At 38.5% G+C, this 57,671-nt stretch carries 58 protein-coding genes and 1 other annotated feature (2 of these 59 running past the window's edge); of the genes, 20 read left to right on the plus strand and 38 right to left on the minus strand.

Annotated features, from left to right (window positions below; genetic code table 11):
- The 10 genes from eno to C3V42_RS01960 all read left to right on the plus strand — a co-directional run.
- A protein-coding gene (eno, locus tag C3V42_RS01915; protein WP_005635098.1) for a phosphopyruvate hydratase crosses the window boundary here: on the plus strand, positions 1–667 show its 3' portion. 644 nt of this gene lie to the left of the window's left edge; only the last 667 of its 1,311 coding nucleotides appear in the window; the start codon falls outside the window, past its left edge; it ends in the stop codon at positions 665–667.
- Between the two features lie 71 nt (positions 668–738).
- A complete protein-coding gene (locus C3V42_RS01920) occupies positions 739–1,377 on the plus strand; it encodes an NUDIX hydrolase (RefSeq protein ID WP_106013453.1) in 639 nt (212 codons plus the stop codon).
- Positions 1,378–1,385: 8 nt separating this feature from the next.
- Positions 1,386–1,805, plus strand: coding sequence for a DUF2251 domain-containing protein (locus tag C3V42_RS01925; RefSeq protein ID WP_106013454.1), 420 nt, complete (start codon positions 1,386–1,388; stop codon positions 1,803–1,805).
- 12 nt (positions 1,806–1,817) lie between these two features.
- Positions 1,818–2,399, plus strand: coding sequence for a hypothetical protein (locus C3V42_RS01930; protein WP_106013455.1), 582 nt, complete (start codon positions 1,818–1,820; stop codon positions 2,397–2,399).
- Positions 2,400–3,581: a glutathionylspermidine synthase family protein gene (locus C3V42_RS01935; protein WP_106013456.1), complete on the plus strand. Its 1,182-nt coding sequence runs from the start codon at positions 2,400–2,402 to the stop codon at positions 3,579–3,581.
- Positions 3,582–3,866: 285 nt separating this feature from the next.
- The gene (gene focA / locus C3V42_RS01940) at positions 3,867–4,721 is read left to right on the plus strand and encodes a formate transporter FocA (protein ID WP_106013457.1); all 855 of its coding nucleotides are present in this window, start codon (positions 3,867–3,869) and stop codon (positions 4,719–4,721) included.
- Positions 4,722–4,762: 41 nt separating this feature from the next.
- Positions 4,763–7,075, plus strand: a complete 2,313-nt coding sequence (gene pflB / locus C3V42_RS01945) for a formate C-acetyltransferase (protein WP_164994210.1) — start codon at positions 4,763–4,765, stop codon at positions 7,073–7,075.
- An 82-nt stretch (positions 7,076–7,157) separates the two neighbouring features.
- Positions 7,158–7,448: a putative quinol monooxygenase gene (locus C3V42_RS01950; RefSeq protein ID WP_106013459.1), complete on the plus strand. Its 291-nt coding sequence runs from the start codon at positions 7,158–7,160 to the stop codon at positions 7,446–7,448.
- A gap of 115 nt (positions 7,449–7,563) precedes the next feature.
- Complete coding sequence (gene pflA, locus C3V42_RS01955) at positions 7,564–8,304, plus strand: pyruvate formate lyase 1-activating protein (protein WP_106013460.1); 741 nt, start codon at positions 7,564–7,566, stop codon at positions 8,302–8,304.
- Between the two features lie 31 nt (positions 8,305–8,335).
- A complete protein-coding gene (locus tag C3V42_RS01960) occupies positions 8,336–8,830 on the plus strand; it encodes a surface-adhesin E family protein (protein ID WP_106013461.1) in 495 nt (164 codons plus the stop codon).
- A 47-nt stretch (positions 8,831–8,877) separates the two neighbouring features.
- Here the strand turns inward: C3V42_RS01960 and C3V42_RS01965 are convergent, their stop codons facing one another.
- From C3V42_RS01965 to thrA, 4 genes are all read right to left on the minus strand, one after another.
- Positions 8,878–9,594, minus strand: a complete 717-nt coding sequence (locus tag C3V42_RS01965; RefSeq protein WP_106013462.1) for a DUF554 domain-containing protein — start codon at positions 9,592–9,594, stop codon at positions 8,878–8,880.
- A gap of 87 nt (positions 9,595–9,681) precedes the next feature.
- Positions 9,682–10,956, minus strand: coding sequence for a threonine synthase (gene thrC, locus C3V42_RS01970; protein ID WP_106013463.1), 1,275 nt, complete (start codon positions 10,954–10,956; stop codon positions 9,682–9,684).
- A gap of 43 nt (positions 10,957–10,999) precedes the next feature.
- Positions 11,000–11,944: a homoserine kinase gene (thrB, locus tag C3V42_RS01975; RefSeq protein ID WP_106013464.1), complete on the minus strand. Its 945-nt coding sequence runs from the start codon at positions 11,942–11,944 to the stop codon at positions 11,000–11,002.
- A gap of 12 nt (positions 11,945–11,956) precedes the next feature.
- Positions 11,957–14,404 carry a bifunctional aspartate kinase/homoserine dehydrogenase I gene (thrA, locus tag C3V42_RS01980; RefSeq protein WP_106013465.1) on the minus strand — a complete coding sequence of 816 codons (2,448 nt, stop codon included), beginning with the start codon at positions 14,402–14,404 and terminating at the stop codon, positions 11,957–11,959.
- Positions 14,405–14,439: 35 nt separating this feature from the next.
- Positions 14,440–14,558, minus strand: a sequence feature (Thr leader region).
- A gap of 170 nt (positions 14,559–14,728) precedes the next feature.
- Between thrA and C3V42_RS01985 the strand changes: the two genes are divergently transcribed.
- Positions 14,729–15,433: a YggS family pyridoxal phosphate-dependent enzyme gene (locus C3V42_RS01985; RefSeq protein WP_106013466.1), complete on the plus strand. Its 705-nt coding sequence runs from the start codon at positions 14,729–14,731 to the stop codon at positions 15,431–15,433.
- A gap of 57 nt (positions 15,434–15,490) precedes the next feature.
- On the opposite strand, the gene C3V42_RS01990 is transcribed toward C3V42_RS01985, so the two are convergent.
- From C3V42_RS01990 to epmB, 7 genes are all read right to left on the minus strand, one after another.
- Positions 15,491–15,865: a diacylglycerol kinase gene (locus C3V42_RS01990; protein WP_106013467.1), complete on the minus strand. Its 375-nt coding sequence runs from the start codon at positions 15,863–15,865 to the stop codon at positions 15,491–15,493.
- Positions 15,866–15,879: 14 nt separating this feature from the next.
- A complete protein-coding gene (gene relA, locus C3V42_RS01995; protein WP_106013468.1) occupies positions 15,880–18,111 on the minus strand; it encodes a GTP diphosphokinase in 2,232 nt (743 codons plus the stop codon).
- 77 nt (positions 18,112–18,188) lie between these two features.
- Positions 18,189–19,505, minus strand: coding sequence for a 23S rRNA (uracil(1939)-C(5))-methyltransferase RlmD (gene rlmD / locus C3V42_RS02000; protein ID WP_106013469.1), 1,317 nt, complete (start codon positions 19,503–19,505; stop codon positions 18,189–18,191).
- On the minus strand, positions 19,505–20,215 hold the full coding sequence (gene recO, locus C3V42_RS02005; protein WP_106013470.1) for a DNA repair protein RecO: 711 nt from the start codon (positions 20,213–20,215) through the stop codon (positions 19,505–19,507). Before recO ends, rlmD begins: the two co-directional genes overlap by 1 nt.
- A 2-nt stretch (positions 20,216–20,217) precedes the next feature.
- On the minus strand, positions 20,218–20,622 hold the full coding sequence (locus C3V42_RS02010; RefSeq protein ID WP_106013471.1) for an Opacity-associated protein OapB: 405 nt from the start codon (positions 20,620–20,622) through the stop codon (positions 20,218–20,220).
- A gap of 47 nt (positions 20,623–20,669) precedes the next feature.
- Positions 20,670–22,028, minus strand: a complete 1,359-nt coding sequence (gene oapA / locus C3V42_RS02015) for an opacity-associated protein OapA (RefSeq protein ID WP_106013472.1) — start codon at positions 22,026–22,028, stop codon at positions 20,670–20,672.
- A gap of 84 nt (positions 22,029–22,112) precedes the next feature.
- Positions 22,113–23,129: an EF-P beta-lysylation protein EpmB gene (gene epmB, locus C3V42_RS02020; protein WP_106013473.1), complete on the minus strand. Its 1,017-nt coding sequence runs from the start codon at positions 23,127–23,129 to the stop codon at positions 22,113–22,115.
- A 37-nt stretch (positions 23,130–23,166) separates the two neighbouring features.
- On the opposite strand from epmB, the gene efp reads away from it, so the two are divergent.
- The gene (gene efp / locus C3V42_RS02025) at positions 23,167–23,733 is read left to right on the plus strand and encodes an elongation factor P (RefSeq protein ID WP_005635150.1); all 567 of its coding nucleotides are present in this window, start codon (positions 23,167–23,169) and stop codon (positions 23,731–23,733) included.
- A 119-nt stretch (positions 23,734–23,852) separates the two neighbouring features.
- Here efp and secF read toward each other — a convergent pair whose 3' ends face one another.
- From secF to queA, 7 genes are all read right to left on the minus strand, one after another.
- A complete protein-coding gene (gene secF / locus C3V42_RS02030; protein ID WP_005634414.1) occupies positions 23,853–24,827 on the minus strand; it encodes a protein translocase subunit SecF in 975 nt (324 codons plus the stop codon).
- 10 nt (positions 24,828–24,837) lie between these two features.
- Positions 24,838–26,688, minus strand: coding sequence for a protein translocase subunit SecD (secD, locus tag C3V42_RS02035; RefSeq protein WP_106013474.1), 1,851 nt, complete (start codon positions 26,686–26,688; stop codon positions 24,838–24,840).
- 69 nt (positions 26,689–26,757) lie between these two features.
- A complete protein-coding gene (yajC, locus tag C3V42_RS02040; protein ID WP_005631054.1) occupies positions 26,758–27,051 on the minus strand; it encodes a preprotein translocase subunit YajC in 294 nt (97 codons plus the stop codon).
- Between the two features lie 109 nt (positions 27,052–27,160).
- The gene (locus C3V42_RS02045) at positions 27,161–27,382 is read right to left on the minus strand and encodes a sulfurtransferase TusA family protein (protein WP_106013475.1); all 222 of its coding nucleotides are present in this window, start codon (positions 27,380–27,382) and stop codon (positions 27,161–27,163) included.
- Entirely contained in the window at positions 27,379–27,897 is a 519-nt protein-coding gene (locus C3V42_RS02050) for a hemerythrin domain-containing protein (protein ID WP_106013476.1), read from the minus strand. Before C3V42_RS02050 ends, C3V42_RS02045 begins: the two co-directional genes overlap by 4 nt.
- Positions 27,898–27,960: 63 nt before the next feature.
- Positions 27,961–29,109, minus strand: coding sequence for a tRNA guanosine(34) transglycosylase Tgt (gene tgt, locus C3V42_RS02055; protein WP_106013477.1), 1,149 nt, complete (start codon positions 29,107–29,109; stop codon positions 27,961–27,963).
- Positions 29,110–29,453: 344 nt separating this feature from the next.
- Positions 29,454–30,545, minus strand: coding sequence for a tRNA preQ1(34) S-adenosylmethionine ribosyltransferase-isomerase QueA (queA, locus tag C3V42_RS02060; protein WP_106013478.1), 1,092 nt, complete (start codon positions 30,543–30,545; stop codon positions 29,454–29,456).
- A gap of 273 nt (positions 30,546–30,818) precedes the next feature.
- Between queA and smpB the strand changes: the two genes are divergently transcribed.
- A complete protein-coding gene (gene smpB, locus C3V42_RS02065; RefSeq protein ID WP_106013479.1) occupies positions 30,819–31,301 on the plus strand; it encodes an SsrA-binding protein SmpB in 483 nt (160 codons plus the stop codon).
- Between the two features lie 48 nt (positions 31,302–31,349).
- Here smpB and C3V42_RS02070 read toward each other — a convergent pair whose 3' ends face one another.
- Positions 31,350–32,135: an outer membrane protein assembly factor BamD gene (locus C3V42_RS02070; protein ID WP_065264480.1), complete on the minus strand. Its 786-nt coding sequence runs from the start codon at positions 32,133–32,135 to the stop codon at positions 31,350–31,352.
- A 109-nt stretch (positions 32,136–32,244) separates the two neighbouring features.
- On the opposite strand from C3V42_RS02070, the gene rluD reads away from it, so the two are divergent.
- Both rluD and pgeF read left to right on the plus strand, forming a co-directional pair.
- Positions 32,245–33,219 (plus strand): 23S rRNA pseudouridine(1911/1915/1917) synthase RluD, encoded by a 975-nt coding sequence (rluD, locus tag C3V42_RS02075; protein ID WP_106013480.1) that lies wholly within the window; start codon positions 32,245–32,247, stop codon positions 33,217–33,219.
- Positions 33,220–33,222: 3 nt separating this feature from the next.
- A complete protein-coding gene (pgeF, locus tag C3V42_RS02080) occupies positions 33,223–33,957 on the plus strand; it encodes a peptidoglycan editing factor PgeF (protein ID WP_106013481.1) in 735 nt (244 codons plus the stop codon).
- 55 nt (positions 33,958–34,012) lie between these two features.
- Here pgeF and C3V42_RS02085 read toward each other — a convergent pair whose 3' ends face one another.
- From C3V42_RS02085 to menA, 3 genes are all read right to left on the minus strand, one after another.
- A complete protein-coding gene (locus tag C3V42_RS02085; RefSeq protein WP_106013482.1) occupies positions 34,013–35,398 on the minus strand; it encodes a DASS family sodium-coupled anion symporter in 1,386 nt (461 codons plus the stop codon).
- Positions 35,399–35,552: 154 nt separating this feature from the next.
- On the minus strand, positions 35,553–36,050 hold the full coding sequence (gene rraA / locus C3V42_RS02090) for a ribonuclease E activity regulator RraA (protein WP_106013483.1): 498 nt from the start codon (positions 36,048–36,050) through the stop codon (positions 35,553–35,555).
- Positions 36,051–36,101: 51 nt separating this feature from the next.
- Positions 36,102–37,013, minus strand: coding sequence for a 1,4-dihydroxy-2-naphthoate octaprenyltransferase (menA, locus tag C3V42_RS02095; protein WP_106013484.1), 912 nt, complete (start codon positions 37,011–37,013; stop codon positions 36,102–36,104).
- 61 nt (positions 37,014–37,074) lie between these two features.
- Here menA and tsaA point away from each other — a divergent pair, with 61 nt between their 5' ends.
- A complete protein-coding gene (tsaA, locus tag C3V42_RS02100; RefSeq protein WP_106013485.1) occupies positions 37,075–37,794 on the plus strand; it encodes a tRNA (N6-threonylcarbamoyladenosine(37)-N6)-methyltransferase TrmO in 720 nt (239 codons plus the stop codon).
- A gap of 237 nt (positions 37,795–38,031) precedes the next feature.
- On the opposite strand, the gene fabG is transcribed toward tsaA, so the two are convergent.
- The 7 genes from fabG to C3V42_RS02145 all read right to left on the minus strand — a co-directional run bounded on the left by fabG (position 38,032) and on the right by C3V42_RS02145 (position 44,642).
- A complete protein-coding gene (gene fabG, locus C3V42_RS02105; protein WP_065264473.1) occupies positions 38,032–38,760 on the minus strand; it encodes a 3-oxoacyl-ACP reductase FabG in 729 nt (242 codons plus the stop codon).
- 12 nt (positions 38,761–38,772) lie between these two features.
- Positions 38,773–39,711, minus strand: a complete 939-nt coding sequence (gene fabD / locus C3V42_RS02110) for an ACP S-malonyltransferase (RefSeq protein ID WP_106013486.1) — start codon at positions 39,709–39,711, stop codon at positions 38,773–38,775.
- Positions 39,712–40,338: 627 nt separating this feature from the next.
- Positions 40,339–41,289: a beta-ketoacyl-ACP synthase III gene (locus C3V42_RS02125; protein ID WP_106013488.1), complete on the minus strand. Its 951-nt coding sequence runs from the start codon at positions 41,287–41,289 to the stop codon at positions 40,339–40,341.
- A gap of 160 nt (positions 41,290–41,449) precedes the next feature.
- Positions 41,450–41,620, minus strand: coding sequence for a 50S ribosomal protein L32 (gene rpmF, locus C3V42_RS02130; RefSeq protein WP_005544470.1), 171 nt, complete (start codon positions 41,618–41,620; stop codon positions 41,450–41,452).
- Positions 41,621–41,642: 22 nt separating this feature from the next.
- Positions 41,643–42,167 (minus strand): 23S rRNA accumulation protein YceD, encoded by a 525-nt coding sequence (gene yceD / locus C3V42_RS02135; RefSeq protein ID WP_106013489.1) that lies wholly within the window; start codon positions 42,165–42,167, stop codon positions 41,643–41,645.
- 89 nt (positions 42,168–42,256) lie between these two features.
- The gene (locus C3V42_RS02140) at positions 42,257–43,633 is read right to left on the minus strand and encodes a rhodanese-like domain-containing protein (RefSeq protein WP_106013490.1); all 1,377 of its coding nucleotides are present in this window, start codon (positions 43,631–43,633) and stop codon (positions 42,257–42,259) included.
- Positions 43,634–43,646: 13 nt separating this feature from the next.
- Positions 43,647–44,642, minus strand: a complete 996-nt coding sequence (locus C3V42_RS02145; protein ID WP_106013491.1) for a YeeE/YedE family protein — start codon at positions 44,640–44,642, stop codon at positions 43,647–43,649.
- A 142-nt stretch (positions 44,643–44,784) separates the two neighbouring features.
- Here C3V42_RS02145 and asd point away from each other — a divergent pair, with 142 nt between their 5' ends.
- The 4 genes from asd to yedF all read left to right on the plus strand — a co-directional run bounded on the left by asd (position 44,785) and on the right by yedF (position 48,013).
- Positions 44,785–45,654: an archaetidylserine decarboxylase gene (gene asd / locus C3V42_RS02150; RefSeq protein ID WP_032803387.1), complete on the plus strand. Its 870-nt coding sequence runs from the start codon at positions 44,785–44,787 to the stop codon at positions 45,652–45,654.
- Between the two features lie 24 nt (positions 45,655–45,678).
- Positions 45,679–46,302, plus strand: coding sequence for an FKBP-type peptidyl-prolyl cis-trans isomerase (locus tag C3V42_RS02155; protein ID WP_106013492.1), 624 nt, complete (start codon positions 45,679–45,681; stop codon positions 46,300–46,302).
- Between the two features lie 203 nt (positions 46,303–46,505).
- The gene (gene yedE, locus C3V42_RS02160; RefSeq protein ID WP_106013493.1) at positions 46,506–47,726 is read left to right on the plus strand and encodes a selenium metabolism membrane protein YedE/FdhT; all 1,221 of its coding nucleotides are present in this window, start codon (positions 46,506–46,508) and stop codon (positions 47,724–47,726) included.
- 17 nt (positions 47,727–47,743) lie between these two features.
- The gene (yedF, locus tag C3V42_RS02165) at positions 47,744–48,013 is read left to right on the plus strand and encodes a sulfurtransferase-like selenium metabolism protein YedF (protein ID WP_005627337.1); all 270 of its coding nucleotides are present in this window, start codon (positions 47,744–47,746) and stop codon (positions 48,011–48,013) included.
- 47 nt (positions 48,014–48,060) lie between these two features.
- Here yedF and C3V42_RS02170 read toward each other — a convergent pair whose 3' ends face one another.
- The 9 genes from C3V42_RS02170 to nrfA form a co-directional block, all read right to left on the minus strand.
- Positions 48,061–49,152 (minus strand): 5-methyltetrahydropteroyltriglutamate--homocysteine S-methyltransferase, encoded by a 1,092-nt coding sequence (locus C3V42_RS02170; RefSeq protein ID WP_106013494.1) that lies wholly within the window; start codon positions 49,150–49,152, stop codon positions 48,061–48,063.
- A gap of 59 nt (positions 49,153–49,211) precedes the next feature.
- Positions 49,212–50,417, minus strand: a complete 1,206-nt coding sequence (locus C3V42_RS02175; RefSeq protein ID WP_106013495.1) for an NAD(P)/FAD-dependent oxidoreductase — start codon at positions 50,415–50,417, stop codon at positions 49,212–49,214.
- Positions 50,418–50,422: 5 nt separating this feature from the next.
- Positions 50,423–51,571, minus strand: a complete 1,149-nt coding sequence (gene nrfF, locus C3V42_RS02180) for a heme lyase NrfEFG subunit NrfF (RefSeq protein WP_065264464.1) — start codon at positions 51,569–51,571, stop codon at positions 50,423–50,425.
- Positions 51,568–52,098: a DsbE family thiol:disulfide interchange protein gene (locus tag C3V42_RS02185; protein WP_065264463.1), complete on the minus strand. Its 531-nt coding sequence runs from the start codon at positions 52,096–52,098 to the stop codon at positions 51,568–51,570. Before C3V42_RS02185 ends, nrfF begins: the two co-directional genes overlap by 4 nt.
- Complete coding sequence (gene nrfE / locus C3V42_RS02190; RefSeq protein ID WP_106013496.1) at positions 52,098–54,005, minus strand: heme lyase NrfEFG subunit NrfE; 1,908 nt, start codon at positions 54,003–54,005, stop codon at positions 52,098–52,100. Before nrfE ends, C3V42_RS02185 begins: the two co-directional genes overlap by 1 nt.
- Before the next feature lie 97 nt (positions 54,006–54,102).
- The gene (nrfD, locus tag C3V42_RS02195) at positions 54,103–55,068 is read right to left on the minus strand and encodes a cytochrome c nitrite reductase subunit NrfD (protein WP_048954236.1); all 966 of its coding nucleotides are present in this window, start codon (positions 55,066–55,068) and stop codon (positions 54,103–54,105) included.
- On the minus strand, positions 55,065–55,742 hold the full coding sequence (nrfC, locus tag C3V42_RS02200) for a cytochrome c nitrite reductase Fe-S protein (RefSeq protein ID WP_046939769.1): 678 nt from the start codon (positions 55,740–55,742) through the stop codon (positions 55,065–55,067). The genes nrfD and nrfC overlap by 4 nt, the downstream gene beginning before the upstream one ends.
- The gene (nrfB, locus tag C3V42_RS02205) at positions 55,739–56,389 is read right to left on the minus strand and encodes a cytochrome c nitrite reductase pentaheme subunit (RefSeq protein ID WP_106013497.1); all 651 of its coding nucleotides are present in this window, start codon (positions 56,387–56,389) and stop codon (positions 55,739–55,741) included. The genes nrfC and nrfB overlap by 4 nt, the downstream gene beginning before the upstream one ends.
- 76 nt (positions 56,390–56,465) lie before the next feature.
- A protein-coding gene (nrfA, locus tag C3V42_RS02210) for an ammonia-forming nitrite reductase cytochrome c552 subunit (protein ID WP_048954238.1) crosses the window boundary here: on the minus strand, positions 56,466–57,671 show its 3' portion. The gene runs 321 nt beyond the window's last position; 1,206 of the gene's 1,527 nt are visible here — the last part of the coding sequence; the start codon falls outside the window, past its right edge — the gene reads right to left on this strand; its stop codon occupies positions 56,466–56,468.

The following is a 57,671-nucleotide window of genomic DNA, read 5'->3' on the forward strand; positions in this document are numbered from 1 at the left end:
CTTAGCATCTAACGCAGATGCTTTAGCATGTATCAAAGAAGCAGTAGAAAAAGCAGGTTATGTATTAGGTAAAGACGTGACTTTAGCAATGGACTGTGCATCTTCTGAGTTCTACAACAAAGAAACTGGCAAATACGAAATGAAAGGCGAAGGCCGTTCATTCACTTCTCAAGAATTCACACACTACCTTGAAGAATTAACTAAACAATACCCAATCGTGTCTATCGAAGATGGTCAAGATGAATCTGACTGGGAAGGTTTCGCATACCAAACTAAAGTGTTAGGTGACCGTGTTCAATTAGTGGGCGACGACTTATTCGTAACTAACACCAAAATCTTAAAAGAAGGTATCGAAAAAGGTATCGCAAACTCTATCTTAATCAAATTCAACCAAATCGGTTCTTTAACTGAAACTTTAGCAGCAATCAAAATGGCTAAAGATGCAGGTTACACCGCGGTTATCTCTCACCGTTCAGGTGAAACCGAAGATGCGACTATCGCTGATTTAGCGGTGGGTACAGCAGCAGGTCAAATCAAAACTGGTTCTATGAGCCGTTCTGACCGTATTGCGAAATACAACCAATTAATCCGTATCGAAGAAGCATTAGAACGCGCGGGTACTCCAGCGGCATTCCCTGGCTTAAAAGCGGTTAAAGGTCAAGCGTAATTCACGCTGAATTTACTGTAAAATCTCACCGCACTTTGTATAAAAGTGCGGTGTTTTTTTAGGGAGTTTTTATGAATACTCAATCTAATTCATTGCTTACTGAACCTTGGTTATCTTGGGCGACTGAAATTCAAAGTATTGCACAAAGTGGCTTGGCTTATTGTAAAAATATTTATGATATAGAACGCTATGAGCGACTTCGAGATTTAGCAGCTGAAATGATTAGCCATAAAATGGCAATACCAAAAGAAACAGTTAAAAATCTTTTTTGTAATGAGGATGGCTACCAAACTCCAAAAATAGATACTCGGGCAGCGATTTTTCAAGGCGATAAAATTTTGTTAGTGCTAGAAAATGATGGACTTTGGTCATTGCCTGGGGGATGGGTTGATGTATTGGAGACACTTCATAGTAATACAGTAAAAGAGGTGTATGAGGAAGCAGGGCTTGATGTGAAGCCAACTTTTATTATTGCAATCCACGACCAGCATAAGCATAACTATCCACCTTTGGCTCATCATGTACAGAAGGCTTTTATTATGTGTGAAAGATTGTCAGGTGAATTTAAGAAGAACAGTGAAACGCTAGAGTCTGCTTATTTTTCCTTGGATAAACTTCCACCAATGAATGATGCAAAAAATACGAAAGCTCAAGTAGAGCTTTGTTTTCAAGCATATAATAGTTGCCATTGGATTACACAATTTGATTAGGAAAGATTATGTTACATTTAACTTTAGAGGATGAACTCTTTTTAGGAACGCCAAAGCAAGTGGGAACGCATTCTACGGTATTTGGGCATTTTGCTGTAATGTTTGAAGATGACGGTGAAACGGGCTATTTTTATGCACTTGATATGCGTCAAAATGCTCAACCGATAGTGGATATGTTGCATGTGTATAATGTTGATTCAACCTCTAATCATCATGAAGCGCGCAAACTTGAAATTTGTTGGGATGAGAGTGGTTATTTAGCATTGTTGCTTATTAATGGCTATCCTCATGCCGTATTTGATTTTGCTCGTTTAGTCGGCTATAACAGCAATAAATATCCACAACCAGATTTAATGAGTATGTGGACTCGTGAAGAAATTACCAATAAACAGGCCGAGCAATGGCTAGGCGTGAAAACCATTCGATAAAAATTGAGAACAATGAAAAAGAAAAATCAGATTTTAGTTAGTTTATCTATTGTGGCCTTATTAGGAGGCTGTTCAGAAGAACAAGTACAACGTGATGTGTATCAGTCTTTAGACGATTGTTTAGCGGATTGGAAAAAAATTGAGCTTTGTGAGGCAGATAAAAATACCGAGAGTACTCAGAAAACTGAAACCACACCACAGCAGGGGCTTGGTTTAAATATTCGTGATAATGGTAATGAAGAAAGTGCGGTAAAAAATCCAGCTGAAAATAATGCACAAGCGAATCAAAGCGAGAACAATGCCGAATCAACTGCAAAAGCTGAAAGTACCGATCCTTCTTTAGGGGCTGCGATTGCTGGTGGCGTTATGGGGTATATGGCGGCTCGTGCAATTAGTAGTTTCCTTGGACCAAGTTATCATCCTGGAAATCGAGCTGTCACCACGCCAACAGGGCAAGTTGTGCAACCGCAAACAAATCGTTCTGTTGGAAAACCAATGCTTGTGAAAGGAAATGCAGGAAGCATGAATAGCAAACCTGTATCTCGTGGTGGTTTTAGTAGCCCAAATAATACTAATCGTAGCAATGGGGGCTAAATGAAACGTGTAACAGGGTTTCCTACTCGACCAGATATGGTGCAACAGCTACTTAATGTTGGGTTTGATTATTATAACTTGCCTTCCAGTGATGGATCTCATTATTGGTCTGATAATGTCGCCTATGAATTTACCTTAGCGGAAATTGATCGCATTGAGGATACCACTAATGAATTACATTCAATGTGTTTAGATTTTGCGGCAGATGAAATTAAAAAAGGCGATTATGAAAATTATCGTTTTACAGAGTTGCAAAAACAGCTTATTGAAACCTCTTGGCGTAACCAAGATCCTTATTTATATGGGCGTTTTGATTTTGGCTATGATGGCGACAACCTAAAAATGTTTGAATATAACGCCGATACGCCAACATCTTTGTTGGAGGCTGCAGTTGTTCAATGGCAGTGGTTGGAGCAAATTGAGGGCTTGAAACATCGTGATCAATTTAACTGGATTCATGAAGAATTAATAAAACATTTCCAATTTTTGAAACAACAAAGTGGCAAAACAGATTTCCATTTGAGTGCTATGCAGGATGCTGGTCGCGAAGATTGGGGCAATGTGGATTATTTAGCTGATGTGGCTTATAACGCAGGTTGGAATATTCATCAATTAGCAGTGGAAGATATTGGCTATAACAGCGAAACAAAAAAATTTGTAGATTTAAATGATCAGCCTATTGAAATGTTATTTAAATTGTATCCTCTGGAATGGCTAAGCCACGCTGAGTTTGCTCGTCATATTACAGTAGCTCAAACACTATTTATTGAACCAGCGTGGAAAATGTTGTTAAGTAATAAAGCACTATTGGCAAAACTTTGGGCACGTTATCCTAATCATCCGAATTTATTGCCTGCTTATTTTACGCCCTTCGAATTACCAAAAGATTTATCGATGTGGGTGAAAAAACCATTGTTAGGTCGAGAAGGTGCCAATGTCTTCTATTATGAGAAAAACAATGGTGTAGAATTTGCAGCGAAAGGAAGCGAACATTCTACGTTTTATGGTAATTCAGGTTATGTTTATCAACAAAAATTTGAATTGCCGAGTTTTGATGGAATGTATCCCATTATCGGCTCTTGGGTTGTGGGTGATGTGGCTTGCGGTATGGGGCTACGCGAAGATTTTACTGCAGTGACAGGGAATGATAGCCATTTTATACCTCATTATTTTGTACCTTAATGTGTCCTAAGTATTGCTAAAATAACCAGAAAACAAACCGCACTTTTGTCTTTTTTGATAAAAGTGCGGTTATTTTTTTACCTAAAAACTATTACTAAAGAGTTATGGTTATTTTATCTGAAAAAATCTTGCAAAATATCAAATTTTGTTAGAATAAATCGTAGCATTTCTTTGAAATGAAAAATTAAAAGAGTAAAATATTCCAGGTAGTAGAAGTATTTGAAGTTGTAAACATATTAGAAGTATTAAATTTTCATCAATTTTTTTAATATTTGGAGTTTGATTATGGCATCAGAAATTCAAAAACTGTCTTCTGTTGCACTCACACCTGTTGAAGCAACGGATTGTGCAGAAAGTACAGCTACTTATAAAGCAAATAAACGTCCATTTTTATCGTTTATGTCTGGTATTAGTGCTGGAGCTTGTATTGCTTTAGCTTTTGTATTTTACACGACAACACAAGCTGCTAGTGCCGGAGCACCTTGGGGACTGACCAAATTAGTGGGTGGGTTAGTATTCTCATTAGGTGTGATTATGGTGGTGATATTAGGATCTGAATTATTCACCTCTTCTACTTTAACCTTAGTTGCCCGTGTTGGTGGTAAGATAACCACAACGCAAATGATCCGAAATTGGATTGTCGTATATTTAGGTAACTTTGTGGGCGGCTTATTTATTGCTGCAGTGATTTGGTTTGGGGGGCAAACCATGGCAGCAAATGGCCAATGGGGTTTAACAATTCTTGCAACCGCCCAACATAAAATTCATCACACGTGGTTTGAAGCATTTAATCTAGGTATTTTATGCAACATTATGGTATGTGTGGCGATTTGGATGTCTTATTCTGGTAAGACTGTTACAGACAAAGCTTTTATTATGATTATGCCGATTGGTTTGTTTGTTGCGTCAGGATTTGAACACTGTGTGGCTAATATGTTTATGATTCCGATGGGAATTATTACGGCACATTTTAGTACTCCTGAATTTTGGCAACAAATCGGCGTTGATCCGATGAAATACGCAGATTTAGATTTGTATCATTTCATTGTGAAGAATTTAATTCCCGTAACGTTGGGAAATATTGTCGGCGGGGCAATTTGCATGGGTGTATTCCAACGTTATTTAACCAAAACGCATTAAAGATTTATTTACTTATTTATTAATTAACAAAGGAAATGACTATGTCAGAACTTAATGAAGCGCAAAAATTAGCGTGGGCTGGTTTTACTGGTGGTGATTGGCAAGAAAATGTCAATGTACGTGACTTTATCCAAAAAAACTACACCCCATATGAAGGTGATGATTCTTTCTTAGCGGGTCCAACTGAAGCGACAACAAAACTTTGGGAGACCGTAATGGAAGGAATCAAAGTTGAAAACCGCACACATGCGCCATTAGATTTTGACGAGCATACGCCTTCAACAATTACTTCTCACGCACCAGGTTACATTAACAAAGACTTAGAAAAAATCGTTGGTCTTCAAACTGATGAGCCTTTAAAACGTGCCATTATGCCATTTGGTGGTATCAAAATGGTGGAAGGATCATGCAAAATTTACGGTCGAGAATTAGATCCTGAGGTGAAAAAAATCTTCACTGAATATCGTAAAACCCACAACCAAGGTGTATTCGATGTTTATACTCCAGACATTTTACGTTGCCGTAAATCAGGTGTATTAACCGGTCTTCCTGATGCTTATGGTCGTGGCCGTATCATCGGTGACTACCGTCGTGTAGCTCTTTATGGTGTAGATTTCTTAATGAAAGATAAATACGCACAATTCTCTTCTTTACAAAAAGATTTAGAAGATGGCGTAAATCTTGAAGCAACAATTCGTTTACGTGAAGAAATCGCAGAACAACACCGTGCATTAGGCCAATTAAAACAAATGGCTGCAAGCTATGGTTATGATATTTCTAACCCAGCAACTAATGCTCAAGAAGCCATTCAATGGATGTACTTTGCTTATCTTGCTGCAATCAAATCACAAAATGGTGCGGCAATGTCATTCGGTCGTACTGCAACCTTTATCGATATCTATATCGAACGTGATTTACAAGCAGGTAAAATTACTGAAACTGAAGCGCAAGAATTAGTTGACCACTTAGTCATGAAACTCCGTATGGTTCGTTTCTTACGTACACCTGAATACGATCAATTATTCTCAGGCGACCCAATGTGGGCAACTGAAACTATCGCAGGTATGGGTTTAGACGGTCGTACATTAGTAACCAAAAATACATTCCGTATTTTACACACCCTTTACAACATGGGTACTTCTCCAGAACCAAACTTAACTATCCTTTGGTCTGAACAATTACCTGAAAACTTCAAACGTTTCTGTGCGAAAGTATCGATTGATACCTCATCAGTTCAATATGAAAATGATGATTTAATGCGTCCAGACTTCAACAATGATGACTACGCAATCGCATGTTGTGTGTCACCAATGGTTGTGGGTAAACAAATGCAATTCTTCGGTGCGCGTGCAAACTTAGCGAAAACATTGTTATACGCAATCAACGGCGGTATCGATGAAAAATTAGGTATGCAAGTCGGTCCAAAAACTGCACCAATTACTGATGAAGTATTAGATTTCAATACAGTAATGACCCGTATGGATAGCTTTATGGATTGGTTGGCAAAACAATATGTGACAGCCTTAAACGTAATCCATTATATGCACGATAAATATTCATACGAAGCAGCATTAATGGCATTACATGATCGTGATGTATACCGTACCATGGCTTGTGGTATTGCAGGTCTTTCTGTTGCGGCTGACTCACTTTCAGCAATCAAATATGCGAAAGTTAAACCAGTTCGTGGCGACATCAAAGATAAAGATGGTAATGTTGTTGCAACTAACGTAGCAATTGACTTTGAAATCGAAGGTGAATATCCACAATATGGTAACAACGATAACCGAGTTGATGACATCGCTTGTGACTTAGTTGAACGTTTCATGAAGAAAATTCAAAAACTTAAAACTTACCGCAATGCAGTGCCTACACAATCTGTATTAACCATTACTTCTAACGTGGTTTATGGTAAGAAAACGGGTAATACTCCAGATGGTCGCCGTGCTGGTGCGCCATTCGGACCAGGTGCTAACCCAATGCACGGTCGTGACCAAAAAGGTGCGGTAGCATCATTAACTTCAGTAGCTAAACTTCCATTTGCTTACGCGAAAGATGGTATTTCTTATACCTTCTCAATCGTACCAAATGCGTTAGGTAAAGATGCAGAAGCACAACGTCGTAATCTTGCTGGCTTAATGGATGGTTACTTCCACCACGAAGCAACAGTTGAAGGTGGCCAACACTTAAATGTGAATGTGTTAAACCGTGAAATGCTGTTAGATGCAATGGAAAATCCGGATAAATATCCACAATTGACTATCCGTGTATCTGGTTACGCAGTACGTTTCAACTCCTTAACTAAAGAGCAACAACAAGACGTCGTAACCCGGACATTTACTGAGTCTTTCTAAGTAAATAAAATTATGTTTTAATATAAACCACTCACAGACTAGTTTTGTGAGTGGTTTATTTTTATATATAGGAGAGCAAATTATGCTAACAGTTATTGCCCAATTTTCAGTAAAAGCGGACAAAATTAATGATTTTCTAACTCAATGCGAAAAATTAATTAAGCATACTCGTCAAGAAACAGGATGCGTATCTTATGAATTACAACAAAATAGCGAGCAGGCTAATCATTATGTTTTTATTGAGCAATGGAAAAGCAAAGCCGATTTAGAACAACATTTTGCAACGCCACACTTTACCTCAATTGTACCTGTATTGGTCGAGTATTGTGAACAAGCACCAGTGGTGCAAACTTTTCAAAAAGTCAGCGAATAATGACCGCACTTTGATAAATATGTTTTAATTATGAGCCTGATTTAAATCAGGCTCATTTTTTATAAACTAAATCTTTGGTAAAATTTAGCTATATCTAATTTTAGGAAATTTATGTATGTCAGTTCTTGGACGAATTCACTCTTTTGAATCCTGTGGCACTGTAGATGGGCCAGGTATTCGTTTTATTTTATTTATGCAAGGCTGCTTGATGCGATGCAAATATTGCCACAATCGTGATACTTGGGATCTTGAAGGTGGTAAAGAAATCAGTGTCGAAGATTTAATGAAAGAAGTAGTGACTTATCGCCATTTTATGAATGCTACTGGCGGTGGCGTTACGGCATCTGGCGGTGAGGCTGTCTTACAAGCAGAGTTTGTGCGTGATTGGTTCCGTGCTTGTAAAGCTGAAGGGATTAATACTTGCTTGGATACAAATGGTTTTGTGCGTCATTATGATCATATTATTGATGAATTATTAGATGTAACGGATCTTATTTTACTCGATTTAAAAGAGCTTAATGATCAAGTTCATCAAAATCTTATTGGGGTACCAAATAAACGTACCCTTGAATTTGCAAAATATTTGCAAAAACGTAATCAACGTACATGGATTCGTTATGTTGTTGTTCCTGGTTATACCGATAGCGATCACGATGTGCATTTATTAGGTCAATTTATTGAAGGTATGACCAATATTGAAAAAGTTGAACTTCTTCCTTATCATCGATTAGGTGCGCATAAATGGAAAACCCTTGGGTTAGATTATGAGCTTGAAGATGTATTACCGCCAACCAAAGAATCGTTAGAGCATATTAAAACAATCCTAGAAGGTTATGGGCACACTGTAAAATTTTAGAATGAATGTCAGATAACATAAGGAGTAAATAATGAAAAAACTGATTTTAATATTATCATTTGGGTTACTTAGCGCTTGTTCTATTCATCCTAAACAAAATCCAATACAACAAGATGTAAAACTCGCAACACCAACAGAAATTAGAAATGGCTATGTTCGTCTAGTGAAAGATATAAATTACTATATTGATACTAGTTCAATTTGGGTTGATAACGAAGAACCTCAAATTGTCCATTTTGATGCAGTGATTAACTTAGATAAAGGTTTATTTGTTTATCCAGAAACTAAACGTTATGCCCGTTCTGTTCGACAATATAAAATATTAAATTGCCAAAACTATCACTTAACCCAAGTCCGTACTGACTTCTACGATGAATTCTGGGGCGAAGGCGTACGTGCAGCCCCTAAAAAGCAAAAAAAACATACTTTACGCTTAATGCCTGATACTACACTTTATAATGCCGCACAAATTATTTGTGTAAATTATGGTAGAGAAATATCTGAAATAAAATCAACTAAAAAATAGAAATAAAAAATAGCTATAAATAAATTTATAGCTATTTTTCTTCTCTATTAAAAAAAACTTTGCCAAAGATGAGAAATCGGCATTGCTAAAAAAAGTGCTGGTAGCATATTTGCTACGTGGAACATTTGAATATTGCAAATTCGAAAACCTGTAGCAATCATCAACACTCCACCTACAGCGCCAAAATCAGCTCGCATTTCAGGTGTGACAAAAGGGATAATAAATACTGCTGAATATGCCAAAATAGATTGTAATAAGGTTTGTGGGATAAAAATTGTTGTCACCGCATAACCTAATGTTGTTGCAAAAATCATTACAGTGAAAAAGTCCAAGAAAGATTTTACGATTAAGATGCTTGGATCCCCTGTCATGCCTTCATTCATTGCACCAAAGATTCCAGTTCCACTAAAAGAAGCAAGAATCACAAGAGCCACAAATTTTCCTAAAAATTCATCATGACTAATCCCTTTAGGGGCAGAAGGAAATACCCGTTCTACTAGACTTTTAGCATAGCCAGCCAATTTATTAATACCATTTTTAAGCAAGATGATTTCACCAATAATTGTTCCAATCAGTATAGATAAAACCATTGCTGGCATACTTTCTACTTTAGAAAGCATTACTATTCCCATACACATTGAACACAAACCAAAAATTAATGTTAAATTAACTCGTAATCGTTCTGGTAATTTTCCACCAATCATTGCACCGATTAATGCGCCAGTAATAATTGCTGCCGCATTAATATAAGGCCCCACTATCATTATACTTCCCCTATTTTTCAAAAATAAAATAGCGCTTAAATATCAAGCGCTATCTTTAACATCTCAATTAAAATTTACCGCACTTTATTACTTCAATAAGTAAGCCCGTAGTTGTGCAAAATCATTATCCATTTCATCAGAAAGCAATGGTAGCTGATTATGTTTATCCAGAGCTTCAGGTAATGAAAGCTGAATACCAAGAATACGTTCTACAGATTCTTTAAATTTCGCAGGATGCGCCGTACATAGGAAGATTCCTGTTTCACCCGCTTTAAGTTGATCTTTCAACACCTGATAAGCAATCGCACCGTGCGGTTCACATAAATAACCTTTTGCCTGCATCGCTTTTAAGGTATCTTCTGTTTCGCCATCACTTAGCATACCCGAACCTAAATCAGTTAAATTCCAACCATTTCGTTTAAACAATTCTTCCACTCTCGGCCAATTATTTGGGCGACTTACATCCATTGCATTAGAAAGAGTTGCAACTGTCGTTTTAGGATCCCAATTACCCGATTTCAAATAACGTGGCACCGTATCATTTGCGTTTGTTGAGGCAATAACGTGTTTTATTGGCAAGCCCAAGGTTTTTGCAATTAATCCCGCAGTTAAGTTTCCAAAATTACCACTTGGCACAGAAACCACAACATTATCACGTTTTTCTTTTGGCAACTGTGCTACAGCCTCAAAGTAATAACAAACTTGAGCTAATAAGCGGCTGATATTAATAGAATTTGCAGAGTTAAGTCCGATAGCTTGGCGCAATTCAACATCATCAAAGGCTTGCTTAACCAAAGCCTGACACGCATCAAAATCACTGTTAATCGCAACAGTACGAATATTCCCACCTAAAGTACAGAATAGCTTTTCTTGTAATGGGCTGATTTTGCCTTTTGGATAAAGGATAACTACATTAATATTTTCTAATCCGTAAAATGCATGTGCTACAGCGGCTCCGGTATCACCAGACGTAGCCGTTAGAATGGTGATTTTTCCATCACCACGAACTGCTGCAAGTGCCTGAGCCATAAAACGGCCCCCAAAGTCTTTAAATGCTAATGTAGGCCCATGAAATAATTCAAGTGCATAAATATTATCTTCCACTTTTTCTAACGGTGCGGTGAAAGTAAACGCATTTTTCACCATCTCATCTAACGTTGCTTCCGGTAATTCTTCACCAATTAATGCACCTAGAATTTTTTGGCTACGCTCAACAAGAGGCAATTCAAGTAATTCATCAATGTTATTAAGTTGAGGAATAATTTCTGGAAAGAATAAACCTTGATCCCGTCCAAGACCTTGACGAACAGCCTGAGAAAAAGTGACTTGTTCTTCGGGATGTTTGATATTGTATAAATTCATATTTAATCCGTTTTTAATTTAATTTTATCTATTTAAATTATGCTTATTTAATTTCTTTTGCGCCTTCATTATCGACCTTACATACATGCACAAAACCTTCATTATTTTGTAAATAATGATTCTCTAAATAAGTTGAAAGTTTAATTGCAGTTTGTAAATCAGGAGCAATAGAGAAAATTGTTGGCCCTGAGCCTGAAATACCAGTGGCAAGTGCACCTAAGTCTCGCGTAGCTTGTTTTACTTCAGCAAAATTAGGTAGCAGAGATTCACGATAAGGTTCAGCAATGACATCTTTCATCATAATCGCCGCAAGGTTTTCCTGATGGGTATGGCAAGCATGCACAAAGCCACCTAAATGACGACCATGGGCAATCACGTCTTGTCGAGTATAGCTTTTCGGTAAAATTGCTCGAGCTTCAGCAGTAGAAACTTCAATTCCCGGATATGCTAACACCCAATACCAATTATCAAAAAATGGCAATTTTTGACAAATATTGCCGAGCGATTGCACCATAAATTGCACACCGCCAAGATAGCAAGGTGCGACATTATCATAATGGATAGAACCAGAAATACGCCCTTCCAATTCGCCCATCATTTCAAGCAATTCCATTTTCGAAAAAGGTTCATTATGAAACTGATTTAATGCTACTAATGCAGCAACAATAGAACAAGCACTAGAGCCTAAACCAGAGCCTATAGGCATATTTTTTTCGAGCGTTAAACGCAAAGGCTTCACATTTCCCCCGCGTAATTTTAATTGCTCGCTAAATAGCACATAAGCTTGGTAAACAATATTTTTTTGTGGTTCTTTCGGTAATTTGCGAACAAAATAGCCCGCACTTTCTAACTCAAAACCACTTGAAATAGATTCTATTTGAACCACATCACCTAACAATGAACCATCAATAGGAGAAATCGCAGCACCTAAAGTATCGAAACCTACGCTAATATTCGCGCTAGATGCAGGGGCGTAAATTCTTAACATTGGGAATCCTTATTAATGTTGTAATGTTCTTAAAATATCGGCAAAGATACCTGCCGCCGTCACCGCATTGCCTGCACCATAACCACGTAATAAAAGTGGGATAGGTTGGTAATAACGAGTATAAAATGCCAAAGCATTTTCACCATCTTTCACTTTATAAAGTGGGTTATTCTGATCAACTGCAACAATAGATACTTTACATTTACCTTCACGAATTTTTCCAACATAACGCAATACTTTGCCTTCAGCTTTAACGGTGGAAACACGAGCGTTAAACTCTTCATCAAGCTGTGGCAACATTGCCATAAATTCATCTGCAGATTTTCCTTCAGAGAAGCCTTTCGGCAATACACCTTCAACTTCAACATCTGAAAGTTCAAGCTCAATTCCAGCTTCACGAGCAAGAATTAATAATTTGCGCGCGACATCTTGTCCAGAAAGGTCATCACGAGGATCAGGCTCAGTAAACCCTTTTTCTCGGGCAAGTGCGGTGACTTCTGAAAGAGAAAGTCCCTCTTCTAATTTACCAAAAATAAAGGAAAGTGAGCCAGATAAAATGCCTTCAAAATATTCAAGTTCATCACCCGCAGCAAGTAAGTTTTGAAGATTTTCAATAACTGGCAAACCTGCGCCCACATTGGTTTCATACAAAAATTTATGTTGGCTTGCCTGAGCATTTTGGCGTAACTCGTTGTAATAAGCTAATTCTCGTGTATTCGCTTTTTTATTTGGCGTAACCACATGGAAACCTTCTTTTAACGCTCGAGCATAAAGTCCAGCTACAGATTCGGCTGAGGTACAATCTACAAATACTGGATTCACCACATGATGTAATTTAATGAAAGAAAGCAATACATCAAAATCTGATGGCTGAGTCGCATTTTCTAAATCGGTTTTCCAATCATCTAAACATAATCCATTTTCATCGAGCAACATGCGGTTGGAATTCGCAATAGCACAAACTCGAATTTCAACATTCTTCTTTGCTAGATACTCCTTTTGGCGCTTTACCTGCTCAATTAATTCTCCGCCTACTCCACCAACGCCCACTAAAAACATATCCACGACTTTTTTATTATTGAAAAGCGCTTGATGGGTAGCTTTCACGGCTTCAATCGCTTTATTTTGCGGCACAACCGCAGAAATTGAACGTTCGCTAGATCCTTGTGCAATCGCCACAATGCTAATATTTGCCTGCGCTAACGCTGAGAAGAAACGAGCAGCAATGCCTTTTGCTTGCTTCATTCCATCGCCCACTACAGAAATAATAGATAAATCTTTAATCACCTCAATTGGTTCTAATTGATGTTCATTTAATTCGTTCGCAAACTCAGTTTCTAGTACGGTTTTCGCTACTTCTGCAGATTTCACTGGCACACAAAAGCTAATACTATATTCAGATGAAGACTGAGTAATTAAAATAACTGAAATGCCTGCGCCTGACATGGCTGAAAATACGCGAGATGCCATGCCTACCATGCCTTGCATACCAGGGCCTGATACATTAAACATCGCCAAGTTATCTAAGTTAGTGATACCTTTGACTTGTAAACCTTCTGATTTCACATTGCCATCAATAATCGAACCCGGCGCAGAAGGATTTCCTGTATTTTTAATGACACAAGGAATATTTTGTGGCAACAATGGGCCAATCGTACGAGGATGAATCACTTTTGCACCGAAATAAGAAAGTTCCATCGCTTCACGATAAGAAAGAGTTGGTAATAAACGTGCATCAGGCACTAAACGAGGATCACAAGTATAAACGCCATCCACATCGGTCCAAATTTCGCATACGCTTGCACCTAAACAAGCGGCTAAACAGGCCGCAGAATAGTCTGACCCATTACGACCGAGCAGCACCAACTCACCTTTTTCATTACCCGCAGTAAAGCCAGCCATCAGCACCACTTTATCTTCTGCGATACTTGCTGCATCAACACGTTTTGTTGATTCTTCAATTTCAACAGAAGATTCAAGGTAACCGCCTTTTGCTAATAATTGCTTGACCGGATCCACAATATGTACGCTATAGCCACGCGCTTCAAACCAAGCTTTCATCATGGCGATAGAAAGTTTTTCACCGCGGCAATCAATCGTCGCTTTAACTGCATCTTCTACTTTTCCTGCTTGACGAATTTCATCTAATAATCCTTTGATTTGAGCAAATTCAGCATCAATAAGCGCTTTGGTGCCATTTAAGTCGAATTGATTATTTTCGGCATGTAATCCATTGATGATGTTATAGAAAATTTCGATTGCTTCGTTGAAATGCGTATCGGTTGGTTGATTTAATGCAGCTTTTTCAGAAAGGGCGACGAGATGATTAGTTATTTTGGCTGGTGCTGATAAAACACCTGCAGCCTGCTCTTCTAAATGAGCTTTCTCGATCAATTTCGCTGCTTGGGAAAAACGTTCCGGATTTGCAAGCGAAGTGCCACCAAATTTAAGTACGCGCATGATTGGTTCTCCTAGAGATATTGTGTTTTTAAATTTATAAAAAAACCCGCTATTCAGTTGAATCGCGGGTTTTCTGTATCCTGTTTTTTGGTGCACTAACCCGCGCCATTAATCATAGTAATGGTCATCATAATAGTGGTAATCGTGCTAATGATTACGGATAAAGTGCGGTTATTTTTCATTGTGTTTTATCTTGAAAAATGAATGTGTAAAGAAATACCGAAATTTCCCAAGCTTGTCAAACAGAAAGTGACAAATTTTTCAGAAATTTTCTCAGTAAATAAATTTCGTGTAAACTAACCGCACTTTTATAAAGGAGAACCTATGAATATCCAGCATAATCTCAACCTAATTCATCAAAAAATTGAAACGGCTTGCAAAGAAGCTAAACGCAATCAAAATACCGTAAAATTACTTGCCGTATCTAAGACCAAACCTATTTCCGCGATTCTTTCGGCTTATCAAGCGGGACAAATAGCCTTTGGGGAAAATTATGTGCAAGAAGGTGTAGAAAAGATCCAATATTTTGAATCGCAAGGTATTAACCTTGAATGGCATTTTATCGGTCCATTACAATCGAATAAAACCCGTCTCGTTGCAGAACATTTTGATTGGATGCAAACACTTGATCGAGCAAAAATTGCAGATCGTTTAAATGAACAACGATCAACTAACAAAGCACCGTTAAATGTCTTGATTCAGATTAATATCAGCGATGAAGAAAGTAAATCAGGCATTCAACCTGAGGAAATGTTAACACTAGCAAAACACATCGAAAATTTACCGCACTTATGCCTACGTGGCTTAATGGCAATACCGGCGCCAACCGATAACATCACAGAACAAGAAGCCGTGTTTAGAAAAATGTCAGACCTATTTGAACAACTTAAACAAGCCTTACCAAATCAACAAATTGATACACTTTCTATGGGAATGACAGATGATATGCCGAGCGCAATTAAATGTGGCTCAACAATGGTAAGAATTGGTACCGCTATTTTTGGCTCAAGAAATTATATCCAAAAGTAAAATGAATAATTAAAAACGGCTTATGTTTCCATAAGCCGCTCCCAAATATACTGTACCTTAAAAAATATTCCGTATGTTAGAAAAATAGGATTCCCCCCAAACAACAGCAACAATACAAAGAGCAATAAATACCGATGCAGAACCTTGATCTTTCGCACGCCCTGAAAGTTCGTGGCGTTCTGTACCAATGCGATCAACTACAGCTTCCACCGCACTGTTTAAAAGTTCTAACGCCATCACAAGCAAAACAGAAGAAATCATCAAGATAATTTCAATTTTTGTTTCGCCTAAAAAGAAAGCAAGAGGAATTAAAATACAGGCTAAAAAACATTCGTGGCGAAAAGCCGTTTCATTTTTAAACGCACTTTTTAAGCCTTGTAATGAATATTTAGTAGAATTGATTAAATGGGTTAGCCCCGTCGTTTTATACATAAATTTTCCTATTTTTATAAACGTTTCGCTTCGATTACATCATCTAATTTTGCTAATCGAGCCAATATTTTACTTAAACTTTCAACATTATGGAGTTCAATTTCCATATCAATCGTAGCAAGCTGTTTTTTGGTATCAGCACGGCTTGAGACCCCTAACACACTAATTTTTTCATTTGCCAGAACCGTCGTAATATCACGTAATAAGCCATTACGATCGCCCGCCACAATACGGATATTAATATGGAAACCACTGGCGTAATTTTCGCCCCAAATTGATTCCACCACGCGCTCTGGGTGAGCAGCTTGCAAATCTAAGAACTGTTCACAATCCGCTCGGTGAATAGAAATACCACGCCCCATTGTGATATAACCAACAATCGCATCGCCAGGAATAGGCTGGCAGCAACGCGCAATATGATGCATAAGATTGCCCACACCTTCCACAATCACATAGCCATTTTTTTTCTCAGATTTCAGCTGAGAATTGACCGCACTTTTGTTAGCAACATGGCGTAAAATTTCTTGATCTGCTTCTTCAGCGGTCACTTTAATCAATTTACTTTGCAAGAAATTGATTAAGTTATTTAAACGAATATCGCCACTGCCAATTCCCGCATAAAGATCGTCCAAATTTTTCAAGTTATAGCGTGGTAACGCGTAAGGTTCCACTTGCTTAATGCTTAAATTTAAACGCGCTAATTCATTATCGAGTAATTCTTTACCCGCTGGAATATTTTTATCACGATCTTGTTTTTTAAACCACGCCTGAATTTTGGCTCGAGATTTTGCGGTGTGAGTAAATCCTAAATTGGGATTTAGCCAGTCACGGCTCGGATTCGGATTTTTCTGGGTAATAATATCGATTTGATCACCCATTTGTAGCTGATAGGTAAATGGCACAATACGTCCTGCTACTTTTGCCCCGATGCAGCGATGCCCAATTTCACTATGAATTGCATAAGCAAAATCTAATGGTGTAGATCCCGTTGGCAAATCCACCACTTCGCCCTTTGGCGTAAACACATACACGCGGTCATCAAACACTTGACTACGCAACTCTGCCATCACTTCGCCTGAATCAGTAATATCATCTTGCCAAGCTAATAATTTTCGCAACCATGCAATTTTTTCTTCGTAGGCAGACATACTGCCCGTATTGCCTTCCTTGTATTTCCAGTGAGCTGCCACACCTAACTCTGCATCATCATGCATTTGTTGGGTTCGAATTTGCACTTCAATTGGCTTGCCACCTTTACCTAAAACAACAGTATGAATAGATTGATAACCGTTCGGTTTCGGATTTGCGACATAATCGTCAAATTCTTTGGGTAAGTGTTTAAATTTAGTATGAACAATCCCAAGTGCGGTATAACAATCTTGCAATTTTTGCACGATAATTCTGACCGCTCTTACATCATATAAACCGCTAAACTCAAGATGCTTTTTCTGCATTTTTCGCCAAATGCTATAAATATGTTTCGGACGACCATAGACTTCCACTTGCTCGATATTTTCACGTAAATAACCACTCAACTCGCTAACGAAATCAGCAATGTAATGTTCACGATCAAGACGACGTTCCTGCAATAATTTAGCAATAGCGCGATATTGTTCAGGATGGAGATAACGGAAGCAGTAATCCTCTAACTCCCATTTCAACTGACCAATCCCAAGACGATTGGCAAGAGGAGCATAAATATTAGAACATTCTTTGGCAGCAAGGACTTTGTCTTCCTCTGCGCAACGATGCTCTGCATCACGCAAGAAAGTAATACGTTCGGCAAGTTTAATGATTACACAGCGGAAATCGTCCACCATTGCCAACAACATACGGCGAACATTATCTACTTGTAAGGCATTAGCTGAGTGACTAGCATTAAGTTGACGGATGTTATCCATCTCCAACACACCTTTAAGTAATTTAGTGATTTTCGCACCAAACTTTTCTTTTAGGCTTTCCCAATCGGTTAATTTATTTGCAACCACAGGAAACAACATTGCAGTAAGCAATGTTTCCGCATCCATATTAAGTTCGTGCAAAATTTCTACCATTTCCACACCAGACTGAAGCATCAAGGTAGCATTCTTCATTTCATCGGGATGGGTGCTCATTAAGTCACGTGAGTAATACCAGGCATCGATCAAACTTTTTTCTGTTTGTTCTGCCAGTTTTAAGCCAGCACACCATTGTTCAATCACAAAATCCTGCGGATTTAACAAATGAGAACCACGAACAGCAACCATAACACCCCCTTGTTGATGAAGAGCAAGCAACTTCCTGTCGCTTTTATTTTGGGTGGATATTGTACCGAATAACCGAGTTATTTTGTAGTGAATAACGTTATTGATTCCAAATGCCCCGTATGAGGGAACATATCTATCACCGCACTTTTTTCAATCTTGTAGCCAAAATCACGTAAAATTTCCGCATCACGCACTAATGTTGCAGGATTACAAGACACATATAAAATTTTCTCTGCTTTCAACTCGCACAACGCATTTAACGCGAAAGCTGCGCCACTGCGGGGAGGATCAAGCACAATTTTATTAAACGACTGACGTGCCCAAGGTTGTTCAACAAAAGATTGGTCAAGATCGGCTTGGAAAAATTCAATATTCTTGATTTGGTTTCTTGCAGCATTTTGCGCCGCTTTTTGTACCATTTCAAAAACGCCTTCAATTCCTACCGCACTTTTTACTCGTTTGGCGAGAGGAAGCGTAAAATTTCCCATGCCACAAAATAAATCTAGCACATAATCCCGTTGGTTCAATTCAAGCCAATCCAAGGCTGTATTGACCATACGTTCATTTAATACACGATTTACTTGAATAAAATCACGAATATCAAAATGTAATTTTATGCCATCAGAAAATTGATAATAAGGTGCATCGCCATAGCTTTGTTCAATACCTTCATCGCTTTGTAAAAACAGCATTAACTTTTCTTGTTCAGCAAATTTGAGCAATAAAGTGCGGTCAATTTCCGCAAGGTTTTTGGTGTAACGTAACAACATTGCGACACCATTATCGGCCACCACAAGTTCAATATGCCCAAGCTGTCTCGGTGCTGAAAATTTTTCTAAAAGTGCGGTTAATTTAGGCAGTAAATAATTAATTGCAGGTTCTGCCACTTCGCAAGATTGAACAGTAATTAAATCGTTGGTATTTTTCTGACGAAAGCCCATCTCAATTTGTTTTGTGCTTGGATTAAACCATAAACTCAAACGTACACGACGACGATATGCCCAAGCATCGCCACAAATCATAGGTTGAAATGAAATCGGCTCTGACTGTAATTTACTTAATCGTTTAAACAATGCGGATTCTTTCGCTTTTCTCTGCATTTCAATAGGAATATGTTGTCCTTGACAACCACCACAACGCATAAAATGAGCACATTTTGGTGCTAAACGTTCAGGGCTTTTTACTCGCCATTTTTTTGCCGTAGCATGCCCATATTGGCGTTTATCCTCCAGAATACGACATTCCACTTTTTCGTGCGGTAGGGCATTTTCAATAAACCAAGTTTTACCATTAATTTTCGCCACGCCTAAACCTTGATAATCTAAATCAAGAATATCAGCCGTAATAGTTTGAACATTTTTTGTTTTTTGCTTTGGGGTATAAAGAAGAACCATTATTTTAGAAGTAAAATATTTTGAGTGAATAATTCTCGGCTTTTTAATGGTTTATCGCCAAGATAAGGTTTCAGTGCAATACGAGTAAAACGTTTTGCTGCTTGACGTACCGCCTCATCAGAAAAATCTAGGGCTTCAAAGGCTAACAAATCTCTGCCATAAAAGGTGAGATTATCTTTCACTAAGGACGCGATAAAACCTTTTTCCTCACGATAACGATATGTCATTGAGAAATCGACTGGCTCGCCAGACCCTGCACAATGCAGAAAATCCACGCCGTAACCGAGAATTTGTAAAAGTTGAAATTCAAAAAGGCGCAACGTTGGCTCAACGTTGGTTTCAGTTGCCAAGCCCGTTAAGCATTTTAAATAATGTTGAAACAGCGAAGGATTCGGCGTTTCAGGCTCAATGACACGAGTCAATAACTCATTCACATAAAAACCGCTATAAAGCGCGGTTTGTTGTAAAGGAAGTGTAATTGCGGCGGGTTCAGCTTTAGTGAGGGTTTTCAATGAGCTTTTTCCCGTCCAACGCAACAATAAAGGTGTGAAAGGCTGCAAAACCGACTTCCAAGATGAACGCTTTGCTCGTGCACCCTTGGCGATCACGGTTAGGCGACCACTTTCTTCAGTAAACAAATCCACTAAAAGACTCGTTTCACTATAAGGGCGACGATGAAGAATAAAGCCACGTTGGAGTTCGGTTTGCACAATTAATTACCGGATAAACGCTCTACGGGTTGTAACACACATTGTTCCGCTAAAACTTCACCTAAATTAGTTTTTAGCACACTGAAATCCTCGCGCTCTTGCCACGTCCAACGAATATTGCCGTAATTTTTACCGCGCTCAGAAATCATTAATGTCAATTTTTCTGACATAGAATTGAAAGTCACCGTAATGTGATGCAATGATTTTTTACGTTTTTTTTGAGTGGAATGAACAACACGAACTTGCTTGTCATCTTTACACAAATAAACTTTCGCCTCACCTTTTTGCAAAGCTTTATCTACTTTTTCCACCTGCATCTTTTGCGGCTCTGGCTTCTTTGGTAAATCACTTTGAGCACAACCGACCAAGCAAAGTGCGGTTAAAATTAGAAACGTTTTTTTAAACATAACATCCTACTTGAAAAAGAAAAATGGGCGATTGCTCGCCCTAAAAATTATTTTTTATATTCATAAGAACCATCAGACTGACGAACAAATCGCGTACCATTAGATAAACGCATTTCATTTACTCGCCCTTGGCTATTCACAGATACCGCAACTTTATCACCTGGTTTAAAGCTACTTAAAACATTGCCCGCACCCGCTGCTTTACTCATTGCATTAACATCCGAAATATTAAGTTGATTGTCACGGAATACTTGCATAAGAGAAACGCCTTTAGGCACAGTTAATGTTTTCGCCGATGCAGTTGGTACAGCTGCTTTCGTTGCAGGTTTTGCATCAACAATTTGAACTTTAGCTTCTTTTTTAACTTGAATCGGTTTTGCTTCAACAATTGGTGCTTTTCCTGCTGTTTTAGCGGCGGTTTGTTCAGTTGCTTTTGCTGGCACATGTGCTTTTTCCGCAACTTTCACTTCTTTTTTCGCAATATCTTTATGCGCAACTTGTTGTTCTACTACTTTTTTCACCGGTTGAACTGGCGCTACAACAGTTGGCGCTTTTGGCTGTTCCACTTGAGCTTGAGTTTGTAGTTGCTCAGATTGAGCTGCTTGCATAGGCTTAGCTGAAGCTGAATCCATTGTATTTGAGGTTTGAGCTGGAGCTTGAGCCATATTTTGTGACGCAGCCATGTTTTGTGACGCAGCTACATTTTCTGCAGGTTGATTTTGAGCGGTTACACTATTAGCCGATTCATCTGCTTTTGGCGCATTTTCAGGTTGGTTAGCTTGCTCTGCAGCCATCTGATTTTGTGCAGGAGGAGTATCTAAAATCGTGGTTTCAACTGGTTGATTTTGATCTAAAGATTGGAACTGCACAGGGATTTCATTGCTGTTAGATTGAGTGAAAGACTCAACGGTGTCAGAACTTGGTTTTAATGCAAAGAAAATAATTAATAAAATGACCAACGCCAAAATAGCCATAAATAAACGGCGATGTTTTGCAGGTAATACTTGCAACACTTTCCATTTTTCTGGTTGGCTTAAAGTACGTTTTTCCGCTTGCTCAACAGTTTCTGTGGCAATCGTTTCAGTTTTAATTTCTTCTTCAACAGCAGATATTATCTCTTCTGAAGATACAGTCTGAATAACTGGCTCTTGTTCTGTCCTCAATGTTTCGCTAGAAATAAAAGGCGAGCTTTCTTGAGCAGGTGTATGCCCAAAAGTGGGTTCTTTACGCTCATGAAAATTTGTTTCTACATTATCTTTTTTTGCAAATAAACCTTTTGCTTTATCAAAAATTGACTCGCTAGGTTGCACCACTTTCTTTGGTGTAATTGGTTCAACTTGATTAAGACCTAAATCTAATTCATCTTGAGATGATTGTTCATTTTGATTTTTATTCATAGAATCCACTGGATTACTCCTGATACTTGTTGTTATTCATGTTAATTAGCCGCGGAAGTGCGGCGAAAAAATTACGCGATATTTTATCGGATCTTATTCCGCGTATAAAGTTTTATTTGGTTTGCCAGCAATTTCTCGTGCGAGTTTGGGAACAAGATAGCCAGATGTAAGAGATTGTAAGGTTTTGTAAATTTGCATAGCCTCTATATCGCTAATCAGAAAATGGCTCGCTCCTTGCACTTTATCTAGCAAATGCAAGTAATAAGGCAAAATTCCTGTTTGAAAAAGTTTATCACTCAATATTTTTAGAATTTTCGCGTCATCATTCACGCCTTTTAGCAAAACGGATTGATTCAAAAGCGTGACATTCACGGCTTTTAATTTTTGCATCGCATGAGCAAAAATTTGATCAATTTCATTTGAGTGATTAATGTGTGTCACCATAACAGTTTGCAAACGACTTTCTGCTAATAAAGTGCAGAATTCATCAGTAATCCGTTGCGGAATCACAACAGGCAAACGGGTGTGAATACGCAAACGTTGTAAGTGCGGTATGTTTTCCAAATGTTTTATTAACCACGCTAACTCATGATCTTTCGCCATTAAAGGATCACCGCCTGAAAAAATCACTTCTTCAATTTCAGGATGCACCGCAATGTAATCTAATGCCAGTTGCCAGCTTTTTTTATTTCCTGGGTTTTCATCGTAAGGAAAATGTCGGCGGAAGCAATAACGACAATTCACCGCACAACCGCCCTTCGCCATAAAGAGCAAGCGGTTTTGATATTTATGAAGGATATTTGGCACGGCATTGGCATTTTTTTCTTCTAAGGGATCCGTACTAAATCCTTCGGCTTGTACAAACTCTAGATCTGAGCACATCACTTGCAAGAAAAGGGGATCTTGCGGATTACCTTTTTCTATTTTATCAATGAAAGGTTGTGGTACGCGAAGCGAAAAAAGTTTCCGCGCAGCAATAGATTGCTCAAAATCATCTTCTGGTAAATTTAAGGCTTTTAGCAATAATTTAGGATCTGAAATCGCATTTTTTAGAATTGTGAGCCAATTTTGTTCTTCTCTAATGACGTGTTCTTGGGTTAAAATACGCACTTTTCAAACCATCTCTAATTTTTAGGATATTAAAAATATGGCTACATATACTACCAGTGATTTCAAACCAGGTCTAAAATTTATGCAAGACGGTGAACCTTGCGTAATCGTTGAAAATGAATTCGTAAAACCAGGTAAAGGTCAAGCTTTCACCCGTACTCGTATTCGTAAATTAATTTCAGGCAAAGTATTAGACGTAAACTTCAAATCTGGTACTTCGGTTGAAGCTGCTGATGTTATGGATCTTAACTTAACTTATTCATACAAAGACGATGCATTTTGGTATTTCATGCACCCAGAAACATTTGAACAATACTCTGCTGATGCAAAAGCTGTAGGTGATGCAGAAAAATGGTTATTAGACCAAGCAGATTGTATCGTGACTTTATGGAATGGTGCGCCAATTACTGTTACTCCACCAAACTTTGTTGAATTAGAAATCGTCGATACAGATCCAGGTCTTAAAGGCGATACAGCAGGTACTGGCGGTAAACCAGCAACATTAAGCACCGGCGCAGTAGTAAAAGTACCTCTTTTCGTTCAAATAGGTGAAGTAATCAAAGTCGATACTCGTTCTGGCGAATACGTATCTCGTGTAAAATAATATTTTACTGTTAAACGAAGGTAAGCTATTTTCGCTGCTATTCAAAGCAAAAAATCTAAATAAAAAATAGCCCCAGACAATTATAGTCTGGGGCTTACTTTTAGTTGATTATCAAGAAATCACGGTAATTCATCAATTTCCTTATCTACTTTAGGCGGGATCATATGTTCTCGGCGTAATCCAACATCGTATGCAATTGCGATTGCAATAAAGATTGAAGAATATGTACCAAATCCAATCCCCACAAGTAACGCTAAAGAGAAGTTATGAATTGATGGACCACCAAAAAAGAACAATGCAATAACAACAATTAATGTTGTCGCAGAGGTCATGATGGTTCTTGATAAAGTTTGCGTTAAAGAAACATCAATAATATCAATCGTATCTAGACGTCTTATTTTTCTGAAGTTTTCACGCACACGGTCAAAGACCACGATACTATCGTTAATAGAATAACCCACAACAGACAAAATCGCTGCAACGAAGGTTAAATCAATTTCGATTTGTAACGCTGAAAACACACCCAGAGTAATAATTACGTCATGCGCAAGGGATGCAATACCGCCGAAACCTAAACGCCATTCAAAACGAGAACCTACATAAACTAGCATCATCGCTAATGTTGCTAATGTCGCATACACCGCGCCTTGAGCCAATTCTTCCCCTACGTTTGGTCCAACGAATTCAACACTACGAATCTTAATGCCAGAATCTACTTCTTGGAGCATTCCTTTTACGCGATCGCCAATGCCTGAATCATTATCCGTGGCTGGTAAACGAATCATAACATCTTGAACAGAACCCGTCGTCTGCACAATTGGGCTTTCAATACCATTTTCATGGAGCTTACCACGGATTTTTTCTAAGTCTGCAGATTGTGAAAAATGGGTATCAAAAACAACCCCACCAGTAAAATCCAAGCCCCAGTTAAAGCCTTTTGATACGATAAAAAATAGCGAAACGGCCATTAAAAGTGCGGAAAAAACATAGCCCCATTTACGCATTTTCATAAATTCGGTCAATGGGAACGGGAGTTTAATCCCATTGATTTCACGGATAAAATGTCCGTCTTTATCTTTTGCAAAAATTTTCATCGTTCCCTACCTAAATTGATAATTTCTTAAGTTGTTTGCCGCCATAAAGTGCATTAACTAATGCGCGTGTTCCTGTAATTGCAGTAAACATTGAAATTGCCACACCAAGTGAAAGCGTAATCGCAAATCCTTGAATTGGGCCTGTCCCCACAGCATACAAGATAATTGCGGTTAAAATTGTCGTTAAATTCGCATCAAAAATAGAGGTAAACGCCCCGTTATAACCTTCGTTGATTGCTTGTTGAATTGGACGACCATTACGAATTTCTTCTTTAATACGTTCAAAAATCAATACGTTTGCATCCACCGACATACCTAAGGTTAATACGATACCGGCAATCCCCGGCATGGAAAGTGTCGCACCAGGTAAAATAGACATTAAACCCACTAACAACACAATATTAATGACCAAAGCAAAACTTGCGATAATACCGAACATTTTGTAGTAGAACAGCATAAAGACAATTACAGCGATGAGTCCCCAGAAACTCGCATTAATCCCTTGTTCCACATTTTGAGCCCCTAAAGATGGGCCAATGGTACGTTCTTCAACAATTTGAATTGGTGCAATTAATGCGCCAGATTTCAATAAGGTAGAAAGATTGTGCGCTTCCGCAATGCTATCAACACCAGTAATTTGGAAATTAGAACTGAAACGACCTTGGATCGTCGCCACATTAATGACTTCCTCATGTTTTTCTAGAATGGTTTTACCATTTTCATCTTTTTTGCCGTTATCTTTATATTCAACATAAAGCGTCGCCATTGGTTTCTTGTAATATTTTTTGGTAGTTTGAGACATAATCTCACCACCTTCACCATCCAAGGTTACACTCACTTGAGGGGTGCTTGAATGCTGATCTAAACCAGAACTTGAATTAATAATATGCTCACCACCTAATACCGCGCGTTTAAATAATACGACAGGATGACCTTGTCGATCATATTTAACTTCCGAATCAGCTGGCAACATATTACGAGAAATTGCATCGGCCGTAACATTTTGATTTACGATACGAAACTCAAGCGTTGCAGTTGCCCCTAAAATTTCTTTTGCGCGAGCAGTATCTTGAACACCTGGTAATTCAATCACAATACGTTCAGCACCTTGACGTTGAATAACCGCCTCAGATACCCCTAATTCAGCAACACGTTTACGTAAAATCGTTAAGTTTTGCTCAATTGCTAAGTCGCGTGCTTCATTTAATGCTGAAGTAGAAAGACCTAAATTAATACTATCGTTATCCAACTCTGTTATATCTAAGGTTGGATGCAACTGATGAATAATACGTTCCGCTTTAGATCGTTGACTTGCATCGGCCAATGTGACAGAAGTACCAAAATGCTCAGTATTTTTAATTGCCGTATATTGAATTTTTTCTTTGCGAAGTTCGTTACGTAAACTGTCTTGTAATTGCTCTTGGCGTTTTACAAGTGCAGCATTCATATCAACTTCCATCAAAAAACGAACCCCACCGCGTAAGTCTAATCCCCATTTCATTGGGTTAGCACCAAACATGCTTAACCAAGCTGGAGTGGCTGGAGCAAGATTTAATGCAGTGGTGTAATTATTGCCAAGACGTTCAGCAATTTTATCTTTAGCGAGGAGTTGATCATCGGTATTAGTGAAACGAGCTAGAATTGAGCCGTTCTCAAGCACGACAGATTTAGTTGGAAGATTATTGGTTTTAAGCACATCTTGAACTTGTCCAAGCACGCTAGTATTCGCTTCTTGACCGCGCGTACCGGAAATTTGCACCGCAGGATCTTCACCATAAATATTTGGAAGAGAATATAAAATCCCGATGGCCACAATAAAAATAACCATCAAATTCTTCCATAATGGATAACGGTTTAACATAGTTTTCCTTTTCTTTTCTAACGCACAGAGCCACAATTCGTGGCTCTGGAAAATAATTTAACGTTACTCTTAAAGTGATTTTAATGAACCTTTAGGAAGAACGCTCACAATGTAATTACGATTAATCGTAATTTCTGTCGTGTCGTTTAACGCAATCACGATGCTATCGCTACCTTCAGTTACTTTAGTAATTTTGCCGATTAAACCACCAGCAGTTAAAACTTCAGTACCTTTTGCAAGCTCAGACATCAATTTTTTATGTTCTTTATTGCGTTTAGCTTGCGGGCGATAAATCATAAAGTAAAAAATTAAACCAAAAATCACGAAAATAAATAACGTGGACATCGGGTTTTGTGCTTCCATTGTATGTTTTCCTTGTTAATTTAAGTTAAAAATTGCGCTTAAAATACCATAAATTGGCTCATTGGGAAAGGTGAACCACACCCAATCTCCTACGTTATGGCGATTAATTTTATTTTTTCAAGATAACGATAAATTCTTTTTCAGAAACGTAATATTGCTCGACCAAAGCAACAGAATTTTCCTCTGCAAAAATAGAAAAATTTTCCACCGCACTTTCAAGGTTTAAGATCAACATTAGCTCATCATTTTTATCCAAATTTTTTAAGGCTTTTTTAGCACTTAAAAGAGGAATTGGACACCGAAGTGCGGTTAAATTGAGCTGATATTTCATTCTTTAACTTGACGACGAGCACTCATGCTCTTGCCCATTTCAGCCAAAATATCCGCACTTAAGCATTCACGCCCCATTTCAAATAACGGTTCTTCTAACGCAATATGACGCTCATAACCTTGAACAAAGCTTTCAATTAAATGTTCATCAATATTTTGACGTTGTTCAGAAATAAGCTCTTCTAACTGCGCAGATAGTGCATTCCAATTTTCATGCAAATATTCGTGCTGTTGTTCTAATTCATCAATGGAGCTTTGTGCTTGCGGAGCCACTTTGACTAATTGAGGGAAAAAATCTAATTCCTCATCCTCATGATGTAGGGGAGCGGCACGATTGAAATAAGTTAAAATTTGCTCAACATCATTTAATACAGCCTGAGTATATCCGTGTTTTTCTAGATAATCAGGTAAAATGCTTAACTGGCGACAAAAACGTTTTACCTTACTATGACAGGCATAAAGCATTTCAATAGGCTCATTCCATGTGGCGAATTGTTGAGGTTCAAGAATTTGCATAAGGTTTCCTTTGTTAAAAAGTGCGGTCAAAAAACATTTCATTTTTTACCGCACTTTTATCAATTATGATTTATCCGCTAATTGTAATGGGGGAACAGGTTTGCCCATGCGAGCATAGAATTCCACCACAAAATCATCAAAACGATCTTCTTCGATAGCTTGACGAATTTCCGCCATTAAACGTTGATAATAGCGTAAATTGTGAATGGTATTTAAGCGTGCACCTAAAATTTCACCGCACTTATCTAAATGATATAAATAGGCCTTGGTATAGTTTTTACAGGTGTAGCAATCACATTCAGGATCTAATGGGCTCGTATCATCGCGATATTTTGCATTACGAATTTTAACAATACCGTCAGTCACGAATAAATGACCATTACGTGCATTACGGGTTGGCATTACGCAGTCAAACATATCAATACCACGACGTACGCCTTCTACTAGGTCCTCCGGTTTACCTACGCCCATTAAATAACGAGGTTTGTCAGCCGGGATTTGTGGGCAGATATATTCTAAAATGCGGTGCATGTCTTCTTTTGGTTCGCCTACCGCTAAGCCGCCCACCGCATAACCGTCAAAGCCAATATTCACTAAGCCTTCTAATGATACTTTGCGTAATTCTTCAAACACGCCACCTTGGATAATACCGAATAGAGCATTTTTATTGCCTAATTCATCAAAGCGATCACGGCTACGTTTTGCCCAACGAAGAGACATTTCCATGGATTTTTTCGCATAATCGAAAGTCGCTGGATAAGGCGTACATTCATCGAAAATCATCACAATGTCAGAACCCAAATCATATTGAATTTCCATGGATTTTTCAGGCGAAAGGAAAATACGCTCACCATTAATTGGGTTTTGGAATTTCACGCCTTCTTCGGTGATTTTACGTAATTTACCTAAACTAAATACTTGGAAACCGCCACTGTCTGTCAAAATCGGGCGATGCCATTGCATAAAGTCGTGCAAATCACCGTGTTTACGCATGACTTCTTGTCCTGGTCGAAGCCATAAATGGAATGTGTTACCCAGTAAAATTTCTGCACCTGTCGCACGCACTTCTTCTGGCGTCATGCCTTTCACGGTGCCATAAGTACCCACTGGCATAAACGCAGGGGTTTCTACACTGAACGTGCCTTGTGGACGTTCAAATACCAAGCGACCACGACGAGCATTGCCGCTTGTTTTATCTAATTCATACTTCATTTTTGCTCCAACGAATAAACAGTTCGAAGATTTTTTTGAACAAAAAAGCCTGTTAAAAAATACAGGCTTTGTGCTATCATATTTCCAATGCTCTTTGAGCAGAGGCGGATCTGCTAAAATCAGTCCGCCAGTATGCACCTGACGGGCTGTTTGAGTAGATCCTTCATTTGTAATCAAATTGAGGATAAAAACTATGATTAATCTCATTATTAAACTAATCATTGTTATTCTACTTTGCCTACTATTGAAAGGTAGCACTGGCTAGGTAGATTCTCCGACAAGGGATGGTTACCGCCATCTCTTGTTCTTTATTGTAGGTGCTGACTAATTACAAGTCAAATAACTTATTCCAATCCTCTCACATTAGAATTTTTATTAATAAACATCGCATCGCCATAACTAAAAAAACGATATTTTTCTTGCACTGCATGCTTATACGCATTCATTGTATTTTTATAACCAGCAAAAGCTGAAACTAACATAATCAATGTGCTTTCAGGTAAGTGGAAATTAGTAATTAAACAATCCACCACTCGGAATTTTTTTCCTGGATAAATAAAAATAGAGGTATCAGAAAAATAAGGCTCAATTAAATCTGGATTGCCAAATTCTTCCGCAGAAAGCGCCGCACTTTCAATAGAACGAACAGAAGTGGTTCCTACTGCAATAACACGTTTACCCGCTTTTTTTGTTGCAATAATAGCATTACAAACTTCTTGAGAAACTTCTACGTATTCTGCATGCATCACATGATCTTCAATATTTTCGACACGAACAGGCTGGAATGTTCCTGCGCCCACATGCAATGTGACAAATTCAAAATTGACACCTTTCTTTTTAAGTTTTTCAAGCAAGGGAGCATCAAAGTGTAAGCCTGCTGTTGGTGCAGCTACAGCTCCCGGTACTTTACTATAAACGGTTTGATAACATTCTTGATCAGCTTCTTCATCTGGACGGTCGATATAAGGCGGCAATGGCATGTGTCCAATGGCTTGCAACACATCTAAAAGAGCGGTTGATTTATCACTTAATTCCACTTCAAACAATGCACCATGGCGCGCTGTCATTACCGCTTCAATTCCATTATTTTCGCCTAATTTATCTTCACCTAAAAATAATTCAGTTCCTTCTTTTGGTGATTTTGATGAACGAATATGCGCTAAGAAACGATGCTCATCTAACATGCGTTCAACTAAAACTTCAATTTTTCCACCGCTGGCTTTACGCCCAAACATTCTTGCAGGAATGACGCGAGTATTATTGAAAATCAATAAATCGCCTTCATCAATTAAATCCAATACATCTGAAAAAGTGCGGTCAATTACCGCGCCATTTTCTCCATTCAAATGTAATAAACGGCAAGATGATCTATCCTCTTTTGGATAACGAGCAATAAGTTCATCAGGTAAATCGAAATTAAAATCTGAAACACGCATAATCATATGGATAAAATAAAATGATGGTTAAGTCTAGTTTGAATTCAATATGAACTCAAGAAAAAATCAAATTAAGAGAATTTTATCCCCCTCATTGTATACTGTTAATTTAAGATTTGTTTCTTTCGAGAGAGAATAGCTAAATATCTTATGATAGCCTTACATTAGCCATCAATGAGCATTCAAAATGTTAATAAACTATACCGACACGATCTTTTTGCTATCAAAAAAGATATCCTATAGAATGCCGAAATCAAGATAAGGTAAAAGACAATGACAAAGAAAAAAATAAACCCCGGATCAAATACTATTGCGTTGAATAAACGAGCACGACACGATTATTTTATTGAAGATGAGATTGAAGCAGGCCTTGAACTACAAGGCTGGGAAGTAAAATCAATGCGTGCAGGCAAGGCAAATATTAGTGATAGCTATGTAATTTTCAAAAATGGAGAAGCTTTTTTATTTGGTGCCAGCATCCAGCCTCTAAATGTTGCCTCAACTCACATTGTTTGCGATCCTACACGAACACGTAAATTATTACTCAATAAGCGAGAACTTGCCTCACTATTTGGTAAAGCTAATCGTGACGGATTCACTATTGTGGCGCTATCTCTTTATTGGAAAAGTGCTTGGGCAAAAGTTAAAATTGGATTAGCAAAAGGGAAAAAACAACACGACAAACGCGATGATATTAAAGAGCGTGAGTGGAAAGTTACAAAAGATCGCATTATGAAAAATGCACATCGTGGATGATATGAAAAAAGCATAAAGCCCGAAATGATTCGGGCTTTATTGCATTGTTTATTTTACTTTAGGCAAGGTTAATTCAGGTTCTTTCGGCTTTTCTACTGCTTCAAAAGATTTACCTTTATTCGCATCAATAATTTGTTGAGTTTGATTTTCTAATGTAGTTAGCCCCATCTTATTGTAGGCTTCTTTCATTAAGAATAAACCTTCATAGGTTGCTTGCGCATCAGGATATTGTTTTAACATACCAACAACACGATTTGACACAGCTACCCAAGCATCTCGTTTAGCATAAAACTTTGCAATATCTAGTTCATGGCGAGCAAGGGCCGCTTTAATATAAGCCATACGAGCAAGCGCATCTTGTGTATAAGGACTATTTGGGAAATGCGTAACTAAACCTTGGAAATAATTAAATGCATTACGCATAGAAACCGTTTCACGTGTTGCGCGATCGATTCCAAAAAAATCTTGAATAAAATTATCGCTCATAGCCGAATATGCAAGACCTGTCATATAAATCACATAAGGTTGGTTTTGGCTTTGAGGGAACATACGAATAAAATCATTTCCCAACGTCTCAATATCCGTATAGTTTTGTGACTTATAATTTGCGTAAATCAAATCAATCATTGCTTGTTCTTGATAGATGCTGCCGGGGAAGCGCTCATTTGCAGCTTTTAAGTAGCGAATAGCTTCTGAATATCCACCTTCTTGCAACGCATTTGAACCTTTCGTATAAAGTTCACTCACCGATGCTTGTTCAACATCTTTTGAGCCTGAACACCCAACTACCAATGCTGCCATTGCCAATAAAGCTAAAGATTTCATTTTACGCATTGTTTTTTCCTTAATTTTTACGAAAACCGATAAATAAGATACAATTGCTAGCTATTGTATAGAACATTAATCAATAAGCCAACTTTTAAAAAAACTTTGAGAGCCTTTTATGCCATTAATAACCCTTTCAGCTGAAATACAGTCAGAACAAATAGGACAACGCTTAGACCAAACGCTTGCAGAATTGTTCCCAGAGTACTCTCGCTCCAGATTAAAAACTTGGATTGAAGCAGATCTCGTTAAACTTAACAATCAAATTGTCAATATTCCTCGAGAAAAAGTGCTGGGGGGAGAACACGTAGCAATTACCGTTGATATAGAAGATGAAACACGTTTTGAACCTGAAAATATCCCCTTGAATATTGTTTATGAAGATGATGATATTATAGTTATAAATAAACCCAAAGATCTTGTTGTTCATCCAGGCGCGGGGAATCCGAATGGAACTGTGCTCAATGCGCTACTCTATCATTATCCACCAATCGCAGAAGTGCCTCGTGCAGGGATTGTCCACCGCCTAGATAAAGACACGACCGGATTAATGGTCGTAGCTAAAACGATCCCCGCCCAAACCAAACTTGTGCGAGATCTACAAAAACGAAAAATCACACGCGAATATGAGGCGGTCGCATCAGGCATAATGACTAAAGGCGGTACTGTAGATCAACCAATGGCTCGCCATGCAACCAAACGTACATTAATGGCTGTTCACCCAATGGGAAAGCCTGCCGTTACCCATTATCGTATTATGGAAAATTTCCGTAATTACACTCGCTTACGCTTGCGACTAGAAACAGGTCGAACTCACCAAATTCGTGTACACATGGCACATATAGCCCACCCATTATTAGGTGATCAAACTTATGGTGGACGCCCTCGCCCACCTAAAAATTCTAGTGAAGCATTTATGTCTGTTTTACGTGATTTCAAACGTCAGGCTCTACATGCCGTAATGTTACGCCTCGCACATCCAATTACAGGGGAAATGATGGAATGGTATGCGCCTTTACCAGATGATTTTGTGAAACTACTCAACGCATTAAAAACAGATTATCTAGAACACCAAAATGAATTGGACTATTAATTAATGCGGATCATACAACCTAACTGGCCTGTTGCCGATACTATTCACGCCTTTACTACGACACGTGAAGGCGGTGTTAGTACTGCACCTTTTAATGATTTTAACCTTGGTGATCATGTCGGCGATGATAAAAGTGCGGTCAAAACTAACCGCGCTTTACTCGTAGAAAAATTTAACTTACCTCAAGAGCCTTTATTTCTCACTCAAACTCACAGTACACGCGTTATTCAACTCCCTTATTTGGACGATAATTTAGAAGCTGATGCCGTTTATACCAATGAACCCAATCAAGTCTGCACTATCATGACAGCAGATTGCTTGCCCGTATTATTTACAACAAAATCCGGAAATGAAGTAGCTGCAACTCATGCAGGATGGCGAGGCTTATGCGATGGCATATTAGAAGAAACAATAAAATATTTTCAAGCTAAACCTGAAGAGATCATGGCATGGTTTGGACCAGCTATCGGTCCAACAGCATTCCAAGTAGGAAACGATGTTGTAGAGCAATTTATCGCCATAGATCAAAAAGCGAAACTGGCATTTCAACCAGATAGGAGAGAAAAAGAAAAATTCCTTGGTAATCTTTACCAAATCGCTACACAACGATTAAACAACCTAGGTATTACTCAAATTTACGGTGGAGAACATTGTACCTTTAACGAAAAAGAATATTTCTTTTCTTATCGCCGAGATCATCAAACAGGACGAATGGCAAGTGTTATTTGGTTTGAATAAAAAAAAGAAAAGCATCTATTCATGCTTTTCTTTTTTAAAATTCTAAGCTTAGCTATTAATTCAACCAGAATAAATATCCCATTGTTGAAATTACAAGAATACATACTAGATTTAGAACAAAGCCAGCTTTTACCATTTCACTTTGTTTCACTTGACCAGAACCAAATACAATAGCATTTGGTGGCGTTGCGACAGGTAGCATGAAGGCACAAGATGCACCAAGACCAATAATTAATGCTAAACCAATTTCTGGCATACCCAATGATTGGGCGATAGAAATAAAGATTGGGACGAGCAACGCCGCACTTGCTGTGTTAGAGGTAAATTCAGTTAAGAAAATAATAAATGCTGCAACTAACAAGCCAATAAGATAGAAATGTTGTCCTTCAATCATAAAAACAATGCTATCTGCTAAAATTTTACTTGCTCCAGAATCCTTCAATACCGCACTTAATGTTAATCCACCACCGAAAAGCATTAATACGCCCCAGTCAGTACTTTCTTGAATTTGTTTCCAGCTTGCAATGCCCGTAGAACAAATCACAATAGCTGCTAATAAAGCGACGACACTATCGAAGCTTGCAATATTTTTCTGCAAACCAAGTAAGCCTGAAATCAGCGGATTAATTTGCCCACTAAATACCCAAGTTAAAGCAATCACAACAAAGATAACTAATGTTAATACACGCACTGAATTCATTTCAATGCTTTCAAAAGATTGCTCAAAATTAATATGAAGTTTTGGCTTAAAAATAATGTAAAGCGTACCAATCATCAGTGGTAGCAAAATAATCATTATCGGTAAACCGTACCATAACCAATCTGCAAAGGTTAAATGCAAGTTACTTGCTACAATCGCATTGGGTGGACTACCCACAAGGGTTCCCATACCTCCAATTGATGCACTATAAGCAATCCCTAACAAGACAAACACATAAGTACTATGTTCTTTCTCACGATCAAGTTGGCTTAAAATTCCCATTGCGAGAGGTAACATCATGGCTGCAGTTGCCGTGTTACTCATCCACATAGAGAGTAAAGCTGTAATCAAAAAGAGATAAATAATGGCAATAAATAAATTACCGCGCGCTAACGCCATAATCTTATTAGCAATCATTTTATCGAGTTTTTGAATGTGCAAGGCTGTAGCCAAAGAAAAGCCACCAAAGAATAAAAAGATTGTAGGATCAGCAAAAGCCACTAAAGCTTGCTTCGTACTCACTAAATCTAGCGCAATCGCCAATAATGGCACTAATAATGCGGTAACCGTAACATGTAATGCCTCAGTTAACCAAAGCACTGCGACAAAAGCCAATAAAGCTAAACCAGCACTAGCCTTTGGCTCATAAGGTAGCACTTTTAATAACACAAAAAACAGCACTATATCTAAAATAAAAATAATGCCATTTTTGTGATTTTTGAAAGATTTTATCTCACTCATAAAGGTTCTCCATGAAGGTTACTACTCAAAAGAGTTATAATGTTAAAGGAATGTTATTAACATGCAACAAGTAATATTCAAAAATGTGATCAAGTGCAATAAATTTTGATAAAAAAAGTGCGGTTATTTTTCACCGCACTTTTGCTCTTTCGTATTATTCGTCCGAATCATCTAAATCTAAGGGCTCTTGCGAAAGTATAATTCCTGTCAGATCTGCGTAAATATAATCTTCTGGGAAAAAGGTTACGCCCCCAAAGTTCACCGGAATATCGCTCTCACCAGCACTGCTTTCATCTGCACTGACTGGAATTGGCGCAAGGGCATGAATACCAATATCAAGGTTTTCTAATTGCTGAATTTGGCGTACTGCACCATATACAATAATGCCTTCCCAACCATTATCAACAGCAAGTTGAGCCAATTCCGCATCAATCAAACCTCGACGTACCGCACCACCGCCATCAATGACAAGCACTCGACCTTCTCCGTTTTCCTCTAATACTTCAGCAATTAATCCATTACTTTCAAAGCATTTTACCGTAGTGACTTTACCGTAAAAATTACTTACGCCACCAAAGCTTGAAAAAATTGGCTCCACTACATCCACTTGTTCTGCATAAAGATCGCAAAGTTCTGAAGTATCAATAAACATAACTTTCCCCTATCGATTGTTGAAATTTTGTTTGCTTTAGTATATGCCGATTTAGCCGATAAGCAAGCCTAAACTAAACAAGATATTGATTAATAACGAAATCATAGACATTTGAGCCAACATTGGACGCAATTCACTTGGTTGCTGACTGCGATAAACAAAGATCGCATGTTTAGCTAACAATGGCATTGCCAATACAAATAAATAATTTGTCCAAGAAATGGCCGTTGCCAAAGCAAATGCTAAATAACATAAAGCCGCCACACTTAATAAAATACAGTGGTAAACTCGCCCCTTATATGCACCTAAACGAACGGCTAGGGTATTTTTGCCAGCTTTCGCATCCTGTTCAATATCGCGTAAATTATTGATATTTAATACCGCACTTGCCAATAAGCCAGAACCAATAGCAGGTAAAATAATGTGGCTATCAATACTGTGAGTTTGCAAATAATAAGTGCCGCCAATGCCAAGCAAACCAAAAAATACTAATACAGAAATATCGCCCAATCCCATATAGCCATAAGGTTTTGCCCCAACAGTGTAAGTAATGGCCGCAACAATAGCTAAAATCCCAAGCCCAGCGAAAGCTAATAAATCCGAGAGGTTTTCATAAGCGATTCCAATCAAAAAACTTCCTGAAAGAAAACTGGCCACCACCATTAGAATTAATCCCCATTTCAGTTCTTTTGCTGAAATTGCGCCTTTTTGAATGCCACGTAATGGCCCAATACGTTCTTCAGTATCTGAACCTTTTTGATGATCCCCATAATCATTGGCAAAATTAGAAAGCACCTGTAATAAAATTGTCGTGAGTAAACAAAGTGCCATTACAAGCCCATTAAAACCTTGTGGATTCGCCCAATAACCTAATGCCGAACCAGTGAAAATCGATGCCAACGCTAAGGGCAAAGTTTTTGGTCGAGCCGTTTCCCACCACATTTTCAATTTTTCATTTGTCATTTTTTTTGACCGCACTTTTGATTACAATAGGCCGCGTATTCTACACTAAGACACCCAATTTATGAATGATTTAACCTTATCGCCTATCGCCATTATCCACACACCTTATAAAGAAAAATTCTCCGTACCACGCCAACCTAATTTAGTTGAAGACGGTGTAGGCATCGTAGAACTCTTACCGCCTTATAATTCGCCTGAAGCCGTACGAGGATTGGAACAATTCAGTCACCTTTGGTTAATTTTTCAGTTCGACCAAATCCAACAAGGAAAATGGCAACCCACCGTACGCCCTCCACGGTTAGGCGGTAATCAACGAGTTGGCGTGTTTGCTTCACGCGCAACGCACCGCCCAAATCCTCTCGGTTTATCCAAAGTCGAATTACGTCAAGTAGAATGTATCAACGGTAACGTTTTTCTCCATTTAGGTGCGGTAGATTTAGTGGATGGCACGCCCATTTTCGATATCAAACCCTATATTGCCTATGCGGATAGTGAGCCAAATGCGCAATCGAGCTTTGCCCAAGAAAAGCCATCAGCAAAACTGACAGTTGAATTTACCGAACAAGCCAAAAGTGCGGTAAAAAAACGAGAAGAAAAACGACCGCACTTAAGTCGTTTCATTCGCCAAGTGCTAGAGCAAGATCCGCGTCCAGCCTACCAACAAGGTAAACCGAGTGATCGTATTTATGGAATGAGTTTGTACGAGTTTAATGTCAAATGGAGACTCAAAACCGGAACAATAGATTGCGTAGAAGTAATTAACATTGAATTTTGTGGATAGATTTCAACCATCGAATATGATGATATTTTATCCACATTCTCTTAAAAAATAGATATACTAACTTCCTTGTAAGCTATTTGTTATGTTAACCAAGTCACATTGCTCAAGTAAAAAAACACCGCCAAGTGCGGTGTTTTTATCATGAGTTTTAGTTATTTCATAAAAGGAGCACGCTATATGAATCCACTTACATACTTATGATAAATAAATTAGCATACTTACCGATCTATTAATAAATTAACTAAGATACAATCCACCATTTACATGCAACGTTGTGCCTGTAATGTAAGCCGCATCATCAGAAGCTAAGAAACCAACGGCTTTAGCAATATCTTTCGCTTCGCCTAAACGACCAGCAGGAACATTAGATAAAATACCCGCTTTTTGTTCATCAGTAAGCACTTCTGTCATATCTGTTGCAATAAAACCTGGTGCAACCACATTTACAGTAATACCACGTGCAGCCACTTCTTTCGCTAAAGATTTAGAAAAACCAATCACACCCGCTTTTGCTGCACAATAGTTAGTTTGTCCAGGATTACCCATTGAACCCACCACTGAACCAATATTGATGATACGACCAAAACGTTTTTTCATCATTGAACGTAACATCGCTTTAGAAAGATGATACACTGAAGTTAAGTTAGTTTGCATAATATCAAACCACTCATCATCTTTCATACGCATCAATAAATTATCGCGAGTAATACCTGCGTTATTCACGAGAATATCAATATCGCCAAAATCATTTTTAATTTGTTCAAGTACAGTTTCAATAGATTCTTTATCTGTGACGTTTAAAACTAAACCTTTACCTTTATCCCCTAAATATGCAGAAATCGCCTCTGCACCTTTTTCAGATGTTGCAGTACCAATTACAAATGCACCTTTTGAACTAAGTTCTTCTGCAATCGCACGACCGATACCACGAGTAGCTCCTGTCACTAAAGCAATTTTACCTTGCATTTTTTCTTCCTTTTACGCTAAAAATTCTTCTACAACATTGAATGATGCAACATCATTTACAGATATTGCTTGTAAATCACCCACAATGCGTTTGGTTAAACCATTTAATACTTTACCTGGTCCCACCTCAACAAGCGCTTGAACACCATCTTGCGCCATTTTTTCAACTGTTTCAGTCCAACGAACTGGGCTATATAACTGACGAACAAGTGCGGTACGAATTTCTGCACCTTCAGTTTCCGCTTTCACATCAACGTTATTTAATACCGATGTTGTTGGTGTATTAATTTGAATATTTTCAAGTGTTACCGCTAATTGCTCGGCTGCTGGTTTCATTAATGCACAATGAGAAGGCACGCTCACAGCTAACGGCAATGAGCGCTTAGCGCCGGCTTCTTTACATAATGCAGCCGCACGCTCAACTGCAGCTTTCGCGCCAGCGATAACGACTTGGCCTGGTGAGTTGAAGTTCACAGCAGATACGACTTCGCCTTCCTCTGCTTGTTTACAAGCATTAATAATTGCTTCATTATCCAAACCAATAATCGCATACATTGCGCCTGTACCTTCAGGCACAGCTTGTTGCATTAATTTTCCGCGCAATTCAACTAATTTAATCGCATCTTGGAAATCCAACACGCCAGCACAAACTAACGCAGAATACTCACCTAAGCTATGGCCTGCCATTACTTCTGGTTTTAATTGAGGAAATTTTTCTTGCCATACGCGATAAATAGCTACTGAAGCGGCCAAAAGTGCGGGCTGAGTTTGCCATGTTTTATTAAGTTCTTCAGCAGGACCTTGTTGAACAAGATGCCATAAATCATAACCAAGCGCATCAGATGCTTGTTTAAATGTTTCAGTAACGATTAGATATTCAGTTGCAAGATCAGCAAGCATACCGACAGTTTGGGAGCCTTGGCCTGGGAAGACCATTGCAAATTTTTTCATTATGTTTTGTCCTATTGTTTTTTAATTGAGAATTCTTCTTCGGTAATTAAAATCGGGTTTCGCCGATGGCGACTTACTTTTTCTTTGCCTCGCCAAAGAAAAAGTAAGCAAAAAGAAAAGCGCCCCTGCTTTTCCTTATTTCCTTTGTTCCATTGAATTTGCTTAACGGAAGTTTTCTGAACTCGCTACGCTCAAACAGGCGAAAATTTCCTACAAATTCAATTCCACAAAGGTGGAAAAGAAGGGAACCCAACTTGTTCTTTCTCCTATTTAAAGTGCGATCAAAACTCAAAATATTTTTTGTTCTTAAAATGAATTCAAAATTAACCGCACTTTTTAAATAATGCTCCGATAAATTCGGGGCCCCATATAAATCGCCTTTGCGACTTTCAATTTTTAGGCAATTTGCGTCTGTTTGAGCGTAGCGAGTTCAGCAAATTGCCGTTTAGAAAATTGAAACAAAGCAAAGAACAGCGATTTAACTGGGGCGTGTTTTCTTTGCCTACTTTCTTTTACACGTGTAAAAGAAAGTAGGTCGCCATCAGGCAAAACCTGACAACAAAATACCAAAAGTGCGGTCAAAATTAACCGCACTTTTTAAACCACTTACATATTCTAACAAACTAATTAGAAGCGTACTAATGCTGAACCCCAAGTCCAACCACCGCCAAAGGCTTCTAATAATAGTAATTGCCCATGTTGAATACGGCCATCTCGAACAGCCTCATCTAAGGCAACAGGCACAGTTGCTGCACTGTTGTTAGCGTATTTATCTAACGTTACCACCACTTGCGACATATCCATTTCTAATTTTTTAGCTGTCGCTGTAATAATACGTAAATTTGCTTGGTGTGGCACAAGCCAGTCTAAATCTTTTTTATCTAAATTATTTTCTAAAAGTGTTTCTTCCACCACATTTGAAAGTTCACGAACTGCCAATTTGAACGTTTCATTACCTTGCATCTCAATATATCCAGATTTTTCTATACCACGTTCTGGCTGAGCTAAAACAAGAGCATTATTTTTATCTGCTGAAGCATGTAAATGAGTAGAAATAATCCCTTCTTGTTCACTCGCGTCAAGAATGACCGCTCCCGCACCATCACCAAATAGTACAACAGTGCTGCGATCAGTTTCATCTAATTTTCTAGAATTAAGATCTGAGCCTATCACTAAGGCTTTTTTCACCTTGCCGGCACGAATAAATTGATCTGCTACGCTCAATGCATAGATAAAGCCTGTACAAGCTGCGGCTAAATCAAAAGAAATCGCATCATCAATATTTAATAACCCTTGTACTTGGCACGCTGCACTTGGATAAGCGTGTGAATTACTTGTAGTTGCAACAATAATCAGTTCAATATCTTGAGGATTAATTTGAGCAGCCTCGATCGCATTTTTTGCCGCTTCAAAACCCATTGTTGCAACAGTTTCATCTGCCGCCGCGATACGACGTTCACGAATACCGGAACGAGTGACAATCCATTCATCTGATGTATCAACCATTTTTTCCAATTCCGCATTTGTGCGGATGTAGCTTGGTAAATAACTACCAGTAGATAAAATTCTGCTATTCATACTCAATAAGATAAGCGATTAAAAAAGGGAAAAATCGAGACACCGGATTATTTTCCGATGTTAAAAGAAATGTAGAGATAGTAATACGGGGACCAATGTCCCCGCCCATCACATCTAACGCCAAGGTTAGACGAGTCAAGTGAATACCTATAAGTAAAAATTACTTATTGATCACTTTACGACCACGGTAGTAACCGTCTGCAGTTACGTGGTGGCGTAAGTGAGTTTCACCGCTTGCTTTATCCACTGATACTGCAGCAGTAGTTAACGCATCGTGTGAACGACGCATGTCACGACGTGAACGAGATTTTTTATTTTGTTGAACAGCCATTGGCCATACTCCTAAATTTAATTTACTTTTGCTTTAAATTAGCTAATACAGCGAACGGGTTCGGTTTTTTTGCCAACTCATCAGGCAATTCGCCAAAAACCTGTTCCTGCGCGGACACTTCACAGTGTTCAGATAAATGCATTGGTACAAGCGGTAAAGCTAAAATTAGCTCATCTTCCACCGTGCCAATTAAATCTATTTCGCCAAACTCATTGAACTCGATTGGCTCATAAATTTCCGGCAATACATCAGCTTGATCCCAATTAGCCACTGGACTATAAGTAAACTCACATTCCAATGTTTGTTTGTAAGGTTCGTTACAACGCTGACATTCTAATTCGACATCAACGTGTACTTTACCTTTCATCACCACTAATTTTTGTGGATCAATATAAAACGATAATGTTACCTGTGCATCGCTGAGCACGTTTACCACTGATTCTGTCAAACGCTCAAGCTGATTAGCGGCATAATAGCCAACATAATCAAGCCGTCTCTGAGCATCTTTTACCGGATCAACGGTTAGGGGTAGTTTTACCTTTTGCATAGGGCGTGAATATTACCCGTTGTTGCGAAGATAGTCAAAGGGAAATCACGTTTTTTATGTAAGAAAACTCGTAATTTTCCCCCACTCAATTAACTTTTACAGGAATTGCCTTTTTTCATCACTTTACCAAAATCATTTTTCGAATCCGGTTTTGTCATATTATTTGGCGCACCTTTTTGTACAGGATAAACAGAATCCATTTGCCATTGATTCCAGCCACCATCATAAATCAAAGTATCTTTCCAGCCGGCTAATTGAGTCATAAACCAAGGTACGCCGGCTCGCCAGCCTGTACCACAATAAAAGGCTAATTTATTACCTTTTTCGATACCTTGAGTTTTCCACAAAGCAAAAATTTCATTTGGGTTACGCAACGTGCCATCTGGATCATAAAAATCAGCCATATTGGAAGAATCAGTGCCAGCAAAGCCCCAAATTGCTCCTTGCGGTTCACCTTTGCCCGGAATGTAATCGTAGCCGCTCACTTTGCCAGTATATTCATCCCAAGCACGGTTGCTAATGAGTTTTAATCCATTTTGTTGTGCCAACATAATTTCCTTCGGCGTTTCAATATCAATCGCAGGATTTGCTGGAATTGTTGCACCAAAATGAGTTTCAGGTATTGGTGTATTCACTGTGGTTTCTGTTGGTAAATTGGCATCCATCCAAGTAGAAAGATTGCCATTTAATACGCGCACATCTTTCACACCAGCCCATTTTAAAGCCCAAAATACGCGATAGGCAGCCAATTGATTATCTGAATACAAAATAATAGTTTTATCCGCCGTAATACCATTTTTCAACAAGTTTTGCTCAATCACTTCCGGCGATGATAAATTCCAAATCGGGCCATTTTCGATCCAATCTGTATCAAAATGATAAGCGCCAATAATGTGTTGTACATAGCCTTGGGATTTTTCTAACGGTCCCCAAGACACTTCAAAAATCGCAAATTTATCATTGTCGTAAGTTTCTGGTTTTTCGCCTTTCAGCACAGAATTAATCCATTCCGGAGAAACGCTATATTGGAAATTTTGAAAATGTTCTAATGGATAATCTGCATTAGCGTAACTGATAAAATCATTAAATACGCGAGTTTTATAGCCTTTTGCGGCGAAATCAGCACTAATGCAAGCTAAATTATCCAGATTAGAATCATAAAATACCAAGGTTTTATCCTTAGTAATCCCCTTGCCTGCTGCAAAAGATTCAAATTTATCTGGTGCAATGGAATCTAGCCATGAGCAAGAAAACTGCACAGCGTTAGGAATATGTCCACCACGCGTCGTATTTTTATCTTTGAAACCGTTGTAAAGACTATCTTGGCGAGAATCAATAATCACATAATTCGGATTATTCAAATTATCCAGAAGTTCTTTTGTTTCAATAGTTTTTACTTGATTGTCATCACAAGCTGCAAGTGCAAATACAATGCCAATACCTAATAAAGAGCGGTTAAATTTCATTGAGTTTCTCCTTTTATCTTTTCACGAACAATCTATTACCAATCCAACACCCTAATAAAATAAAGCCTGTGGCAAGCCAGCCTTGCCAAGAAAAATAGGCGGTTGCCACTAAGGAATTTGTCACTGTGCAGCCACCGGCTAATGCTGCGCCTAAGCCCATTAAAACGCCTCCTAAAATACGTCGTAAGGCTTCTTTTGGCTGAGGCATTCTGAGATTAAAATCACCACTAAGTTTTGCCATTAAAAATGATCCCAATGGAATCCCAAGCACAAACAAACTTCCCCAGTTTAAATAACGTTGCTGACCGATGACTAAATATTGCACCACATTAGCCGAAGGCACAGAAATACCATAGCCAAAATTGCGTCCGGCCTTAGCACTAAAATACCAAGCGACAACACCCAACAAACCGATTAATAACGCCCCCAAATAAGAATTCCAACTACGCTTAAAAGTGCGGTCAAAAAATGAAAGATTTGAAAGATTTTCTTGGGAAGCAATTTTTTCACGGCGAGAAAACAGAATCAGCGTGGCGATAATTAAAATCGCAACCAACCACCAAGGAGAAATGGAGAATGTTAAATAAATATTATTCCATTGTGTGGTTTGTTGGGTTAATCCGCCAATGAATTGACGAAGGCTGCCAGTTTGTGTTGAAGCCATTGTGAGCGCAAAAGCAAACAGAGCAAGTAAACTGCCTAACGCCCCTTCAGCACTGCGAAACCAAGCTCCGCTCCCACAACAATTACTTAACACCATACCAATGCCAAATAATAATCCACCTAAAATACTGGCAAGCACAGGCAACTGAGATGTAGGAATTTTGATGAGTTCAAATTCAGCCAGCGTAAAAAGTCCGATAGATTGCACACTGACAGCAATTAAAAGTGCGGTAAAAAAACGGAAGTTTTTTTCAAATAAAAAACGACGAAAACCAGAAACAAAACAGAATTGTGTACGTTGAAGTAGAATGCCGAAAGCTATTCCAATAAATAAGCCGCTAAACATAGATTAAACCTTAATACTGATGGCGGAAATGAATTGCTGATATTAAAACATAATTGTTCTGTAGCTGTCATTATTTAAATAGTTGGAAGAATAAAAAAAATTGCTATAATCACGCCTCTTTTTTTAACAAGGAAAGATAATGATGACTTCAAATTCTTATTGGCAACGCTTGAAAGTGGCATTTCAATATGTCATGCCGCAAATTTATTTAACTCAAATTGCAGGCTGGTTTGCTAAACAAAAATGGGGTGTGCTAACCCATGTTGTAATTAAAGCTTTTGCGAAAAAATACAACATTGATATGAGCATTGCGCAAAAAGAACAATTTTCTGATTACGCAAGTTTTAATGAATTTTTTATTCGTCCGTTAAAAGAAAACGCGCGTCCAATTAATCAAAATCCTACCGCACTTTGTTTACCAGCAGACGGTCGCATTAGCGAGTGCGGTCATATTGACGATAATCTTTTATTGCAAGCTAAAGGGCATTTTTTCAGCCTAGAAGACTTACTGGCAGAAGATAAAGAATTAGTGGAAACCTTTAAAAATGGTGAATTTGCCACTACTTATCTTTCTCCTCGTGATTATCACCGAGTACATATGCCGTGCGATGGTACGCTACGCAAAATGATTTATGTGCCAGGTGATTTATTCTCTGTAAACCCATTTTTAGCCCAACATGTACCAAATTTATTTGCGCGTAATGAACGTGTGATTTGTGTTTTTGATACTGAATTTGGCACCATGGTACAAATTTTAGTCGGTGCAACCATCACTGCAAGTATTGGCACAACTTGGGCGGGCGTAATTAATCCACCGCGCCACAACGAAGTGAAAACTTGGACTTATGAAGGCGAAAGTGCGGTCAAATTATTGAAAGGTCAAGAAATGGGTTGGTTCCAACTTGGTTCGACAGTAATTAATTTATTCCAAGCAAATCAAGTCCGTTTAGCTGATCATTTAAGCGTCAACGAACCTGTTCGCATGGGCGAAATCTTGGCATATAAAAAATAATTTTTAATGAAAGGAAAACATCAAATGAATTTTGAACAAGTAAAATTAGAAAGCGTTTCTGAAAAAGGTAGCTACGGGATTGGTTTGCAAATTGGCCAACAATTAGCCGATAGCCAAATGGAAATCACTGTTGAAGCTGTAGCGAAAGGGATTTTTGATGCATTAAATCATAACCAGCCAGCATTAGACATCAATGACTTAATGCATTCGGTTCAAGCACTTCAACAACAAGCAGCTGAAGCACAACAAGCGCAATTTAAAGCAATCGAAGAAGAAGGCAAAAAATTCTTAGAAGAAAATGCGAAAAAAGCGGGCGTAAACGTAACCGACAGCGGTTTGCAATACGAAATCATAACTGAAGGCAATGGCTCAAAACCAGCTGCAACAGATAAAGTGCAAGTACACTACACTGGTACATTACCAGATGGCACTGTATTCGACAGCTCTGTTGCTCGTGGCACACCAGCTGAATTCCCTGTAAATGGTGTAATCCGTGGTTGGGTTGAAGCATTACAAATGATGCCTGTGGGTTCTAAATGGAAACTCACTATTCCACACGAACTTGCTTATGGTGAACGTGGCGCTGGCGCATCAATTCCGCCATTCTCCACACTCGTATTTGAAGTAGAATTATTAGATATTCTTTAATCGAAAAATACGATACCAATAAAGGCAAAGTCATAAAGATTTTGCCTTTATTGTTAAAATAATGTTATTATTTTATCCGACAAATTTCATTTGTCTTATATCGCAAGTTTTGTGTATAGGAAAATGGGCACTTCTTTTTTCACTGCATTCATTATTTATACCTTTCTTGCAAATCTTTCTTTTCAATAAATTTAGGTTATCTTATGAAAGAGATTTGGCTACAATTTAAACAAAATTACTTAATTAAATACTGGAATCCGATTGTCGCAGTGACTGCAGCAGGTTTGCTTTCCGCTTATTACTTTGGGATAACAGGCACTTATTGGGCTGTGACAGGGGAATTTACTCGATGGGGAGGACATGCATTACAAGCATTAGGCGTTGATGTATCTGAATGGAGCTACTACAAAATCATAGGAATGCAAGGTAACATCTTCTCACGTGTTGATGGTGTCATGATCTTAGGCATGTTTGCAGGTTGTATTTCTGCAGCACTTTGGGCAAATAATGTAAAATGGCGCAACCAACCACATAAACGTCGGATTGTTCAAGCTTTAATTGGCGGTGCATTAGCAGGATTTGGCGCACGTTTAGCAATGGGATGTAATTTAGCTTCACTTTTTACAGGTATTCCACAATTTTCGGTACACGCTTGGTTCTTCACTATCGCAACTGCAATAGGTACTTATGCGGGTGTAAAAGTCACATTACTACCAATATTTCGCGTTAAATTAGAACTGAAAAAAGGCGCAGCGAAAATAAAAGAAACAGATCCTAAACAAGCACAACGCCGTTTCTGGATTGGTATGGTTATATTTTTTGCTTATCTTATTGCTTCACTTTATGTAATGACTCAATCTATTAAGCTTGGTTTTGCTATGCTTTGTGGTTTGGCTTTCGGGTTATTAATTGAACGTGCTCAAATTTGTTTTACCTCAGCTTTCCGGGACTTATGGGTAACTGGGCGTGCTTATATGGCAAAAGCGATTATTTTTGGAATATTAGTGGGCACCATTGGTGTATTTAGCTACATTCAACTTGGCGTCTCGCCTAAGATTATGTGGGCTGGTCCCAATGCGATTATTGGCGGTTTATTATTCGGCTTTGGTATTGTACTCGCTGGTGGTTGTGAAACTGGTTGGATGTATCGCTCAATGGAAGGTCAAGTACACTTTATGTGGGTTGGCTTAGGTAACGTAGTCGGTTCAACTTATCTCGCCTATGTTTGGGATGATATCGCTCCTGTTTTAGCACTTGATTACGAAAAACTTAATTTACTAAAATCTTTCGGGCCCGTAGGTGGCTTACTTGTGAATTACGGTTTATTAATTTTATGTTTAATTGCCGTAGTCTGGTGGGAACGTCGTTTCTTAGCCAAAGCAAAATCTCAAATAACCGCACAAACTGGCTGTGGATGTAATTAATCAAAAGGAGCATAATCATGGCATTTACTATTGTTCAAAAATTAGATAAAGATCCAAAAGACATTTCACCCGATTATACATTAGATACGTTAGGCGAACCCTGCCCTTACCCCGCTATTGTAATGTTAGAAACCATGCCACAATTACAAAAAGGTGAAATTTTAGAACTATTAAGCGATTGCGCACAATCTATCAACAACATTCCTATTGATACTAAAAATCATGGCTATACACTGCTAAGTGTAGAGCAAGATGGAACAAAATTACGTTACTTAATTCAGCGTTAAAAAATGGCTCCATAAGGAGCCATTTATTATCTACCCATAAAATCAAATTAATCTTCGCCCCAAACCTCTTTAGCGATTTCTTCAACGTGACGCACTTTTGCCCATTGTTGGGATTCAGTCATAATATTGCCTTCCTCTGTAGAGGCAAAACCACATTGAGGGCTTAAACAAAGCTGTTCGAGAGGCACGTATTTTGCAGCTTCGGCAATGCGTGATTTAATTACATCTTTATCTTCTAAATCAGGAAATTTAGAACTCACCAAACCAAGTACAACGCGACCTTTATGTGGATTTTGTGCAAAATATTTTAATGGCTCAAAACCACCTGAACGATCATCATCATATTCCAAGAAATATCCATCATAATTAGTCTTAGCAAATAATGCATCTGCTACTGGATCATAAGCACCACTTAATAAATATGTTGAACGGAAATTACCACGGCAAACATGCGTTGTAATCACCATATCAGCAGGCTTATCTGCCAATACCACTTGAATATTCTCAAGTGCTTGAGCTTTATCTGCCTCAAATTCAGGTTTTAAGTGGTTATTACAGAGTGAACCCCAGTAAACATCATCAAATTGTAAATAACGGCAGCCAGCATGATAAAAAGCTTTAATTGCTTCTTTATAAGCCTGTTGAACATCTTTAGCAAATTCTTCGCGTGTAGCATAAATGCCCGTATCCCACTGGATAGGATACATTAATTGATTGGGACTAGGGATGGTATATTTAACTATACCGCGATCACCTACAATAGCATTCAATTTCTTAAAATGTTCAATAAATGGATGATTTGGATTCCAAGAAACCTTTCCACAACAACGTGTATTATAAGGTTTCGTTTCAACACCATTAAATTTATAGCCATGTTCAGGGTGATAACCTTCAATACCATTTAATTCTTCTAGAAAATCAATGTGCCAAAATGCACGACGATACTCACCGTCAGTGATAATTTGAATACCCGCATCTAACTGAGCTTGGACTAACTTTGTAATTTCTTGATCTTCAATCTCAGTTAATTGTTCACGAGAAATTTCACCTGATGCAAATTTTAAACGGGCCTCTTTTAATACTTGTGAACGTAAATAAGAGCCGACTGTGTCTGCATGTAATGGGAGGATTTTTGACATTTTACTTCCTTATTTTATGATTTAATGAAAAGAATTCTAACGTATTTTCAACATCCCTTCTACTTTTCACTAATTCCTTGTGAACAAGCATAAGCCGAGCTCCACGCCCATTGGAAATTATAGCCACCGAGCCAGCCTGTCACATCCAGCACTTCACCAATAAAATACAAACCGCTGACTTGGTTACTTTCCATCGTTTTAGAAGAGATCACTTTGGTGTCCACACCGCCCATTGTCACTTCAGCCGTACGATAGCCCGCTGTACCATTAGGAGTGAATTGCCAGTGATGAATAAAATCCACCAGATTTTTTACCCGCACTTTACTGATGTTAGCGATAACTTCATCTTGCACAATGCCTTGTTCAATCCAAAGCTCGACCAATTTTTTCGGAAGTAATCGAACCAAGATGGTTTTCAACATTTGTTTTGGTGAATGTTGTTTTGCTTGATTAATTTCCTCTTCCACATTGTGGTTCGGTAATAAATCGATTTCCACTGACTCAGTGGGCTGCCAATAATTGGAAATTTGCAATACCGCAGGGCCTGAAATACCACGGTGAGTAAACAAAAGCTGGTTATGAAAAGATTTTCCGCTCTGCGCAGTGATCGTGACTGGCAAGCTAATACCTGAAAGTGCGGTTAAAAATTTATCTGTTTCTTGATAAGTAAAAGGCACCAAACTCGCGCGTGGAGGAATAACAGGAATGCCAAATTGTTCCGCGATTTGATAGCCAAATGGCGTTGCACCAAGCCCTGGCATAGAAAGCCCACCTGTGGCGACAATCAAATTTTTACATTGCCATTGGGTTGAATTTACCTGTAAAACAAACCGCACTTTTTCATCATTTTGAATCCGTTCAACTTGAGAAACTTCGCTACGCAATAAAATCTTAGCACCATATTTATCGCATTCAGATTTCAGCATTTCAACGATTTGTTCTGCGCCATCATCGCAAAATAATTGCCCCAATTCCTTTTCGTGATAAGCAATCCCCTGCTCCGCCACTAAGGAAATAAAATCCCAATTGGTATAACGGGCCAGTGCCGATTTAACGAAATGAGGATTTTGTGAAAGGTAATGAGCAGGCGTAACCTCTAAATTGGTGAAATTACAAAACCCGCCGCCCGACATCAAAATCTTACGTCCGATTTTTTTGCCGTTGTCGAAAACTGTCACTGACTTGCCTAATTTAGCTAACTGTGCTGCGCAAAATAATCCAGCCGCACCTGCACCAATAATAATATTTTCAGAATATTGGCTCACGGATTTTACCCTTTTTCACCACGTTGTAAAAAATCTAACATCTTCATTCGTTGAATAACAGAACGACGATCCACTGCCGCATTACCAGAATCTAATAATTGTTGTAAATAGGCACTGGCTTGCTGATATTGACGATTTTCTAAGGCAATTGTCGCCAACAAAGAAAGGCTAGATACTTCATTTTTATCTTTTGTCAACGCTTCATTCAAAAGTTGTTCTACTTTTGGAGTCACTTGCTGACCTGCTTGATAATAAAGTGCAGTGGCAGCCAAGCCTAAAATATTAGGTTTACTTCCTGATATTTTTTCTGCATTAGAATAAGCCACAAGCGCACTATCAAATTCATTATTCTGCACATAGGCTTCCCCAAGTTGAAGCCAAGTTTCCGCATTATTCGGATCAGTTCTCAGTTTATTTTGGATCTTCTCAATCACATTTTCATTTTTGTGTTCATCATTCATTTCAACATTTTGATTATGTTGCTCAATCATCGATTGCTCGCCTTGTTGAACACGACTAAAACGATCAAGAGAAAAATAATAAGCGGTTGGAATAGCAATTAATAAAAAGAAAATCACAAAAGAAAGTTTGTGATTACTTTTCCCGAAAAAATAAGTCTTTTGTTCCTTTTGCTTAGGATCTGAATAAGGCTCAGAATTAACAGAAAAATATCGCTGTTCTTTTTCCAATGCACTTCCCTGCTCGACTGAAGATAAAGCCGATTTTTTTCTATTTGAGAAATAAAGCAATGCGGCCGCTAAAATTAAAAGAGCGACTGGCAACAGCCATAACAACGCTGTATTCCATTTGAATGGCGGTTTGTAATTCACAAAATCACCAAATCTAGCCGTCATTTGATCGATAATTTGCTGATTGCTTTTGCCCTCATCCACCATTTTGTACACTTCAAGACGCAAGTCATAAGCAATTGGAGAATTAGATTCCACCAAATTTTGGTTTTGACATTGTGGGCAGCGTAAAGATTTTGCCAATTCTACGGCGCGAGTACGATCATCTTGATTTTGGAATTGATAGGTATCCACCATTTCCGCTTGTACGAATAAGGAAAATGCGAATAAAAGTGCGGTTGCAAAAAAGGCTGTTTTTTGAACCTGAATAAAACCGCGAGTAAAAATATCTAATATGCTTTTCATTTGTTCTTCAATGCTTCAATTTTTGGCAAAAATACCGTTTGCCAAGTTTCTTTATCCAGTAAACCTGAATGGCGATAACGAATCATACCATTTTCATCCACAAGATAAGTTTCTGGCGCACCATCTACGCCCAATTTTAATCCCAATTCCCCATGACTATCATCAATGGTTAAGACGAACGGATTGCCCATTCGTTTAAGCATTTCAATGCCATTTTGAGGATTGTCGCGATAATCTACACCCACAATAGGGAACGTTTTTGCAATCTCAATTAACAGAGGATGTTCTTCCTTGCAATAACCACACCAACTGCCCCACACATTTAATAAAAATGGCTGTTTAGGAAAATCTTTCGGGCTTACGATTTGTGATGGCTTATGTAAATTATCCTGATAAAACTCTGGAACAGGTTTATCAATTAAAGCCGACGCAATTTTTTTCGGATCTTGATTTAATCCAGCAATTAATAATACACACACGCCTAAAAGCACAAAGAGCGGTGCAAAAAAGATAAGTTTTTTGTTCATTATTTTTCCTGTTTTCTGCGTAATCCGAAAACGCTACAAAGTGCGCCAAACGCCATTAAAATACCGCCAGCCCAAAGCCAACGAATCAGTGGTTTATAGTGTAAGCGGAAAGTAAATTCCCCTTTGCCGAGAGAATCGCCCATCACAATATATAAATCGCCCCAAAAACCGCCATCAAGCCCCACTTCACTCATTGTCATGGTTCGCACATCGTAATAACGGCGCTCTGGGATAATTTCTGCATAAGGTTTGCCATTTTCAGTCACATCAAAAAAGGCGACTTCTGCCGTAAAGTTTGGCCCGATTTCATTAGAAAATTGACGATAGTGAAATTCATATTGCCCCAATTTTTGACTTTGTTGCGGTGCTAAACGCACACCAATTTCACTGCCAAAATAACCACTCATTACCGCACCGATAGTCACAATCGCCACGCCACAATGCGCTAAAATCATACCAAATTGAGACAAACGAATTTGTCGCCAATTTTGCCATAAAGTGACGAATAAAAGCCAAATCGCAAGAGTTAATAACACAAAGGCGAAAGCATGGAAATGTAATGCAGAATTATTGCGTAGCTGTTGCCAAATCATCAAGCCAGCAAGAATTAAAGACGGAATAAGCAACCATACGCAACGTACCAATAATGTGTGATCAAATTGCGCCCGACGGATGGTAAGGGAAACCACCATTAGGATTAAAATCACCGTAATAATTGGGAAGAAAATACTATTAAAATAAGGACTTCCCACCGAAATTGATCCCCAATTCATCGCTTGGAATAACATCGGGTAAAAGGTGCCTAAAAAGGTAGAAACAGTTGCAATGGTCAGCAAAATATTCAGTAATAAAATGCCACCCAATTTAGAAACGAACTGAAATTTCATCGCACTTTCTGATGAACTGCCCGCACGCAAAGCGAATAATCCAAAGGCTAACACCGTCAAAACAAAGAAAATTAATAACAACACATAACCGCGCGTGTTATCCAATGCAAAAGCATGCACAGAAGTGAGTGCGCCAGAACGAACAATAAAAGTGCCTAATACGCTAAAGGCAAAAGCAAGCAAAGAAAAAAGCGTTGTCCAATAACTAAATACGCCTTGTTTTTCCGTTGCCATTAAACTGTGTAATAACGCCAAACCAAGCAACCAAGGCATTAAAGACGCATTTTCTACGGGATCCCAGAACCACCAACCGCCCCAGCCGAGCTCGTAATATGCCCACCAAGCACCAAGCACAATGCCAATGGTTAAAAACAACCAAGAAACCAACACCCAGCCACGCATTGAGCGTGCAATTTGTCGTGCTGACTGGTTATAAATTAACGTACTTAAGCTCATTACAAAATTCACCGCAAAACCCACATAACCAACATACAACAAAGGCGGATGGAAAATTAATCCCACATCTTGCAACATTGGATTGAGATCGCGCCCTTCTGCCGGCGCAGGGAAAATGCGTCCAAACGGATTAGAATAAAATAAGATAAACACCGCAAAACCAAAACAAATCAATCCCAATAAAGATAAAGATTGAGCGGAAAAAGTGCGGTCATTTTTTCGATTAAAAAAAGCAAAAGCAGCAAGCCATAAACTCAATGAAAATAACCAAAACAACATTGAACCTTCATGCCCGCCCCAAGTGGCAGCCACTTTAAAAAATGTAGGCAATTGGGAATTAGAATGTGCCGCTACATATTCAAGGGTGAAATCATCCACCGCAAAAGAATATGATAATAAACCGATGGAAAGTGTCGTGCTTATAGTAAAAATGTATGATAGTGGCCACGCAGAATTAATAAGAGTTGTATTCTTTTTTAACAAACCAAGTTGTGGAACAATAACGAGCAAAAGCGCGGCCGTCGTTGCGAGGAGTAATAAGTAAAATCCAAGTTCTGGGAGCATAAAATATTATTCTTTGTTAATTAACGTCAGGATGTCTTCTGACAAATAAAAAGAAAGGCGCATATTATTACGCCTTTCCTCTAAATACAATTTTAATTTACGCGACTGTTAATTGCCCTGCATACAATATAAAGAATCGTAAACAAAATACCCCAATTAAGTCAAAAATTGATACTAAGATAATAAAGTTACGATTATATTTTAAGCGGTCATTCACAAACATATTGGCAATTAATGGGATCAAGATACCAATAAAGAATACCCCAATCCAGAACACGGCTCCCCAAAAACCAGATAATGCATTATGTAATGCAACTGTTTTTTGTCCACCACCAAAATGTAAGCCAACGAAGAAACACACAAGCAAACCAAGCTCTGTCACCATAATTGGTACTTCAAATTTATGGATGAAGTGCGATTCATGAGAATCTCCTTTTAATTTTCCTGCAATCAAGATAATTAAGAAGGTTGCGGCAATACCAGATGATGTACCAGAGGCTAAGAACAATGCAGGTAATACAGGATTATTCAACATTGGATAGCTAATTAATGCAGAAAGCAAGAAACCAGTGTATGCGCCAAGCACTGCAGCCAATATGAAAAGAATAACTTCAACTGGACTGACAATGCGTTCTACAATACCGATGAGTTTTATCACAAATTGTAGTTTTGGCATAAAGCGATTAATTAATACTTCGATTTCTTTTTTGAAAATCACCACACCCCAAATTACTAAAAACAACATATAAATTTGGAATAGCATGACCCCCATCGACATTACGGAGTTAAATTGATAGTTAAACATCAATTTCCAGAATGTCCAAGGTCTTGCTAAGTGGAAAACTAATAGCGTTAAACCAATTAATGTTGGCACAGATCCCAAAATCACACCGGATCGAATAATCCAATTTTGACTTGGATTCATTAATTTATTACTACGTTTATAAGCAATTGCCAGCTGCACCGCACCAGATGAGATCCCCAATAAAAACAAGTAGATCGCAATGGTAGAATCCCACACTAGATTAGGCGTATGAAATGGAACTGGATAATCTAATGTCATCTTCTAGGCTCCCCATGTTGGAATGGAATATGATACAAGTTTGGTTGTGTACCTAACTCCACTTTAGTGCGATAAACCGGTTTTTCTTTCACTTTACGTGAAACTGCACTCATCGGGTCATTCATATCCCCAAAAGTTAATGCTTTGGTTGGACAAGCTTCCACACAAGCCGGTTGTTTACCATTAGCTAAATTTGTATCACGGCAGAAGTTACATTTATCTGCGGTACGATGTACTGGATGAATAAAACGTACACGATATGGGCAAACTGCTATACAGTATTGGCAGCCTACGCATAAATCTTTATGTACATCTACAATACCAGTCTCTTTATCAATAAAAGATGCGCCAGTTGGACAAACTGCTACGCAAGGTGCGTTTGTACAATGTTGGCAAGATTGACGGAAGAACTCATATTCCTGATTTGGAAATTCACCGTAAGGTTCACTGCGTAGAATCTCTAAGCGAGAAACGCCTTCTGGCACTTGGTTTACATCACGGCATGCATCCATACAGGCTGTACAGCCGATACACGAATTTTCATCGTGTACCATTGCGTAACGTTTAGGTTTATCCGCCTTGTCTTCTTTCGCAAAAGAAGGTAAAGATGTTCCCGTCATAAGGATCACTGCCCCCATGCCGGAAACAAAGTTTCGGCGTGAGCAGGCTGTCATTGTTTATCCTTTTGTTCGGTTAGTTTATCTTGTTCTGCTTTACGTTTTTGTTGTTCGCCATGGCAATCTACGCAAAGTTTAACGCGTTGTTTTGGTTGAATACCTTTCATTGCGTCTTCTTTAGGGTGAAGCGTATGACAACTTGCACAAGGTAATTTCATTGCGTGTACATCATGCGCCCATAGTTTTTCACGAAGTTTGTCAGGTTGGTGACAAGCAAAACAAACTTGGTTTTGTTCTTGAACTGAATACATCGGTTTTTTATTACCGAAAATATCCCCTTCAAAACGCATAACATCTTTAGCACCACGACGGTGATTTTCAGAAACGTTACCGTGACAGCTTACACAAGTAATTGCTTTACCGTTATTTGGATTTTTCTTATCTAAGTGCGCACCATGGAATTTACCAAAGTGGAGTTCGCCACCAGACTGATCTACAGTTTGGTTTTTATCTACTTTGTCGAATTTATGGCATTTAGCACAATATTGATTAGGATCACGTTGGTTATCTAATTGCGGCTCATAAGTAAAGTGATCCGCAGGTTTTTGTGCATCATCAGCATGAGCCAAAAATGGCGTTGCTACAAATGCCGCACTTAACGCTAACGCTTTTGCAGATTTGTTGATTAAAGAAGTTAAATTCATTTGGGTTACCTCAAATTTGACCTTGAAAATCACCGCACTTTCTAGTTTGCACTTAAAAGTGCGGTGGATTTTTCATTTATTTTTGTGCTGGTGGATCAACTAATAAGCCTTTTTCTTTAGCTTGTTGTTCCCATTGTGGTACCACAGTTTTTAAGAATTCTTCTTTAGCTTTGCGTTCTTTTTCAATATCAATACCCATTACTTTCCACGCTTTATCAGCTGTTGAAATATCTGGGATTTGAACTGGAGTTTTCACACCGTGTTTAGTTAAGATTGCTGCAAGTTTAGTACGAGCATCCGCTGCTTTATCTAAGCCAGAACCTAATACACGAAGCACTACTTCAGGTGCGTGCATATGACCACCGTGGCTTGCTGCAGCATAATCCCAACGCCATTGAGCATGACGAATATCCATTAATGCCGCTTCCATTTCTTCTTTAGTTGCACCTGCATCCCAAGCCGCTTTCGCTTCAAAGTGAGCTTTAACAACTTGCTCTTCTAAACGACCCATTACATCTTTCACTTCTTTTTTACGTGAAGTGACGATATCGCGTAATTTTTCTTTGCTTTGATCGTGACAGTTTGCACAAGTGCGGTCAAATGCATCGAATGGATTTTGGATTTGGTGATCAGTATAAACTTTACCGTCTTTACCTTGCACTTTTGGCATGTGACAGTCTACACAAGTTACACCATTTTTACCGTGCATACCTAAAGACCAAATTTCAAAGTCAGGGTGTTGAGCTTTTAACATTGGTGCTTTAGAAAGGCTATGAGTCCAGTCACTGAAACCAATTTCATCGTAATATTTTTCAATATCATCAACAGTTTGACCTTTATTCCAAGGGAAGGTTACTTGTTTGATATCGCCTGCGAAGTAGTATTCAACGTGACAGTTTGCACAGATTTCAGCGCGTTTTTCAGTACGAGCAGCCGTGTTGAAGCTTAAATTGTTATGTGGGCGACCTTCTGCTTTATCTTTTTCAGCAGTTGCTTTTTCTAAAGCGTCAAGCGCGCGTAATACGTGTGGACGAGCAATACGTAATGCTGGTTTTCCTTCAGCAAAATCTTTAGAGGTCGTATCGTGACAGTCAGCACAACCGATTGAGTTCACGATTTCTGGACCGCCTTTTGCCCATTTCGCATTGAAATAATCTTTTTCACCCCATTCCGCAATTAAACGTGGAACATCAGGGCCTTTACATGTCCAACATGCCATTGGTTGTGGACCATCATTTGCTGTTTTTGGTGCACCAGTACGTAGAATGCTACGAACATCAGT

Source organism: Haemophilus sp. oral taxon 036 (assembly GCF_002998595.1).
GTDB lineage: Bacteria > Pseudomonadota > Gammaproteobacteria > Enterobacterales > Pasteurellaceae > Haemophilus > Haemophilus haemolyticus_K.

Coding starts and splice junctions, on each gene's coding strand:
- C3V42_RS01920 (WP_106013453.1), top strand. CDS start 739: ATGAATACTCAATCTAATTCATTGCTTACTGAACCTTGGTTATCTTGG.
- C3V42_RS01925 (WP_106013454.1), top strand. CDS start 1,386: ATGTTACATTTAACTTTAGAGGATGAACTCTTTTTAGGAACGCCAAAG.
- C3V42_RS01930 (WP_106013455.1), top strand. CDS start 1,818: ATGAAAAAGAAAAATCAGATTTTAGTTAGTTTATCTATTGTGGCCTTA.
- C3V42_RS01935 (WP_106013456.1), top strand. CDS start 2,400: ATGAAACGTGTAACAGGGTTTCCTACTCGACCAGATATGGTGCAACAG.
- focA (WP_106013457.1), top strand. CDS start 3,867: ATGGCATCAGAAATTCAAAAACTGTCTTCTGTTGCACTCACACCTGTT.
- pflB (WP_164994210.1), top strand. CDS start 4,763: ATGTCAGAACTTAATGAAGCGCAAAAATTAGCGTGGGCTGGTTTTACT.
- C3V42_RS01950 (WP_106013459.1), top strand. CDS start 7,158: ATGCTAACAGTTATTGCCCAATTTTCAGTAAAAGCGGACAAAATTAAT.
- pflA (WP_106013460.1), top strand. CDS start 7,564: ATGTCAGTTCTTGGACGAATTCACTCTTTTGAATCCTGTGGCACTGTA.
- C3V42_RS01960 (WP_106013461.1), top strand. CDS start 8,336: ATGAAAAAACTGATTTTAATATTATCATTTGGGTTACTTAGCGCTTGT.
- C3V42_RS01965 (WP_106013462.1), bottom strand. CDS start 9,594: ATGATAGTGGGGCCTTATATTAATGCGGCAGCAATTATTACTGGCGCA.
- thrC (WP_106013463.1), bottom strand. CDS start 10,956: ATGAATTTATACAATATCAAACATCCCGAAGAACAAGTCACTTTTTCT.
- thrB (WP_106013464.1), bottom strand. CDS start 11,944: ATGTTAAGAATTTACGCCCCTGCATCTAGCGCGAATATTAGCGTAGGT.
- thrA (WP_106013465.1), bottom strand. CDS start 14,404: ATGCGCGTACTTAAATTTGGTGGCACTTCGCTTGCAAATCCGGAACGT.
- C3V42_RS01985 (WP_106013466.1), top strand. CDS start 14,729: ATGAATATCCAGCATAATCTCAACCTAATTCATCAAAAAATTGAAACG.
- C3V42_RS01990 (WP_106013467.1), bottom strand. CDS start 15,865: ATGTATAAAACGACGGGGCTAACCCATTTAATCAATTCTACTAAATAT.
- relA (WP_106013468.1), bottom strand. CDS start 18,111: ATGGTTGCTGTTCGTGGTTCTCATTTGTTAAATCCGCAGGATTTTGTG.
- rlmD (WP_106013469.1), bottom strand. CDS start 19,505: ATGGTTCTTCTTTATACCCCAAAGCAAAAAACAAAAAATGTTCAAACT.
- C3V42_RS02010 (WP_106013471.1), bottom strand. CDS start 20,622: ATGTTTAAAAAAACGTTTCTAATTTTAACCGCACTTTGCTTGGTCGGT.
- efp (WP_005635150.1), top strand. CDS start 23,167: ATGGCTACATATACTACCAGTGATTTCAAACCAGGTCTAAAATTTATG.
- secF (WP_005634414.1), bottom strand. CDS start 24,827: ATGAAAATTTTTGCAAAAGATAAAGACGGACATTTTATCCGTGAAATC.
- secD (WP_106013474.1), bottom strand. CDS start 26,688: ATGTTAAACCGTTATCCATTATGGAAGAATTTGATGGTTATTTTTATT.
- yajC (WP_005631054.1), bottom strand. CDS start 27,051: ATGGAAGCACAAAACCCGATGTCCACGTTATTTATTTTCGTGATTTTT.
- C3V42_RS02045 (WP_106013475.1), bottom strand. CDS start 27,382: ATGAAATATCAGCTCAATTTAACCGCACTTCGGTGTCCAATTCCTCTT.
- C3V42_RS02050 (WP_106013476.1), bottom strand. CDS start 27,897: ATGCAAATTCTTGAACCTCAACAATTCGCCACATGGAATGAGCCTATT.
- tgt (WP_106013477.1), bottom strand. CDS start 29,109: ATGAAGTATGAATTAGATAAAACAAGCGGCAATGCTCGTCGTGGTCGC.
- queA (WP_106013478.1), bottom strand. CDS start 30,545: ATGCGTGTTTCAGATTTTAATTTCGATTTACCTGATGAACTTATTGCT.
- smpB (WP_106013479.1), top strand. CDS start 30,819: ATGACAAAGAAAAAAATAAACCCCGGATCAAATACTATTGCGTTGAAT.
- C3V42_RS02070 (WP_065264480.1), bottom strand. CDS start 32,135: ATGCGTAAAATGAAATCTTTAGCTTTATTGGCAATGGCAGCATTGGTA.
- rluD (WP_106013480.1), top strand. CDS start 32,245: ATGCCATTAATAACCCTTTCAGCTGAAATACAGTCAGAACAAATAGGA.
- pgeF (WP_106013481.1), top strand. CDS start 33,223: ATGCGGATCATACAACCTAACTGGCCTGTTGCCGATACTATTCACGCC.
- C3V42_RS02085 (WP_106013482.1), bottom strand. CDS start 35,398: ATGAGTGAGATAAAATCTTTCAAAAATCACAAAAATGGCATTATTTTT.
- rraA (WP_106013483.1), bottom strand. CDS start 36,050: ATGTTTATTGATACTTCAGAACTTTGCGATCTTTATGCAGAACAAGTG.
- menA (WP_106013484.1), bottom strand. CDS start 37,013: ATGACAAATGAAAAATTGAAAATGTGGTGGGAAACGGCTCGACCAAAA.
- tsaA (WP_106013485.1), top strand. CDS start 37,075: ATGAATGATTTAACCTTATCGCCTATCGCCATTATCCACACACCTTAT.
- fabG (WP_065264473.1), bottom strand. CDS start 38,760: ATGCAAGGTAAAATTGCTTTAGTGACAGGAGCTACTCGTGGTATCGGT.
- fabD (WP_106013486.1), bottom strand. CDS start 39,711: ATGAAAAAATTTGCAATGGTCTTCCCAGGCCAAGGCTCCCAAACTGTC.
- C3V42_RS02125 (WP_106013488.1), bottom strand. CDS start 41,289: ATGAATAGCAGAATTTTATCTACTGGTAGTTATTTACCAAGCTACATC.
- rpmF (WP_005544470.1), bottom strand. CDS start 41,620: ATGGCTGTTCAACAAAATAAAAAATCTCGTTCACGTCGTGACATGCGT.
- yceD (WP_106013489.1), bottom strand. CDS start 42,167: ATGCAAAAGGTAAAACTACCCCTAACCGTTGATCCGGTAAAAGATGCT.
- C3V42_RS02140 (WP_106013490.1), bottom strand. CDS start 43,633: ATGAAATTTAACCGCTCTTTATTAGGTATTGGCATTGTATTTGCACTT.
- C3V42_RS02145 (WP_106013491.1), bottom strand. CDS start 44,642: ATGTTTAGCGGCTTATTTATTGGAATAGCTTTCGGCATTCTACTTCAA.
- asd (WP_032803387.1), top strand. CDS start 44,785: ATGACTTCAAATTCTTATTGGCAACGCTTGAAAGTGGCATTTCAATAT.
- C3V42_RS02155 (WP_106013492.1), top strand. CDS start 45,679: ATGAATTTTGAACAAGTAAAATTAGAAAGCGTTTCTGAAAAAGGTAGC.
- yedE (WP_106013493.1), top strand. CDS start 46,506: ATGAAAGAGATTTGGCTACAATTTAAACAAAATTACTTAATTAAATAC.
- yedF (WP_005627337.1), top strand. CDS start 47,744: ATGGCATTTACTATTGTTCAAAAATTAGATAAAGATCCAAAAGACATT.
- C3V42_RS02170 (WP_106013494.1), bottom strand. CDS start 49,152: ATGTCAAAAATCCTCCCATTACATGCAGACACAGTCGGCTCTTATTTA.
- nrfF (WP_065264464.1), bottom strand. CDS start 51,571: ATGAAAAGCATATTAGATATTTTTACTCGCGGTTTTATTCAGGTTCAA.
- C3V42_RS02185 (WP_065264463.1), bottom strand. CDS start 52,098: ATGAACAAAAAACTTATCTTTTTTGCACCGCTCTTTGTGCTTTTAGGC.
- nrfE (WP_106013496.1), bottom strand. CDS start 54,005: ATGCTCCCAGAACTTGGATTTTACTTATTACTCCTCGCAACGACGGCC.
- nrfD (WP_048954236.1), bottom strand. CDS start 55,068: ATGACATTAGATTATCCAGTTCCATTTCATACGCCTAATCTAGTGTGG.
- nrfC (WP_046939769.1), bottom strand. CDS start 55,742: ATGACAGCCTGCTCACGCCGAAACTTTGTTTCCGGCATGGGGGCAGTG.
- nrfB (WP_106013497.1), bottom strand. CDS start 56,389: ATGAATTTAACTTCTTTAATCAACAAATCTGCAAAAGCGTTAGCGTTA.